This window comes from Pontibacter toksunensis (genome assembly GCF_042686245.1).
In the GTDB taxonomy this organism is placed as follows: Bacteria; Bacteroidota; Bacteroidia; order Cytophagales; family Hymenobacteraceae; genus Pontibacter; species Pontibacter toksunensis.
The window spans coordinates 1-57,671 of sequence record NZ_JBHUOX010000012.1 but is presented as its reverse complement, the minus strand read 5'-3'; the positions used below and the strand labels follow the sequence as shown (position 1 = coordinate 57,671).

The 57,671-nt window shown below is 45.8% G+C and carries 51 protein-coding genes and 1 pseudogene (1 of these 52 running past the window's edge); 26 read left to right on the top strand and 26 right to left on the bottom strand.

The genetic code is table 11. The features are described 5' to 3' along the window. Together ACFS7Z_RS15990 and ACFS7Z_RS15985 are read right to left on the bottom strand one after the other, a co-directional pair. A protein-coding gene (locus ACFS7Z_RS15990) for a phosphoribosyltransferase (protein ID WP_377486545.1) crosses the window boundary here: on the bottom strand, positions 1-157 show its beginning. 263 nt of this gene lie to the left of the window's left edge; the window shows 157 of its 420 coding nt (coding positions 1-157); the start codon lies at positions 155-157; its stop codon lies off the left edge, out of view. Positions 158-413: 256 nt separating this feature from the next. Continuing rightward, a complete protein-coding gene (locus tag ACFS7Z_RS15985; RefSeq protein ID WP_377486542.1) occupies positions 414-1,436 on the bottom strand; it encodes a proline iminopeptidase-family hydrolase in 1,023 nt (340 codons plus the stop codon). A 515-nt stretch (positions 1,437-1,951) separates the two neighbouring features. Between ACFS7Z_RS15985 and ACFS7Z_RS15980 the strand changes: the two are divergent. From ACFS7Z_RS15980 to ACFS7Z_RS15965, 4 genes and pseudogenes are all read left to right on the top strand, one after another. Beyond that, positions 1,952-2,293, top strand: a pseudogene (locus ACFS7Z_RS15980) (ribonucleotide-diphosphate reductase subunit beta); the annotation flags it as partial. 289 nt (positions 2,294-2,582) lie between these two features. Beyond that, the gene (locus ACFS7Z_RS15975) at positions 2,583-2,810 is read left to right on the top strand and encodes a hypothetical protein (protein ID WP_377486539.1); all 228 of its coding nucleotides are present in this window, start codon (positions 2,583-2,585) and stop codon (positions 2,808-2,810) included. Further along, positions 2,807-3,103, top strand: a complete 297-nt coding sequence (locus ACFS7Z_RS15970; RefSeq protein ID WP_377486536.1) for a helix-turn-helix domain-containing protein — start codon at positions 2,807-2,809, stop codon at positions 3,101-3,103. The genes ACFS7Z_RS15975 and ACFS7Z_RS15970 overlap by 4 nt, the downstream gene beginning before the upstream one ends. A gap of 150 nt (positions 3,104-3,253) precedes the next feature. Next, a complete protein-coding gene (locus tag ACFS7Z_RS15965) occupies positions 3,254-3,697 on the top strand; it encodes a hypothetical protein (RefSeq protein ID WP_377486533.1) in 444 nt (147 codons plus the stop codon). Positions 3,698-3,795: 98 nt separating this feature from the next. Here the strand turns inward: ACFS7Z_RS15965 and treF are convergent, their stop codons facing one another. Continuing rightward, positions 3,796-5,358 (bottom strand): alpha,alpha-trehalase TreF, encoded by a 1,563-nt coding sequence (gene treF / locus ACFS7Z_RS15960; protein ID WP_377486530.1) that lies wholly within the window; start codon positions 5,356-5,358, stop codon positions 3,796-3,798. A gap of 312 nt (positions 5,359-5,670) precedes the next feature. On the opposite strand from treF, the gene ACFS7Z_RS15955 reads away from it, so the two are divergent. Together ACFS7Z_RS15955 and ACFS7Z_RS15950 are read left to right on the top strand one after the other, a co-directional pair. Then, on the top strand, positions 5,671-5,811 hold the full coding sequence (locus tag ACFS7Z_RS15955) for a hypothetical protein (RefSeq protein WP_377486527.1): 141 nt from the start codon (positions 5,671-5,673) through the stop codon (positions 5,809-5,811). 57 nt (positions 5,812-5,868) lie between these two features. Next, positions 5,869-6,192 (top strand): hypothetical protein, encoded by a 324-nt coding sequence (locus ACFS7Z_RS15950; protein ID WP_377486525.1) that lies wholly within the window; start codon positions 5,869-5,871, stop codon positions 6,190-6,192. A 38-nt stretch (positions 6,193-6,230) separates the two neighbouring features. On the opposite strand, the gene ACFS7Z_RS15945 is transcribed toward ACFS7Z_RS15950, so the two are convergent. Further along, positions 6,231-6,407, bottom strand: a complete 177-nt coding sequence (locus ACFS7Z_RS15945) for a hypothetical protein (protein ID WP_377486522.1) — start codon at positions 6,405-6,407, stop codon at positions 6,231-6,233. A gap of 188 nt (positions 6,408-6,595) precedes the next feature. Here ACFS7Z_RS15945 and hrpB point away from each other — a divergent pair, with 188 nt between their 5' ends. From hrpB to ACFS7Z_RS15930, 3 genes are all read left to right on the top strand, one after another. Further along, positions 6,596-9,043 carry an ATP-dependent helicase HrpB gene (gene hrpB, locus ACFS7Z_RS15940; RefSeq protein ID WP_377486519.1) on the top strand — a complete coding sequence of 816 codons (2,448 nt, stop codon included), beginning with the start codon at positions 6,596-6,598 and terminating at the stop codon, positions 9,041-9,043. Between the two features lie 652 nt (positions 9,044-9,695). Further along, positions 9,696-11,075, top strand: coding sequence for a S8 family serine peptidase (locus ACFS7Z_RS15935; RefSeq protein WP_377486516.1), 1,380 nt, complete (start codon positions 9,696-9,698; stop codon positions 11,073-11,075). 666 nt (positions 11,076-11,741) lie between these two features. Next, positions 11,742-13,148 (top strand): S8 family peptidase, encoded by a 1,407-nt coding sequence (locus ACFS7Z_RS15930; RefSeq protein WP_377486513.1) that lies wholly within the window; start codon positions 11,742-11,744, stop codon positions 13,146-13,148. Between the two features lie 660 nt (positions 13,149-13,808). On the opposite strand, the gene ACFS7Z_RS15925 is transcribed toward ACFS7Z_RS15930, so the two are convergent. Next, positions 13,809-14,135 carry a hypothetical protein gene (locus tag ACFS7Z_RS15925; RefSeq protein ID WP_377486510.1) on the bottom strand — a complete coding sequence of 109 codons (327 nt, stop codon included), beginning with the start codon at positions 14,133-14,135 and terminating at the stop codon, positions 13,809-13,811. Between the two features lie 1,063 nt (positions 14,136-15,198). On the opposite strand from ACFS7Z_RS15925, the gene ACFS7Z_RS15920 reads away from it, so the two are divergent. Further along, positions 15,199-17,610: a PAS domain-containing sensor histidine kinase gene (locus ACFS7Z_RS15920; RefSeq protein ID WP_377486508.1), complete on the top strand. Its 2,412-nt coding sequence runs from the start codon at positions 15,199-15,201 to the stop codon at positions 17,608-17,610. A 124-nt stretch (positions 17,611-17,734) separates the two neighbouring features. Here ACFS7Z_RS15920 and ACFS7Z_RS15915 read toward each other — a convergent pair whose 3' ends face one another. From ACFS7Z_RS15915 to ACFS7Z_RS15890, 6 genes are all read right to left on the bottom strand, one after another. Further along, positions 17,735-18,193, bottom strand: a complete 459-nt coding sequence (locus ACFS7Z_RS15915) for a cold-shock protein (RefSeq protein ID WP_377486505.1) — start codon at positions 18,191-18,193, stop codon at positions 17,735-17,737. A gap of 63 nt (positions 18,194-18,256) precedes the next feature. Further along, the gene (locus tag ACFS7Z_RS15910; RefSeq protein WP_377486502.1) at positions 18,257-18,484 is read right to left on the bottom strand and encodes a hypothetical protein; all 228 of its coding nucleotides are present in this window, start codon (positions 18,482-18,484) and stop codon (positions 18,257-18,259) included. A gap of 132 nt (positions 18,485-18,616) precedes the next feature. Next, complete coding sequence (locus ACFS7Z_RS15905; protein WP_377486499.1) at positions 18,617-18,808, bottom strand: cold-shock protein; 192 nt, start codon at positions 18,806-18,808, stop codon at positions 18,617-18,619. A 173-nt stretch (positions 18,809-18,981) separates the two neighbouring features. After that, on the bottom strand, positions 18,982-20,175 hold the full coding sequence (locus tag ACFS7Z_RS15900; protein WP_377486496.1) for an adenylate/guanylate cyclase domain-containing protein: 1,194 nt from the start codon (positions 20,173-20,175) through the stop codon (positions 18,982-18,984). A 43-nt stretch (positions 20,176-20,218) separates the two neighbouring features. Beyond that, the gene (locus tag ACFS7Z_RS15895) at positions 20,219-22,426 is read right to left on the bottom strand and encodes a tetratricopeptide repeat-containing sensor histidine kinase (RefSeq protein ID WP_377486492.1); all 2,208 of its coding nucleotides are present in this window, start codon (positions 22,424-22,426) and stop codon (positions 20,219-20,221) included. A gap of 169 nt (positions 22,427-22,595) precedes the next feature. Next, positions 22,596-26,573: a S8 family serine peptidase gene (locus tag ACFS7Z_RS15890; RefSeq protein WP_377486489.1), complete on the bottom strand. Its 3,978-nt coding sequence runs from the start codon at positions 26,571-26,573 to the stop codon at positions 22,596-22,598. Between the two features lie 806 nt (positions 26,574-27,379). Between ACFS7Z_RS15890 and ACFS7Z_RS15885 the strand changes: the two genes are divergently transcribed. From ACFS7Z_RS15885 to ACFS7Z_RS15835, 11 genes are all read left to right on the top strand, one after another. Then, complete coding sequence (locus ACFS7Z_RS15885; protein ID WP_377486486.1) at positions 27,380-28,669, top strand: serine hydrolase domain-containing protein; 1,290 nt, start codon at positions 27,380-27,382, stop codon at positions 28,667-28,669. Positions 28,670-28,774: 105 nt separating this feature from the next. Beyond that, the gene (locus tag ACFS7Z_RS15880) at positions 28,775-28,972 is read left to right on the top strand and encodes a hypothetical protein (protein ID WP_377486483.1); all 198 of its coding nucleotides are present in this window, start codon (positions 28,775-28,777) and stop codon (positions 28,970-28,972) included. Between the two features lie 439 nt (positions 28,973-29,411). Continuing rightward, a complete protein-coding gene (locus ACFS7Z_RS15875; protein WP_377486480.1) occupies positions 29,412-29,777 on the top strand; it encodes a BlaI/MecI/CopY family transcriptional regulator in 366 nt (121 codons plus the stop codon). An 11-nt stretch (positions 29,778-29,788) separates the two neighbouring features. Beyond that, entirely contained in the window at positions 29,789-32,320 is a 2,532-nt protein-coding gene (locus ACFS7Z_RS15870) for a M56 family metallopeptidase (RefSeq protein ID WP_377486477.1), read from the top strand. Positions 32,321-32,614: 294 nt separating this feature from the next. Further along, complete coding sequence (locus ACFS7Z_RS15865) at positions 32,615-35,104, top strand: TonB-dependent receptor domain-containing protein (protein WP_377486474.1); 2,490 nt, start codon at positions 32,615-32,617, stop codon at positions 35,102-35,104. Between the two features lie 495 nt (positions 35,105-35,599). Then, complete coding sequence (locus ACFS7Z_RS15860) at positions 35,600-36,244, top strand: hypothetical protein (RefSeq protein WP_377486471.1); 645 nt, start codon at positions 35,600-35,602, stop codon at positions 36,242-36,244. 21 nt (positions 36,245-36,265) lie between these two features. Then, positions 36,266-36,484, top strand: coding sequence for a hypothetical protein (locus ACFS7Z_RS15855; protein WP_377486468.1), 219 nt, complete (start codon positions 36,266-36,268; stop codon positions 36,482-36,484). A gap of 263 nt (positions 36,485-36,747) precedes the next feature. Continuing rightward, positions 36,748-37,473 carry a hypothetical protein gene (locus tag ACFS7Z_RS15850; RefSeq protein ID WP_377486465.1) on the top strand — a complete coding sequence of 242 codons (726 nt, stop codon included), beginning with the start codon at positions 36,748-36,750 and terminating at the stop codon, positions 37,471-37,473. A gap of 71 nt (positions 37,474-37,544) precedes the next feature. Beyond that, complete coding sequence (locus ACFS7Z_RS15845; RefSeq protein WP_377486462.1) at positions 37,545-38,087, top strand: RNA polymerase sigma factor; 543 nt, start codon at positions 37,545-37,547, stop codon at positions 38,085-38,087. Next, on the top strand, positions 38,081-39,592 hold the full coding sequence (locus ACFS7Z_RS15840; RefSeq protein WP_377486459.1) for a hypothetical protein: 1,512 nt from the start codon (positions 38,081-38,083) through the stop codon (positions 39,590-39,592). The genes ACFS7Z_RS15845 and ACFS7Z_RS15840 overlap by 7 nt, the downstream gene beginning before the upstream one ends. Positions 39,593-40,020: 428 nt before the next feature. Continuing rightward, a complete protein-coding gene (locus ACFS7Z_RS15835; RefSeq protein ID WP_377486456.1) occupies positions 40,021-40,293 on the top strand; it encodes a hypothetical protein in 273 nt (90 codons plus the stop codon). A gap of 153 nt (positions 40,294-40,446) precedes the next feature. Here the strand turns inward: ACFS7Z_RS15835 and ACFS7Z_RS15830 are convergent, their stop codons facing one another. From ACFS7Z_RS15830 to ACFS7Z_RS15810, 5 genes are all read right to left on the bottom strand, one after another. Then, the gene (locus ACFS7Z_RS15830) at positions 40,447-41,412 is read right to left on the bottom strand and encodes a DUF5996 family protein (RefSeq protein WP_377486453.1); all 966 of its coding nucleotides are present in this window, start codon (positions 41,410-41,412) and stop codon (positions 40,447-40,449) included. Positions 41,413-41,503: 91 nt separating this feature from the next. Then, positions 41,504-42,169 carry a ribose-5-phosphate isomerase RpiA gene (gene rpiA / locus ACFS7Z_RS15825; protein WP_377486450.1) on the bottom strand — a complete coding sequence of 222 codons (666 nt, stop codon included), beginning with the start codon at positions 42,167-42,169 and terminating at the stop codon, positions 41,504-41,506. 55 nt (positions 42,170-42,224) lie between these two features. Next, positions 42,225-42,797: an NADPH-dependent FMN reductase gene (locus ACFS7Z_RS15820; protein WP_377486447.1), complete on the bottom strand. Its 573-nt coding sequence runs from the start codon at positions 42,795-42,797 to the stop codon at positions 42,225-42,227. 56 nt (positions 42,798-42,853) lie between these two features. Continuing rightward, the gene (locus ACFS7Z_RS15815) at positions 42,854-44,305 is read right to left on the bottom strand and encodes an NAD-dependent succinate-semialdehyde dehydrogenase (RefSeq protein ID WP_377486444.1); all 1,452 of its coding nucleotides are present in this window, start codon (positions 44,303-44,305) and stop codon (positions 42,854-42,856) included. A 176-nt stretch (positions 44,306-44,481) separates the two neighbouring features. Next, positions 44,482-44,973 (bottom strand): VOC family protein, encoded by a 492-nt coding sequence (locus tag ACFS7Z_RS15810; RefSeq protein ID WP_377486441.1) that lies wholly within the window; start codon positions 44,971-44,973, stop codon positions 44,482-44,484. Between the two features lie 128 nt (positions 44,974-45,101). On the opposite strand from ACFS7Z_RS15810, the gene ACFS7Z_RS15805 reads away from it, so the two are divergent. Continuing rightward, positions 45,102-45,509, top strand: a complete 408-nt coding sequence (locus ACFS7Z_RS15805) for an ester cyclase (protein WP_377486438.1) — start codon at positions 45,102-45,104, stop codon at positions 45,507-45,509. A gap of 82 nt (positions 45,510-45,591) precedes the next feature. Here ACFS7Z_RS15805 and ACFS7Z_RS15800 read toward each other — a convergent pair whose 3' ends face one another. Both ACFS7Z_RS15800 and ACFS7Z_RS15795 read right to left on the bottom strand, forming a co-directional pair. Further along, entirely contained in the window at positions 45,592-46,305 is a 714-nt protein-coding gene (locus ACFS7Z_RS15800) for a DsbA family oxidoreductase (RefSeq protein WP_377486435.1), read from the bottom strand. Positions 46,306-46,375: 70 nt separating this feature from the next. Continuing rightward, the gene (locus ACFS7Z_RS15795; protein WP_377486432.1) at positions 46,376-47,008 is read right to left on the bottom strand and encodes a nitroreductase family protein; all 633 of its coding nucleotides are present in this window, start codon (positions 47,006-47,008) and stop codon (positions 46,376-46,378) included. Positions 47,009-47,123: 115 nt separating this feature from the next. On the opposite strand from ACFS7Z_RS15795, the gene ACFS7Z_RS15790 reads away from it, so the two are divergent. Continuing rightward, positions 47,124-47,543, top strand: coding sequence for a winged helix-turn-helix transcriptional regulator (locus tag ACFS7Z_RS15790; RefSeq protein ID WP_377486428.1), 420 nt, complete (start codon positions 47,124-47,126; stop codon positions 47,541-47,543). Between the two features lie 55 nt (positions 47,544-47,598). On the opposite strand, the gene ACFS7Z_RS15785 is transcribed toward ACFS7Z_RS15790, so the two are convergent. The 8 genes from ACFS7Z_RS15785 to ACFS7Z_RS15750 all read right to left on the bottom strand — a co-directional run bounded on the left by ACFS7Z_RS15785 (position 47,599) and on the right by ACFS7Z_RS15750 (position 53,177). Further along, complete coding sequence (locus ACFS7Z_RS15785) at positions 47,599-48,462, bottom strand: alpha/beta fold hydrolase (protein WP_377486425.1); 864 nt, start codon at positions 48,460-48,462, stop codon at positions 47,599-47,601. A 319-nt stretch (positions 48,463-48,781) separates the two neighbouring features. Next, the gene (locus tag ACFS7Z_RS15780; protein ID WP_377486845.1) at positions 48,782-49,474 is read right to left on the bottom strand and encodes a DUF5777 family beta-barrel protein; all 693 of its coding nucleotides are present in this window, start codon (positions 49,472-49,474) and stop codon (positions 48,782-48,784) included. 13 nt (positions 49,475-49,487) lie between these two features. Beyond that, positions 49,488-49,670, bottom strand: a complete 183-nt coding sequence (locus ACFS7Z_RS15775) for a hypothetical protein (RefSeq protein WP_377486422.1) — start codon at positions 49,668-49,670, stop codon at positions 49,488-49,490. A 2-nt stretch (positions 49,671-49,672) separates the two neighbouring features. Beyond that, positions 49,673-50,083: a YceI family protein gene (locus ACFS7Z_RS15770; protein WP_377486842.1), complete on the bottom strand. Its 411-nt coding sequence runs from the start codon at positions 50,081-50,083 to the stop codon at positions 49,673-49,675. Positions 50,084-50,256: 173 nt separating this feature from the next. Next, on the bottom strand, positions 50,257-50,721 hold the full coding sequence (locus ACFS7Z_RS15765) for a hypothetical protein (protein WP_377486419.1): 465 nt from the start codon (positions 50,719-50,721) through the stop codon (positions 50,257-50,259). Next, positions 50,714-51,190, bottom strand: a complete 477-nt coding sequence (locus tag ACFS7Z_RS15760; RefSeq protein WP_377486415.1) for a CHRD domain-containing protein — start codon at positions 51,188-51,190, stop codon at positions 50,714-50,716. Before ACFS7Z_RS15760 ends, ACFS7Z_RS15765 begins: the two co-directional genes overlap by 8 nt. 108 nt (positions 51,191-51,298) lie before the next feature. Continuing rightward, on the bottom strand, positions 51,299-52,618 hold the full coding sequence (locus tag ACFS7Z_RS15755) for a hypothetical protein (protein WP_377486412.1): 1,320 nt from the start codon (positions 52,616-52,618) through the stop codon (positions 51,299-51,301). Next, on the bottom strand, positions 52,611-53,177 hold the full coding sequence (locus ACFS7Z_RS15750; protein ID WP_377486410.1) for an RNA polymerase sigma factor: 567 nt from the start codon (positions 53,175-53,177) through the stop codon (positions 52,611-52,613). The genes ACFS7Z_RS15755 and ACFS7Z_RS15750 overlap by 8 nt, the downstream gene beginning before the upstream one ends. On the opposite strand from ACFS7Z_RS15750, the gene ACFS7Z_RS15745 reads away from it, so the two are divergent. The 3 genes from ACFS7Z_RS15745 to ACFS7Z_RS15735 form a co-directional block, all read left to right on the top strand. After that, a complete protein-coding gene (locus ACFS7Z_RS15745) occupies positions 53,108-53,554 on the top strand; it encodes a hypothetical protein (RefSeq protein WP_377486851.1) in 447 nt (148 codons plus the stop codon). The genes ACFS7Z_RS15750 and ACFS7Z_RS15745 overlap by 70 nt on opposite strands. 635 nt (positions 53,555-54,189) lie before the next feature. Then, positions 54,190-55,797: a DUF6770 family protein gene (locus ACFS7Z_RS15740; protein WP_377486407.1), complete on the top strand. Its 1,608-nt coding sequence runs from the start codon at positions 54,190-54,192 to the stop codon at positions 55,795-55,797. Positions 55,798-56,965: 1,168 nt separating this feature from the next. Then, positions 56,966-57,671 (top strand): PQQ-dependent sugar dehydrogenase (locus tag ACFS7Z_RS15735; protein WP_377486404.1); only part of this gene is annotated, 706 nt, incomplete at its 3' end.

Genomic DNA, 57,671 nt, shown 5'->3' with positions numbered 1-57,671 from the left:
CCACCACTTGGATGCCTAGTTTATGTGCTACCAGGGCGGCAGGTATGCAACCGCCACGCCCGATGGCCGCAATGCATGTAAACCCCCTGTTATGCAAAGCAACAGACAAAGCATCCACGGCATCCTCTACTTCTTCCCAGGTATAGCTTTCCTTCATGTTTGTCTTTCTGAAGGGTGTACGGCTCTGGCCGCTTTAAAGCTGTTTGCGGTCTATGGTTAAAAGCTGCTGGCGGCGGCATGTCATAGGTTAATTTTCATCCACAGCCTTCCGGGGGCATAAAGGGGGTGCCGAATAGTGAAATGGAGGAACTGAGCTGTTTCAATTCCTTAGATATAAAGTAAATCTACACCAGCCCAAAAGATACCGAGGCGCTCACAGGGTCTTCAGACAAGCAAGGTCAGCCCGATATTTTCTACCTGTCCACGTCTTTCATGAAGTTCACCATGCCGTTAAAGTAAGTTTTCTGGTCGTCATAGAAAGCCATGTGGCTGCCTTCGGGGCAATGCAGGTAGCGGCCGTTCGGAAACTGGGTGGCCATCCATTCCATGTGTTTCGGGTCCATGGTGTCGTGCTGGCCGCCGATGGTAAGGGCAGGCACCTCTATGTTGGGCAGGTCCCGGGAACGGTCCCAGTGCAGGAGTGAGGCGTTGCCTCTTATGCCGAACTCACTCGGGCCCTGCATCTGCACATACACGGTCTGGTTCATGTGGTCGAACATGCGCAGCACCGGGTCAGGCCACTGCTCCATTGGCATGCGTAGCGCGTGTTTCGTATAGAAGTGCGGCAGCAGCAGCTCCATGTAACGCGGGTTCGTAAAGTCGTTTTCTGCTTCTATCTGTTTTATCTCAACCAGTACCTCGGCAGGCATCTGCGGACCCAGCACCTCGTCGGCATATTGGTTATAGGCGGGCACGCTCGACATCATGTTCGAGATGATAAGGCCTTTCAGGTGGTGCTGGTACTTGAGTGCATATTCGGTGGCCAGTATGCCGCCCCACGAGTGGCCCAGCAGGTAAAAGTTGTTCTTATCCAGGTGAAGCGCCTGGCGCACCTGCTCCACTTCTTCTACAAAGCGGTCTATGTTCCAGAGGCTGTTGTCGTCGGGTTTGTCGCTGTAGTGGGAACCCAGCTGGTCGTAGTAATAATACTCTATGCCGGCTTTGGGCAGGTAGCTGTCGAAGCACTCAAAGGCCTCGTGTGTGCCGCCCGGGCCGCCATGCAGCAGGAGCAGCTTCATGGCAGGGTTATTGCCTACCCGCTTCGTCCAGACGTAAAAACCTCCTTGCGGGGTAGTGATGGTTATCCTGCGGGCGCCGCCGCTCAGTTCGCCTTCGGTACCGGAGTAGTTGAAGTATTCTGCTACGGAAGGCGTGTGGCTGCCTGTATTTTCTGAAGTGGCAGGAGAGAGCTGCCGGATGGATAGGAGTGATTTCATGTTTTATCTTTTTAGGTGAGCGGAAGGAGTATGTACGGTAAATAAGAACAAAGTATTCCTTCTTGGCACCTGCTACATCCATTGAAATCAGTTTTCGCAGCTAGCTTAGTTTAGGCTGTCGGTAAGTATGGCTGCTACTCCTCCCGCGTGAACACGTCTAGCCAGTACACCACTACGAAGTAGACAGAGTATAGCCCGTCCTTATTTTGAAGCCTAAATTACCTACTTGTAAACTTGATTATAATGCAGGCTGTAGGTTCTAGGAAGAATTCAAGTGCAAAGTCTCAGCTTATAGATTGTACTATTACCCGGGCACATAGTACAGCTGCATAGAAAAGAAAGATCACGAGCAAAAAACTTATATTATTAGAAAAATTTACTTTAACTTTTAGTTAACGAATAATAAAAATTCTTAACTTTGGGTTAAGAAATAGGAGGCATATGAGAAAAGCCTTAAAGAAGAAGATGCTTATGAAATTAAGAGGAAAGTACAAACCTTTTTACATTAATAACAGATGCATGATATGGAGCCTATACTGAAAGAGAATCCCAACCGCTTCGTCTTGTTTCCAATTCAGAATGATGCGGTGTGGCAGATGTATAAGAAAGCGGAAGCCAGCTTCTGGGCTGCAGAAGAGATCGATTTGGGCCAGGACCTGAAAGATTGGGGAAACCTGAACGACTGCGAGCGCCACTTCATTAGCCACGTACTGGCTTTCTTCGCTGGCTCTGATGGTATCGATGATGAAAACCTTATTGTGCACTTTCTAAAAGAAGGTTCACTCTTAGAAGCTAGCCGCTTTTACGGCTCTAGAGCTAATAAATTATTGTGTAATCTACAATCTGATTCATATACAAGGTATAGCTTAAGAAAACTCATCTACGAAAAGATTGAAGAATCTTTTCGTAAAGCGTTATCAGAAGTAACAAGTCGATTGCGAATCTCTATTGCTAGATTTGGAAAATTTCAGTTCTATAGAAACTTTAAGCGCACATCATTTTGCACATCATTTATGATTCACTTTCATAAGAAAGTAGATGAAGAAGTTAAGTCATTATTAAACCTAAACCAATTGCAATTCATGATGAAATAATAAAATAATAAGGAATGCTCCTTTAGAAGGGTGTTTCTCAATAATTAAAAAAATGGACAAGGTAGAATTAGTCAATGGCTTAAATGAAGTTATAGAATCAAGAAAAAGTAAATTATCTACACAAGACTTAAAAAGGCTCAAAAAAATTCGAAAGGAATTAACAACGTCTAAAACTAAAGAAGAAGTAGCCTCTGTAGTTTTGAAGAGAATTCATTATTTGCAATTTTTCAAAGAGATATTGAATCAGTTGGTAGATTTTTTTAGGGAACCACCTTCATGAAATTAGGAGAAACAATTAAAGAATTAAGAAAGCGAAAGGGGTTTAGCCAAAGTGAGTTTGCTGCAAAATGTAGTATTTCACCAACATCTCTTTCCTTGATTGAATCCGGAAAGAAAAGACCTCATGCCAAGACGTTAGATGCTATCTGTGGTGCCCTTGAAATTCCTGAGCCCTTTCTCTACTTTCTAAGTACCACTGAAAGCGATATACCAGAAGAAAAAAGAGAAGCCTACAAAATTCTTGGTCCAACTATTAAATCTATGATGAATCAATTGTTTGATATGCCTTCTTAGAAACAACAATCCCCTTGCTGCCCCTAGCTTTGCTGGTCGAGGCTTGGCTGCAGGGCCAGCATACGCGATGCTGTTGCTCCGAATCTTTATGCAGCACGATATGCTGTACAATATCTGCAACCCTACATTAGATCTACCATACAACATAATATGAATTTAACGGTCGGTTGTAAAGTAGAATGGACGGATTCGGTAAATTCCCCTTACGTGGAAGGGGAAGCCTCGGAGTTTGTGGGGGAGCGGACCATCACTGGTAGAATAACGGCAGAGGGGTATGCGAAGAAAACGAATTACTATTTCTTCACAATACATGTGTATGGCGCAACAGGGGTAAACGCCGATGCGGTAGAAGTTGAAAGCAAGATAATACGGCGGGGTATGGTGCTATACCCTAAATGCACCCTACTCGCCACACCACCCAACTACGAAGAACCGGTAAAAAAAAGGTTAGCGCTAGCGGGTGAACAGGAACTGGAAGAGTGGATTGAAAGCACTGTCAGATACTACTCTAAAAAAAGTAACCACTCTGACTGGCTAGCCTTACATAAGAAAGGTTGTCAGGCAAGCGACCCTGAATACAGCATGACCTTTTAATTTTCTGATATTAGTTGTGAATCATCCGAACCATGTTGGTTCATCGGAATATCTAAACGTTTACAAATTAGAGAAGCATCCAAATATTCCATTCCTGATCAGGAATTATTTTTCATCCAAAGATATATGCCGTTAGTCCAACCAAAACCATCCTGGTTTGGATATTCTCCTCCTCCGGCGGGTAAATCAATATCTACCACATTATATTTTTCCATCATCTTGCCAGTTTCTTTGAAAACTTTGTCATTAAGGGCTATCCATCTCTTTTTCAATTCTTCTGCTGTATCAAGAAAATCATAGTTGCGAAGTCCCGCATAGGTTAGATACTGCAAGGGAGCCCAGCCGTTCGGGAAGTCCCACTGTTGGCCACTCTCGTGGAGAGTAGAAACTACGCCTCCCTTCTTTAAAAAACTGCTGGCAATGTGTTCATGAACATGATGTGCTTGTTCTTTAGTGGCAATCCTGGAGAACAGCGGAAATATTCCGGCCAGCGACATGACCGTTGTGGATTTATTCAAAGCCAAATTATAATCCATAAAAAACTGCTTATCCTCATGCCAAAAGTATTTAAGCATTGCTTTTTTTCGTTTCTCTGCCTTCTGAAGAAAATAAACAGCAGGATCTGAAAAAGAATTTTGCTTATACGCTTCTGAGAGCGTTAGTTCTAGTTCGTATAGCAGGCAATTGAGATCTACAGGTATTATATCTGTTGTATGAATGGTCTCCATATGATCGACATCTCTGAACCATCGGCAAGTGAAGTCCCAGCCAGATTCACAAGCTGCCCTTATATGCCTGTAAAGTGTTCCAGGATCCACGCCAAATGGGGAGGAGTAATGCGCCATTTCAACATCTTCATGATAAGATTCAGGACGAGGAGCCGGAAGGTCATCCCAGTAACGATTTAAAATACTGCCGTCTGGTAGTATGGCTACTCTACGGAAAGAAGTTTCTTTATCCGAGAGGCGAAAGTACCCATCCATCCAGTAATTATATTCTTTTTGCATATGTGGAAGATATTTGGCAAATACTTCCGGTCCGTCTATTTCAGCAAGAAGCCGTATCATCAAAGCGAAAAAAGGAGGCTGAGAGCGGGTAAGATAATAACTGCGATTTGCATTTAAAATATGGCCATACGTATCAATAAGATAGGCGAAATTATCAACCATTTCTCTTATCAGTTCATACTTTCCTGCCGTTTGTAAACCTAACATCGTAAAGTAGCTGTCCCAATAATAAAGTTCTCTGAATCGACCTCCGGGAACAACATATGATTTTTGAACAGGCAACATGGAGCAATTCGATTCTGCCCCCCGTGTTAACAATGGCCAAAGCAAATTAATATGCTCCGTAGTCGGTAATGACCGATTGCTTGTATAACCCGTTGTGATAGGTTCTGGAACATGAAAATACGCGGAGACAAAATCAAAAAGTTTAAAATCTTCCTTGTGCTTTTCAATTTCATATAAACTTAGAATTTCTTCTGGAGCTCGCTTTGGGTAACAGTCAGCAAAAGTTTTAGAATCAGGAAAAACATGATTCATCTGAACATCATGGAAGAGCGGTCCAAATAATTGGTCGGGTGGTAAAATGGCTGGAACGACACTGTAAATCTGTGGGGGTTCTATAGCTCGCATTGATTTTTGTTTTTCATTATTCACGCATTTCTGGCTTTTAGGTTGATTTTTTTACTATCTAAAGCCTTTAGCGTTGTATCGTGTTCTTCATTTAATCAAGATGGTCAGGAGTTGGAGAAAATTATCTGCAGCACCTTTGAAAGCTTTTGCAGCAAACTATCTTTCGCCAAAAGCTGGATTGAGAACATCTATCACTAAGCATTCTAATAGTATAATTTTATGATATACAAAAAGGTATGATGCCGTCTATTCTGCTATTCCTTTGACACAGCTTAAATGACAGCCTCCACAATTTTTGTCCTCCTGTAGGCAAGCAGCAGTAACAGTTGCTAAAATATGGAGGTGCACCGGAAGGGGCTTTTCACAATATGGTATTATATTCAACAGGTGCCGGAGCCGGTAAAGTACCTTGCTGCCGCTGGCTCTGCTGCGAGAGGCCTGGCTGAAAGGCCAGAAGATCGTGATGCTGGTGCCTAGAGCTTTATTCAGCACAATACCTGCAACCTTAAATCAAATCCACCAATATACAGGAGTATGAATCTGACAGTAGGTTGTAAAGTTGAATGGACTGAGTCGGTATATACTCCTTACGTGGAAGGGAAAGCATCGGAGTTTGTTGGGGAGAGAACCATCACCGGTAGAATTACGGCAGAGGGGTATGCGAAGAAAACGAACTATCATTTCTTCACGATACATGTGTATGGGGCTGAAGGGGTAAACGCACACGAGATAGAAGCTGAAAGCAAGATTGTACGGCGGGGTGTGGTGCTATATCCGAAATGCACCTTACTCGCCACGCCAGCCAATTACGAGGAACTGGTAAAGGAAAAGGCACTACGGAAAAACGGAAGCAGCTGAAACTTAAAAAGCCCCTGTTTGCGCAGGGGCTTTATTTTTTATTTCACCGGTACAGGTACCAGCTCACGCTCATAATAAACCAGGTCCTTCTGCGAAGGATTGTTATTTACTGTACAGTAGTAGATGCGTTTCAAGTAATGTCTGATGGTTAATTTCAGATCAGGATTCACCTTGGCGAACACTTCTGATCCAATCGGGAATAAGTTTTCTAACATACCTATGTATACGCTTATTAATTGATTTACAACGGGTTATTCTGATGTATTTCGAGAAAAGCTACATGGAGTGTGATGAGAGGCCTTATTGATGCTGCTCTATGGCCGGACCATACCTGATTTCCTGTAAATTGCAAGCTGGTATTTCCGTATACCTGCAAAGATTACTTAAGCATAAATCACAAGCCTTGCCTTTCAACCCATTTACCATAGACTTACCCGTTCGGGAAATTATACCTGCCGTGCGGGAGCACCTGGCGGCGCAGAACACGCTGATAGTAAACGCCCCTCCCGGAGCCGGTAAAAGCACCCTGCTGCCGCTGGCTTTGCTGGACGAGACCTGGCTGAAAGACCAGAAGATCGTGATGCTGGAGCCCCGGCGCCTGGCGGCCAAAACCATTGCCGAGCGCCTGGCGCAGCTGCTGGGCGAGGAGGTAGGCCAGACTGTCGGTTACCGCATTCGTTTCGAGACACGCATTACCGAGGCCACCCGCATCGAGGTCGTCACCGAAGGCATCCTCACCCGCATGATCCACAGCGATCGCTCGCTGACGGGGATTGGCATTGTCATCTTCGACGAGTTTCATGAGCGCAGCATCCATGCCGATGTTGCCATGGCCCTGAGCCGGGAGGCGCAGCATACCTTGCGCCCGGACCTGCGCATTCTTGTAATGTCGGCCACCCTGGATATGCCCCAGCTCACGAGCCTGCTCAAGGCCCCGTTGGCGCAAAGCATGGGGCGGCAATACCCCATCGAAACCTTTTATACCGGCGACGCCGACGACCGCCACCTGCCCGAAATGACGGCCAAAGTAGTAGAGCAGGCAGCCAAAGAGCAGGAGGGAGACATCCTCGTGTTCCTGCCCGGCGAAAACGACATCCGGAAAGTGGAAACCCTCCTGCGCAAACAGCTGCGGGGTTTCCAGGTACACCCGCTGTTCGGCATGCTGCCCTTCGGCAAGCAGTACGCCGCCCTCATGCCCGACCGCCAGGGCAGGCGCAAAGTGGTACTGGCCACCAGCATCGCCGAGACCAGCTTAACCATAGAAGGCATTTCGGTAGTGGTGGATACAGGCTTCGGCAAAACCTCGCGCTTCGATCCGAAGTCCGGTTTGTCGCGCCTCGAAACGGTGCGTATTTCCAAAGACGCAGCCGACCAGCGTGCCGGTCGCGCCGGACGCTTGGGCCCCGGCACCGCTTACCGCATGTGGAGCAAAACCACGCACGAGCGCATGGCTCCGCACCGTACTCCCGAAATTCTGGAAGCAGACCTGTCATCGCTGGTGCTGGACATGGCGCAGTGGGGCATTACGGACATCAGAGGGCTTACGTGGCTGAACCCGCCGCCGCGCGCTGCCCTGCAATATGCCACCGATATGCTGCACCAGGTGCAGGCGCTGGAGCATGGCCGCATCACAGCGCACGGCAAACGCATGCACGCGCTGCCTTGCCACCCGCGCATCGCGCACATGCTGCTCAAGGCCGAGGAAACAACCCAGGTGCCGCTAGCCAGTGATATTGCCTCCATCCTGGAAGAGCGCGACCCCCTGGACCGTAACGCCGGCATCGACATAAACCTGAGAGTGGAAGCGCTGCGCCGGTACAGGAAAGAGCAGGGGCAAGGAAAGCGCTTTGGCAAGATAGAGAAGATAGCCCGCTCGTACCGCCAGCTGTTCCAGGTGGAGGCCGATAACGGTAAGTTTGATGAGTATGAAACCGGTGTGCTGCTGGCGCATTGCTACCCCGAGCGCATCGCCTACGCCCGCCCCGGCAACAACGCGCAGTTCCAGCTGGCCAACGGCAAGTATGCTTCCGCCGGCCACCGCGATGACCTGGCGCACGAGCCCTGGCTGTCCATCGCGCACCTGCACGCCGGCGGTGAAGACAATCCGGGCCGCATTTTCCTGGCCTCGCCGCTCAACCCCCGCGACCTGGCCCCGCTCCTGAAACAGCAGGAGGTTTACCATTGGGACGTTAACGACGGCGAACTCACCGCCTCGCTGGACACCCGCATCGGCAGCATTGTGCTGCAAAGCAAGCCGCTGCCACCACCCGACGACAAACACCGCGTACCGGCCATTTCCGAAGCCATCAAACAGGAAGGCGAGCACCTGCTGGACTTCAACGAGGCCGTGACCCAGTGGCAAAACCGCGTGCTGAGCCTGCGAAAATGGCGCCCTACAGAAGGCTGGCCCGACGTCAGCACCTCCACCTTACTACTGACAAACTTGGAATGGCTGCGCCCACACCTCTATGACATCGAGCACCCGGATGAGCTCATGGAACTGGAGCTCCTGCCAATCCTGGAAAAGAAGTACCTGGAGGAGGCGCAGCGCACCCGACTAAACCAGCTGGCTCCTGTCAGCCTGGTGTTGCCGGATGGTTCACCAATCGAGCTGGAGTACCGGCCAAACGGCGAACAGCCAAGGCTGGAAACACGTCTGCAGGATATACTGGCATGGGAGGAGAGCCCTACAGTAGATGCGGGTGAAATGAAAGTAGAGCTTCACCTGCTCACCCCGGACCTGAAACCCATCACCAAGGTGGCCGATCTGGCCACGTTCTGGAAAGGAAATTACCGCGTCATCAAACGCCAACTGGAAGTGGTGTTCCCGCAGGTGGAGTGGGAGAGGTGAACTCCCCAGCCCCCTCCTTTCAAAGGGGGCCCTACCCCAAAACAGGAGGAGATCTTGATGATCTCGCAGCGTGCGCAGCTCCTGCGAGTGTCTAGGTTTTCGCCCTTGCTGGCCCAGGTTTTCTAAATGGTGGCTAAGAATCATGTCGGGTTTGTAACCAGTAACAGATGCACACACAATGCACGAGCGTAGGCAAAGTAGAATGAAAAAGTTCTACCCACTGCAGAGAAAAAAGAAATTAAATTGGATGTCATAACATAAGAAGTACAACAGCAGAGTAAATCCCATGCCTTCTCTCTTTGATGGCTTACATTTTCAACATCCTATTAATGAATAAACTTTTCCTCTTAAAAAAATCTCTAAAAAGATATTGGTTTATTAAACACATATAATTATTTTAGCTTAACGTATTATTATTTAAGCAAAAGTTATAAATCGCCTCACATAGCATAGGCGCTTTCATGTATCAGGAGCATATTTTCCTGTTACATTATCACTTCGCCTCAACGTTCTGCCTCTTCATAGAGAAGGGCTGCTTCTGTTTCTAAATCTTCTGTTATTGCAAGTGTTGCTGGTCCTGCCATAGCGCCCGTTGAATATTAGTTTTGCTTTGGTGGGATAGTTCTTTTCATCCCCAAAACATTCGTTACACATGAAAAACTTTACTAGCTTTCGCCCTCATTTTAAAATTGCAGGCAGCACGCTTGTTGCCGCTTTTTTCCTGTGCCTCCAGGCCTGTGAAAATATACCGGAAGAGGCTGCACCGCAGGATGCCGGATTAACGGCAGTCTCATCAGGTGCCCTAAGCCAAGCCGAATTTATTGATGGTCATTATATCGTCGTGCTAAAGGAAGACCAAACACAGGTGAACAGAAACGTACCGGAGGGTTTTGAGCAGAGAAGACAGAAAGCTAAAGCCTATGGCCACACCATATTAAATGAAAAGGGTATACCTACTCAGGCACTTTACTCTGCTTATAGTTTTGCTTTATCAGGATTTGCTGCCAAACTTACTCCGGCGCAGGCTAACACCTTGCAGGCAGATCCTCGTGTGGCTTATATAGAGAGGGACCAGATCGTAAGACTTATAGAGCCTCTTGCACGCGTCTCAACTACCACTGATGGGACAACAAGTGCCGAAGCTCCTCCTGGCGTAACCCGTGTAGGTGGTGGTACCGCTACTTATACTGGAACAAAAAGAGCTTATGTCATTGATACGGGTATTCTTATGTTTAATAACAGCGAATCAGAGCTCATAACACATCCGGATCTGAATACCGAAACGAGCAGAGATAGAACTTATAATGCATTCTGTGATGAAATCAACCCTGATGGAAGCATTGAGACTTGTACGGAAACAGACCGTTATCCAAACGATGGTAATGGGCACGGCACCCATGTAGCAGGTACCATCGGGGCAATTTTGGACTCCAAAGGAGTAGTGGGAGTGGCTGCAAATGCATTGGTTGTTCCTGTGAAGGTATTAGGTACAAATGGTTCTGGCTCTTTGTCTAACGTGCTGGAAGGACTGGATTTTGTGCATTATGATGGAACTGCCGGTGACGTTGCAAATATGAGCTTGGGAGCATCGGGCTCTACAACATTAGATAATGCAGTAATAGAAGTTGCTGATAAAGGGATACTGTTTGCCATTGCTGCAGGTAATGATGCAAGACCTGCAAAGAACTATTCTCCTGCCAGGGTAAACCATAGAAATGTTTTTACAATTGCCGCGATGAGTACAAACCAACTATCTGATGGCACCTGGTCAGATTCCTGGGCTTCATTCTCCAACCATGGGCAACCGCCTATAGATTATATTTCCCCCGGTGTGAATGTTTACTCTACCTGTATTAAAGTTGTTGAGACCGCTGATGTAAAGTCATATGAACCTGACTACGCAAGTATGAGCGGTACCTCTATGGCGGCTCCACATGTGGCGGGTCTGCTGTTATTGAATGGAACAGCTATAAATACATACGATAAGGTAAGGCGCACCGCTAAAGATGTGTACAATGTAGCGCATAAGTAGCTTTTCTAATAAGGTTAAGCTACCAACAGTTTCTACCTTTCAATAGAAGACTTAAACCTGCTTATTAATATGCTTGCTGGCTCTGACACATGATGTGGTTTAGTGATATATAAAAGCCATCAACATAGCTTTACAATCTTCAAGTTTATGAATCGTATAACAACTATATCACTATTTCTTAGGCTGTTGCCTTTCTTCTTGACGGAAGTGAGGCAACAGCCTAAAAAAACCTCCATCTCATCTTATTGAAGGAAGTAAGGAAAGTAGCACCTACATTTTATTTTCAGATAACCTGTCGTACTTAAATAAATTACACATTAGAATAAGGAGACCTTTTACCTTATGTCCTGCTGTCACCTCAGCATCAAATATTTAAGCAATAACACATTCTTAAATCTGATCTTTTTGTACCTTTAGACGAGTTAAACTCCTTCTTTCAGCATTCTCAAAAAACAATTAGATCTGTAATTGTTACTTCCTATAGGGTCTCATAACATTCTCATCTAAAAAACAAAGTTATTAGATGTTAAAATGTAACAAGTATTATTTTAACCTTCTATTTTCCTGCTTAAAGCCTAGTTGCTTTAGATAGCGAACCTTCCTGTCAGATTAATTTTGATTTCTCTTACTTAACAATTGTTTAGTTCTCACCTTAATCAATTGTTTATGAAGAAAAATTATTTTACAGCGGGCAGATCTGCCGTAGCTGTTGCAGCATTATCTGTTGCCTTTCTGACAGGTTGCGAGAAGGAATCCTTCACAGAAGATGAAACGCTGGCGCTGACGGAAGAGTCGCAGGCAATGGCATCAAGAGGACAGGAATTTGTAGCCAATGAGGTACTTGTAAAGTTTAAGGCAGGTGTGTCGGAAGAGGCCAGAGCAGCTGTGCTTGCCCGCATCAGCGGCAAGGTAAAGGAGCACGTCCTGACAAAGACGATGGAGCGTCTGGGTGACAGGGAAGGGTTCTTGTTGGTACATACACCAATGGCTGCTCTCGATGCAATCAGCAAAATGAAGGGCGGTGCAGAAATAGAGTTTGTAGAGCCAAACTATATCTACCAGCACCACGCTACGTCTTCTGACCCTTATTATACCAATGGCTCTTTGTGGGGTATGTATGGTGATGCTACATCACCTGCAAACCAGTATGGCAGCCAGGCTGGTGAGGCGTGGGCAGGTGGTAATACAGGTTCTACTTCTGTAGTGGTGGGTATTATTGATGAAGGTATTCAATACTCGCACCCCGACTTAAATGCTAATATCTGGACAAACCCATTCGACCCAATTGATGGCGTGGATAATGACGGTAACGGCTACGTAGACGATACCCACGGCTGGGATTTTGATGGCAATGACAATGAAGTGTATGACGGTGGCTCCAGGGGCAGCCTTGATGACCACGGCACACACGTAGCCGGCACAATCGGCGCTGTTAATGACGGATCTGGCGTGGTAGGTGTGAACTGGAACGTGACCATGATCTCCCTTAAGTTCCTGGGCCGCAGAGGTGGAACTACCGCTAATGCAGTAAAAGCTGTGGATTACCTGACAGACCTCAAGTCCCGCCATAGCATGAACATCGTAGCCAGCAATAACTCCTGGGGCGGTGGCGGTTTTTCACAGGCGCTATATGATGCTGTCAATCGCGCCAATGCAGGAGATATCCTGTTCGTGGCAGCTGCTGGTAACGGCGGCAGTGATGGCGTAGGTGATGATAATGACGTAACTGCAAGTTTCCCTTCTAACTATGATTTAAATAACGTCATCGCAGTTGCCGCTATTACATCTACAGGAGCTAAGTCTTCTTTCTCTAACTATGGTGCTACCACAGTAGATTTGGGAGCTCCTGGATCTGCTATCAACTCCACTACAGCTTTCAATACTTATTCTTCTTACAGCGGTACCTCTATGGCTACGCCGCATGTAACAGGTGGGGTTGCACTGTATGCAGCATCTCATCCTGGTTCTACTGCTGCCACTATCAAAAACGCTATACTTAGCAGTACTGTTCCCACTGCTTCCTTAGCAGGCAAGACAGTAACCGGTGGTAGGTTGAATGTAAGCGGATTTTAACCCTTACTGAATTTTTTACTGATTCATATGCTTCTGATCCCCGTTAATCTGTTTGCTAACTAACAACAGATAGGTGAACAAGCAAATTAAAACACCAAGGGCAGGTATTATATACCTGCCCTTGGTGTTTTAACACTGCTGTTTGAAATTGTATTGCTTCCTCAAAAACTAAAGAACATCTTTCAGGAATAAATCGTCACGAGGCTTCTGACGCAAAGGATGCAGCGCTCTTGTTTAATATAAGTACAGGAAAGTGTCTTAGCGGGAGGTTTAAAAGGTACATTATTCAGTCTTTCCGGAATATAAAATACGCCTAAAGATCTATGACCAAACCTTCTAGTAAAGAGAAGTTTGCACCAGAATTCAAGCTACTTGTCTACCGGGTAATCTGATTGCAGTATTTCTCATATGCGTTGCTCAACGGCGGGTGTCACCTTCATTTCCTGCAACGGAGCGCGACTTATACGGCCGGCTATAACTTACCCTTTGTAAGAGCAGATGCTTACAAGCACCACCTCCTCGACATCATGCTGTGATCGCACCAACTGCTCTACGTTTGGCAGTTCACTGTAAGCCATGCTGGTGGCGCGTTCTATGCCTCCAGAAACTCCTGTTTTTACGGCTACAATCTGTTTCTCTGTAAAAGCGCTTCTATAGTGCTCACTTTTTGGTATCTACTACCATTATAAATTTGGCTTTACGGCTTATTTTCTGTTCCAGAACCTCCAGTGCTGTCTTCATACTTTCCACGGCTTTGGTTTTGGCCTCATCCCGTAGTATGTAATGGTAATTCTGGTATTTTTTTTCATCCTGCTCATTAAAGCACCTGGTAAAGTTCCTTACTTCGGGGTCCCGCACATGCGATGCCTCATTCAGATAGGCAACTTTGAAACCCTTATCACAAAGCTGCTCCGTGGCAGAGTATGCAGATTCAAAATCGTCGAATCCTGTGAGCAAATAGCCCGTCCTTAAATCAACAAATTCCATTTACAGTAAATTTAATTAACTTATTTATCCTACCTCTTTACAAAGATCAGCATGATGGCTTCGGTTGTTTTGCTGTCAATCTTCTTGATTTTGTTCCGGCACCAGGTTGAAATGTATGCTGTTCCTGCTTTATTCCAGAACGAGGAAAGAATTATACTATTTCATTTATATATACTATACATGAAAAATCTTTAGTTAGTGCCCTTATTCTCTGGATTTAAGTATTAATTCTAAAAGTTAAGGTTTTAATCCCCTTCACAGGAATGGGTTTAACCTGCATTACCTGCTGCTCTACCTCCTTGATCTGACAGATGTCTGACTTCTTTCTATTTCCTGCTGGCACAAGATACGGTTGAAAACCCGGTGTTTTTTGGAAACGAGCGAATCTTCCGCTTCTTTGCCTCCAACGACAGCTTCCAGCTGGAATCAAACGACAACACGACATGAAGTGCATCTATAACCTTATCTCCGTTGCCCTTCATCAACCCCTGGCGGAGAATAAATAGCCATCGATGTAGAACAGGGAGAAAATTTGTTTTTAAAGTGGCTGAAAAGGGTAACGGACTATGAGCTTGTACCATGATATTCTTACAGAATAAGTTTATGAATGCCCGCAGACCCGGTACAAAGGACTAAAACAGGCGGGCCTGAGCACGTTCATCATCAAGACGATTGTGGAATGACACAAGGGAGAAACCTGGTTTGAGAGGGAAGTAAAAAACGAAACTACCCTTTATATCCGCGTGCCCAGGAAGTAGCAGGGGGTATACCTGCCTCTAGGCAACAGGCTTTAAATAGAGTAATTTATCTCCTTTATATGGCTTGTCTCTTGCGGTTTATTATCAAAAATTCTATTTTTAACTAACCAGAACGTCGTTGTTTCTACTTGGCCTTCGGGCTATTTAGCTCCTGAATTTGGTGCAGTGTCAGGAATAAACCAGCAGGGTCCTTAGAGCCCCGATACTTAAATACCTGAACTGATGCTGCGCAAGATGTGCTATTTAACCTAAACCTATCGTTATAAGTAGCTCAGTCGAACTGCTTAGGAGGAGGAAAGACAGGTATGAGAAAAAAGAACGCTTACGTTGACTTCATTAACGCATTTCAGGAACCTTCGGCTCTTAGCCAGCTTGGTGTGCAGCGGGACTATTCGAATCTCATTCAAGTAGTTGAGGCTGCCCCAGATGCATACCTCATCCTGACCCCGGACCTCAGAATTGTATTGGCCACGGATGCTTACTTAACCGCCAGGCAGTGCCAACGGGAAGAACTTGTGGGAAAGTACATTTCTGACGTTTTCCCGGACACTCCCGAGAGCTCACTTGACTATTTTATAAAGAGTTTGAGGGCTTCTTTCGATAAAGTGCTCGGATCAAAAAAAATGGATCAGATGGTCCTTCAGCACTACGATGCACACCAGACTACTTACCTTGCAGAGGGATTAGAAGAAAAGCACTGGATTCCTTCTAACACGCCAGTGCTGAATGAGGCAGGAGAGATTATGTATATTATACATAAATTGACAGACGTTACAGACCTGTTTCAGAGCAAGGCAACAGAAAAGAAACTCCTCTTACAGCAACACGCGCTGAAAGACAAACTTGAGCAACTCCGGGATGTTGAACAAAAATTAAAGGATGCGCAGCAAAGACTCGAGGAAACGCAGACACTGGGGCATATCGGAAGTTTTGAGGCTACGTTCCCGTATGATGACATCCGGTGGTCTGATGAGCTGTTCCGCATTCATGGGTTGGAGCCGCAAAGCGAGAAGATACTATTTGAGACCTGTGCTTCCTTTGTTCATCCGGATGACAGGGAAGCATTTGATAAAACCTTAGCGGCTTATTACACTGAACAGAAAGAGCTGAACTTTATCTACAGAATTGTTAGGAGCGATGAGGCAGTACGGGTACTGCACGTGATAGGCAGAATTGTGTACACGTTAAGTGGCAAAGCACACAAAGTTCATGGCACCATTCAGGACATAACAGAACAGGTAAAAGCAGAGCAGAAGATACGCGAAAATGAAGCATTGCTAAGCCAGACAGAAAAGATAGGCCGGGTTGGCAGTTACTCCTGCGACATTGCCACCATGCAATTGCAGTTCTCAGATGGCATGTTCAGGCTATTGGGTTACGAACCCGGTAGCTTTGTACCAACGTTAGATTTTATTGATTCCGTCTCTCAACCTGATGATGCGCTGGTTGTCCGGCAGATACTTGAGCAAGCCGCCAAGACAAAACAGCCTTATGAGTATTTACGCCGCATATACCGGCCAAACGGGAAGATGTTTTACATGCACAGCATAGGCAGGGTTGAATGCGACAGCGAGGGCAATGCCAAACGATTTATAGGTATTGTGCATGATATTACGGAACGACAGCAGGCAGAAGAAAAGCTTCGGCAAAGCGAGTTTCATTACCGCATGCTGGTAAGTAACACGCCGGATATTATTACCCGCTGGCGCGAAGACCTTGAACTGGTGTTCAGCAACCAACATTTCGAGGCAGTAACCGGTTTGCCTGTTACATCGCTGTACCTGAAAGCTGCTCCTGAGGCGGAAAAGCAGGAAGGTTCCAGCCTGTCCTGGAAGGAAAAAGTGGGACTGGTAATGGAGATGGGCGAACCTCTGGACCACAATCATTCCTATGACCTTCCCTTTGGCAGAGCCTACTACCATTCACGCCTGGTGCCGGAATATGCCGATGATGGAACTATAAAAAGTGTGCTGGTGATTGCACGGGATATTTCTGCTTTAAAGAAACTGGAACAGGAAAACCTTAATCTGCGGCTAAGCCAGCAGAAGGATTTGCTTCTGGCTATTATGGAAACGCAGGAAACGGAGAGGAGGCGCATAGCCGAGGCGCTACACAGTGGCATCGGACAGCTCCTGTACGGGGCCAAGCTCAACCTGGACCAGTTAACCCGTGTTAAGGTAGCACAGGATGCATCTAAAATAAAGGCCACGGTTTTGAAAACAGACCAGATGCTGCATGAGGCCATCAAACAGGTCCGCACTATCTCTCATGAACTCACCCCATCTGTATTAGAGCATTTTGGGCTGGAGGTTGCCTTCCAGCAAATGTGTGTGCCGTTCAATACAGAAGATATGGAATTACAGTGTGAGGTTTTTAACCTTAGGCAAGACGTGGAAAGGCACTTGCAGGTATGTGTCTATCGTATTGCGCAGGAGCTGGTAAATAACATCATCAAACATGCAGAGGCAACAAAGGCAAGCCTGTTAATGCGGGAGCAAAAAGATTCTCTGGTGCTGTTGGCTGAAGACAATGGAAAGGGGTTTGCACCGGAGCAAATACAGACGGAAGGAATAGGTCTCAAATCAATTCAGGACCGGGTGAAGCTGTTGAACGGCACCATGCGCATACATTCTGCCCCAAACCAGGGCACGCTGGTACAAATCACCCTGCCCTTGGGTCCTGTACCTGGCAGGGGGCTACATAGAAAAAGGCTTTAAACTTAATGCCTTCCGGCATCAGGTTTAAAGCCTTCATATAGCTTTCAGTACTTGCTGTACTTATATTGCAGACGCCGCATACTTATCCCGTGAACGAAGATCGGACAGTAGCTGCGAAGATTTTCTATTTAATTAACTTCACGTTTACGGCGTTGAGGCCTTTTTGCCCCTTCTCAACCTCGAAGGTAACTTTATCATTCTCTTTCACCGAGTCTTCTAAACCATTCTGGTGAACGAAAATGCTTTCCTGCGAGTCGTGGTCTTTGATAAAGCCGTAGCCTTTAGAAGTATTGAAGAATGTAATAGTGCCTTTTCTGAGTAAATCAGCCGGATCCAGATCTTCATGCTTCGGCACACCAATCTGAATATCCTCCTGCTTCACCTCTTTCTTCTTTCTGGTAGGATCCGGAGGAGTATCCGTAATGTTTCCTTCCTCATCTACATAAGCCAGCATTTCATCGATGCCTTTTCCTTTGCTGGAATTCGCCAGGCGTTCTTCTTTCTTCTGCTCCTTGTCTTGTCGTTTCTTTAGTTTCTTCTTTTCTTTTTCTTTTTTACTAAAAGTTTCTTGAGATCTACCCATATATTGTTCTTGAAATTTGGTGTTGTTATGTAATATATACGGAAATGGCGGCCTTATGGCCTTTTAGTAGCGAAACAAAAAGTTTGTACCATTACGTATCCACTTCTCGAAAAATGAATTGTCGTTGTACTCGCCGGACACTAATTCGAATTCTGGCTTGTTTTTATTGGCTCTCGAGCCCATAAAGTTTTCAAGAGAATCCTGGTTATTCGGCTCCCACTCTTGTCCTTTTTGAAGTGCAACACAAAGGTACTCGCGTGTGGTGGTATCTACTAAATATTTTCTGTTCATTGGAATAAATTTTAGCCCTATTTTTTTATTTTAATAAAGGAGCAGGATTGAAAAAGACAGCCGGTAAAACCGCAAGAGCAAATAAAAAAGCCTTACTGCATGTAAGGCCTTTTTATTTGTTATATATTCAAACTAAGCACGCTTCACATTAACAGCGTTTAGTCCTTTTCTGCCTTCCTGCAGTTCAAAAGTTACTTCGTCGTTCTCTTTGATTTCGTGTACTAGTCCAGATGCGTGTACGAAGTATTCCTGATCTGAATCTGATTCCTTAATAAATCCGAACCCTTTCAGGTCGTTGTAAAATTTTACTGTTCCGTTATTCATATTACTTTGTTTGTTATATACCTACTACATTTCTGGTGGCATATATGTTCATTATATGGTACAATATACAATAAAATAATTATAATTCTTAATAACGGCGGTATTAATAGAGAAAGATCATAAAATAAACTTATCTGTCCTTGGAAATTTACTTATTCTGGTATTCTAAGGCTCTATCTGTTCTTTTTTTGCACCGTAGAAATTTCTGCCTGCTCCAGTCCTTTCTCCACAAAATACATATTAACCTCCCCTTTATTTTTCGCCGGAACTTTGCCCCGGTAGAGGCAGCTAAACCACTCTTTTACCATCTCAAAAGTGGTGTCTGAAATGTTAACGCGGCCACCTTCACTGCAGGATTCCATTCGGCTGGCGATATTTACGGTATCACCCCAGATGTCGTACGCAAACTTATTACGGCCTACTACCCCCGCCACCAGAGGGCCGGTATGCATGCCAATGCGCAACTCCCACATGGGGAGCCCGAATGCAGCCTTTTTCTCATTTATCTCCTGCATGTGTGCCTGCATCTCGAAGGCTGCCAGAATGGCGTCTACAGCATGGGTCTGGTTTGATACTGGAATGCCCCCGGCACACATATACGCATCGCCGATGGTCTTTATCTTTTCCAGGTTATGTTTCTCCACAATCGTATCAAATACCAGAAAATAATTGTTTAGCTCAGCCACCAGTTCCTGTGGCGATAGCCCTTCCGCAATACTGGTGAAGCCCACAAAATCTGCAAAAAGGACCGTTGCGCAGTTATAGAAGTGTGGTGTAGCCTCGCCTTTTTCTTTCAGTTCATGCGCCACCTCAGCAGGGAGAATGTTAAGCAGTAGCTTCTCCACCTCTTCCTTTTGCTGGTTCACCTCCAGTGTGCGCTCCAGCACCTTTTGCTCAAGGTATTCATTTGCCTCTTTCAACTCATGTATCAGGTGCTTGTTGGTGCGGCGCAGCTGAAAGGCTTCAATGGCATTATCTACCGTAATCTTCAGTTCCTCCTTGTCCCAGGGCTTTACAATGTAGCGGTAAACTTTACCTGTGTTCACTGCTTCTATAATAGATTCCATATCACTGTAACCTGTCAGGATCATGCGAATCATGTCGTTGTCCTCCGGGAGGTTCTTCAGGAACTGTACCCCCGTCATGCGGGGCATGCGCTGGTCGGTAATCACAACGCTTACATCCTGTGTTTTCAGAATTTCAAGTCCCTCTTCCCCTGATAGGGCGGTGTAGACTTTATAGAACCTTCTGAAAGCAGATTTAAAGACAACCAGGTTATCCTCTTCATCATCTATGTATAGTATAGATGGTTTTTCATAGGTTTCAGCAGGTAGTTCCACGGGCTGGTCCAATGTCGTAGTTTCCATCCTTTATAATTGTTACGGGTTTATTTTTCAGGTTTAAAGTGCCTTACACTGCTGCCATTACTTTTTCCTCGGATGTACCTGAAAGTACAAGCGGGATCCTGATGGTGAACTCTGTGCCTACACCTGGCTCTGATTCTACATCTATTTTGCCATGGTGTTTTTCAATGATGCCGTAGGTGATAGACAGGCCTAACCCTGTACCTTCCCCTACATCCTTGGTGGTGAAGAAAGGCTCGAAAATGTGTTTTTTCACTTCTTCTGTCATTCCCATTCCGGTGTCTTTTATCTTTATGACCACATAGTCATCCTCTTTATAAGTTTTAATGGCAATGGTGCCTTCTCCTTTAATGGCCTGGGCAGCATTGTTGAGGATGTTCATGAAAACCTGGTTCAGCTGGCCCGGGTAACAATTGATCTCCTGCAGTTCTCCATAGTTCTTCACTACTTTGATTCTGCCTTTTATCTGGTTGTTGAGTATGACCAGCGTAGAGTCAATTCCTTCGTGTATATTTGCTTTTTTGAGGCTGCTCTCGTCCAACCGTGTGAAGTTCTTCAGGCTCTTCACGATTTCCTTTGTGCGGGTAGCCCCGTTTTTAATGCTCACCAGCAGTTGTTCTGACTCCTCCATCAACTCCTCTACCTCCATTTCTTTTTTGATCCGGGCCAGTTTCTGCAGCTGCATCTTGTTGTCTTCTTCCGGTTTCAAAGCAAGGTAGCCGCTCAGCACCTCCATTATATCAGCAAAGTTGGCCCTTAGAGAGTCTATACCTGCCGACACGAAGTTGATAGGGTTGTTTATTTCATGTGCCACCCCGGCCGTGAGTTGTCCAAGGGAAGCCATTTTCTCAGAATGTATCAACTGTTCCTGCGTGCTTACCAGGTTGTGGTAGGTTTGCTCCAGGTGATCGCGCTGGGTGGCTATTTCTTCTTTCTGTGCATGTATCTCCGCATTTTTGTTCTTGAGCATTCTGTTTGCCTTTGCCTTATTGCGGATGTTAAAGAACAGGATAAGGGCAATAAGGACAATGAGCCCTAAACCAACCAGAAGCGCATTGCGGAGCACATGCTGCCTTTGGAGGGTTGCCTTTTGCAGTTCCCGGTCTTTTGTCAGCAGGTCTATCTGCGCCTGTTTCTTTTCATTTTCATAGTTGGCCTGCAGGTTCTCTATCTTCTTGTTTGTTTCAGTGTTGTAGAGCGAGTCTTTAATGGCAAGCAGTAGGTTCTGATACTCATATGCTTTTCTGTAATCTGCCAGCTCCCCATAGGCCTGGGCTATACCCTCATAAGAATCTTTAAGTTCGTAGTTAGCCCCCAGGTCTGCAGCAATACTACTGGCACGCTCATAAGAAGCCAGCGATTCTGTTGTGTTGCCCATCCTGTTCTGGAGGTCACCTATGTAATTGAGGGCCTGGGCCAGTTCTAGTTTAGCTGATGCAGCTTCAGCTACTTTCTTTGCCTTCTGATGCTGTTGCATGGCTTTGGCCAGTTCTCCGCGGGCAGTGTAAATCTGGCCAATAGCATTCAGTGTATAGGCTACTTTGTTTTCATTTCCGGAATTCTCCAGAATGTCCAGTGCCTGCTGGTAATAAGACATGGCTTTTTTATTGTCGCCCTGTTCAAAATATATCTCCCCGATGTTCACTGTCAGGGTGCCAAGGGTAGTTTTGTCTCCTACTTCTTTGCTCAGCGGCAGCGCCTGCAGGTAGTAGTCTAGGGCTTTGTCATGCGTGGCAGGGTTATGGTAGTACTGCGCGCCAATATTCAAAAGGGCAGTCGCAATTCTAAGCTTGTCACCCGTTTCTTCAGCGACCCTTAGTGACTTCAGGTAAAACTCGATAGCCTTGGCGTCCCATCCCTGAATAGAATAGACAACACCAATATTATTGAGCATATTGCTTGCACCCACCTTGTCGTCTATACTTTCAAATATATCCAGAGACTGCTGCCAGTAACGCAGCACCTTGGGGTAACTTCCTTCGCCTACGTAGGCCATGCCAAGGCTTTTGAGCGCATACGCTTCGCCACGCGGGAAATCATGCGTTTGTGCTAATTTCTGGGCCTGTTTCGCATATGCGATAGACTTAGCCTGATCTACCCCGTTGTACGCTTTACTAAGTTCCAGAAGAACGTTTACTTTTGATGTGTCTTTTGCTGTAGTCAACAGGTTCTGCAGACTGTCTATATTGCTATTCTGGGCGAAAGCTGTGGTAAACAGGAATATCGACAACAACAACAAAATTACCTTTTTCATGACGCGTGTTTTAAGACCACATTTCATTTTTCGCTATAAGAGGTATAAGTAAACCGGAATAGGCAGCAGCGCAAAGACGCAGAAAGTTACTTTGTGCATTTCTCTGTGCGCCTCAGGCTGCTTAGCCTGCACGGTTTACTTACCTGTTATCCTTCAAATCATTTTTTCACTACTGTTTAATAATTCTATATTGCCTCGATACATCACCATACTCCATCTTAAGCAGGTATAAGCCCGGCTTGAGGTTTGTTACACTGATGTCGTTCAGCGCATCCTTGTTACTTAGCTTTTCTTTCAGACAAACCCTGCCCAGTGCATCATACATCGTTATGGCTACTTCAGTGTCTCCAAGTCCTTGTAAATCAATCTTAAGATTGTCTCCTACTGGATTAGGGTAAATTAGAATTCCGTCATCCAGGAGTGGTGAGCTGCTCTGCAGGCTACTGGTACTGACACTGCTAAGGAAGACACCATCGGTGCAAGACGTACTAGGGCCTCTATCGTTGCTTTTACACCTGGAGGAAGTAGAACTGGCTTCTGAAGCAATGGAAGTCCTTTTTGTGCCTTGGTTACTTGTCAGGCTCCAGTAACATTTATTGCCATCAAACGCAATGGAGAACGCATAATGCTTGCCTGGTTTGAAAATTTTAGGGATACAGGTACCGGGAACTATAACCGGATCAGTGCCTTCAAAAATTAGTTTGTTATCTGCACCCGGCGGCACACAAACAGCTACAGCATTAGGATTGTCGTACCAGAAATGAGCTATATATCCGGACCCATTTGTCTCTACACATTCCAGGTAAGGTTTTACTGCTTTCACTCCTGTGCCTTTCGGATTCACAGAGAAGATAGCCGGCAGCCCATAGGAGGCATTAAAGTTGTTTGACAGGAGTGTGGCAGGCGCCCATAAATGGGTGCCAACAGTATACCCTGTAATCAGGTTGATGGCATAAACACTTGAGAGTACTTCATCTGCTTCATTCAGTATAAGAATGGCTTCTTCATTATTTCCAGCCCCAATGGTATTACTGTTCATCACACTGGAGGCATTGATTACAAAGGATGAGTTATAAACTCTGAGCGAATTGATTACAAAGGAGGCGTTCATCACCCAGGTAGCGTTGTAAACACTGGAAGCATTTACATCAGGGGCAGCTATCTGGTTTAGAACTGAGCTGCTGACATTGATGACAAAAGAAGAATTGTAAACAAATGCGGCGTTAGCCTCAGCTGCTGCACTTATTAAAAAGCTTTTGTTACTGATAGATGCCAACTGCAGGAGATGACTTTCAGTCACGAGCGCTACGCGATTAGTTTGCAGTACTTTGTGTGCCTGTGAGAGCTTATTCCTGATGAGCTGTATTTTATCATCGCTGTTGGCAATAGGAACAGGGAAACTGTAAGTATAGGTAAAGCCCTGTATGGGCTCTCCCTCCGAAATTGCCAGATCATTCGGAATAATCTCCACCGCAATTTTCTCTATCTGGAGGATTCCTGGTTCGTAAACGAACTCATACCTATCGGACAAGGCAAGAACAGGGTGACCACTTCTAATGTGAGGAGTAACAACATAGGCCCCTACATCACTCAAATCTGTTGCAAGCGTAGTGAAGCGTAAATCAGTAACTGAAAGGCTGGCTGGTGCATTGGTGATGGTAGCCGCATAGGTAGCAGGCATGCTGTCACCGTATCGCTTGGTTGTGTTCTGCACTTTTATAGTAACAACTGTTTTCGGAAACAGGTAAAGCGCATTAGAGCAGCCTCCGTCTGGCACTATTGTGGTGCCGGAAGCGGGGCTGCAGACACGAATGGCCGGGTTTCCGGTGAATGCTGGTATGATTGCCTGCAGTTCTGTCTCGCTGATGAAAGTGGTAGCCACTGCTACTCCATCAAACGTAATTTGAGAAATGCTTCCTCCGGCAGAATTTTTAAAATAGTGTCCTTGCACCTTTATTGTACTTCCTGCAGCAACAGCTCCAACCACTACGAAACTCTCCGCAATAGGAGTAGGGGTGGCAAATGTGGAGATGGCAGCATCCGGCCTGATAAAGCCATAGCCTGATACATTGTCTCTGCCTGCCTCACCCATATCGAGGGCACTGCTGCGTAATTTTGACCTTACGGCAGCAGGAGCTAGTGAAGTACCTTTGTACTTTTTGTGAGCCTCCAGGAGCAATGCGGCGGCTGCTGCTGCATGTGGTGCCGCTGCTGACGTGCCAAAGAAGTTGGGGAAGGCATCCGGTTCTAGGTTAACACCACCTAATGATACAGTTGTATTCCCGCCGTTGGGAGCTGCAAAATCCGGCTTTTCTCTGGTGATATTTACAATTCCGTTTGAGGCATCCCGAAGGATAGGGGTACCTCCTCTGGAAGAGAATGAAGCGATAGTAGGTGGCGTTACACCATAACGGGGAGTATTGGAGTAGAGCACAGCACCCACTGCTATTGCTCCCGCAGCATTCGCCTGCCCTGTAATAGTGGAAGTGCCGCTACTATGTTCCCATATTGCCGCGTTCCCTCTGAAAATGATATACTTGAAAACTGGAGGAGGGCCTGTTGAGGTGCTGGCATTGGCCACCATGATGTTAGCGACAGCACCGCCTGCCGAAACATGAAAGGCCATGCCTTCAAATGGGTAGGTGCCGTCACGGTTATAACCGATGATAATACCGCCGCTGTCGTCTGTGAGGTAAAAATCCAGATCATGTCCAGCGTCGCTTACCCATTGCATAGCCACTGTATAACTGCCTTCCGGCAGGTAGAGCCGCTGCAGATAATCTCCCCCACTGAAATTATGCACTGTTTTGCCATCCGGCGATGCCATAGGATTGAACTGGCCCTGATAAGACCGTACACCGAAATTTCCGGCCGCCGAAAAGTAAGTAACTCCCTGTGCCGCTACCTCATCTACTGCCTGTGCCACAACACCATCCTGAAAGAAAGGCTCGGTGATATAGGTGATATCATCCACGATAAGATGGCAGCCAGCATTTTTTAGTTCCCGGATTCCCTCAGCCATGTCAAGGTGCCCGTTAAAAGCAGTCCGGAAGGCCAATGTCGCCTTAGGGGCTACATCATGGATGATTTGAAGCATGGCACGGCCTTCGTCTGTGCCCAGCCCGGAGCCGGAAGGCAGGTCTCGCAGCACCTGCACCGGGGTCGGATTCAATGGGTTCTCCACACCCGGCAGGTCACCCTGCTGTACATCAAGCAGCGCCTGGTTGCCCAAACTGGCATTGTAGCTGTCTGACAGAACTCCTATTTTAATACCTTCGCCTTTTACATTGAATCCAGTGCGGGTAAGGTCAGTGCGCTGTGCCAGATCTCCCTGGCTGGTAACGGCACCTCCGTTTCGTACAGGTGTGAATCCTGGCAGGGCCAGCCTCAGGTTCGGCAGGCTGTTCAGATCCGGCAGCTTAGAAACTGGCAGCCATCCTGTAATCTGCAATCCTAAGACATTGGCTTCAAGCAAGCCCATACCGTTCACATCCCCGAGCAGGGCTGCTGTTTTACCTTCTAAAGCAATAAGGGTTACAAATACATAGCGAACACCTCCGATAACCTCTATCTGGTATACAAAATCTGTAGGAATGTTGCCACCGGCAGCAAGAATCGATAGCTCAGAACCTATTTTGCCAAAGGTTTTCCCGGGAGTGGATGTGGTAGTGGTCACATTCGGGCTGATACTGCCAGTAGTAGCGCAGAAAGTAGAACTGCTATTTGCAGTCACTGACTTTGGCTTGCCGCTAGGTCCGGTCACAGTCCAGGTAAGTTCAGCGCATTCATATTCTACAGAAAAGGCAGAAAAAACTCTCCCCGGCTTAAACACATGTATGTTATTACCTGTCACCAATACGCCTGCACAAGATAGGGAGCTACTCTCAGGGGGAATGGAAACCTCTGTTTTACTTGGATTATTGTAGCCGAAAACAGCGATGTAATTACCTGTTTCCGGGGAAATGCGGACGCACTCGAGCATCGGTATGATTTCTGTCTCATCAGCAGTTGCACTTTGTGAGATAGCTGGCAAGGGTGCGAAGAGTAGCGCCAGTACCAGTGACGACCAAAAAGAAATACAGGTGGCAAAAGCTGCTGTCAAGCAAGGCCTGCCGCTATTTACTGAAGAAGTAGATATGGCTGTCATGTAAGTTGGTTAAAGTGTTGTACCTGAGATATCAGAATGACAGACTGCTGCAGTTGCGTTTTGGTGGGCTTTCCAAAGGGGCGGGTAAAAACATTTCAGGAAGGTGCTCATGAAATGAGGGTGTAGCAGTAAAGAGAGGGGTGCAGTTACAATATACAGTTGATATTGAAAATATAACCTTGGTGCAGGGGCTGTAGCAGCAGTTATAGGACTGCAGCTTACATATATGATGTAGCGATGTTCCTGTTTTAAACCGCTGGTTGCTTAGTGGTTACGTGCTGAAGCTCTTAGACTTTCGGAGGAAAAACTGTAGGAGCCTGTGCTGATCTTTATAAAGTTATACTCATATGAATTTATTTATTTTTTATGATTATTTTGACTAATAACAATATACTGTTAATGCTAAATATTAGCGATACAGAAGAGAAGTATATGGTGAAGGAAACATAATGAACAGAGAGTAGTTTATTATTTCCTGCCAATAATGTAGTTTAAACATCAATATTTAAAGCTTTCAATCCTATAGAAACCGGGAAAGCCTGTTATGGGTTAGTTTTATATGAGTTAATTATCCGGTACTATAACCGGTAAAACAGCAAGGTATAAGTATAATACAAAGTGGAGGCTATGGCGTAATGCAACAGTAAGCTATTTGAAGGATGGTTTAAAGCTGCACATTTAACTGGCATATAAGGTATGAAGATGAAACAGCAGTTCTTTTGAAACAGCAGATCTTTCATCGAAGATGTATATCTTGTTCTTCAGAAATGAATTAGCAGGAAATATAATGACTCATCTACTCGAACATGAAGAACCTCTACACTATATTGATACTGGCTTTAGCCGTAACGGCTACCGCTCAGACAAATTCTATCAGGAAATCAAAGCCCTTGTCGGTAGCTTCTCCTGAAAAAGCCGGCATGTCGCCTGAACGCCTGGAGAGAATAGATGCGATGCTGCAGCAAGCGGTTGCAGAAGGGGATGTGCCCGGTGTGGTCGCTCTTGTAGCCCGAAACGGCAAAATAGTCTTTCATAAAGCCTATGGAATGGCAGACAGTGAGGCCGGCCGGCCTCTGAAACGGGATGATATTTTTCGCATTGCTTCACAAACCAAAGCCATTACTGCCACTGCAGTCATGATGCTCTGGGAGGAGGGTAGGTTTCAACTGGACGACCCTATCTCCAAGTATATCCCTGAATTTAAAAACCCGCAGGTGTTGAAAACTTTTCAGTACAAAGACACCAGTTATACCAGCGCTCCAGCCGCGAGAGAAATCACCATCCGGCAGTTGCTGAACCACACCTCCGGACTTGGCTACGGAAAAATAGATGCCGATGAGCGCATGAAAATGATATATCACAAGGCTGGCGTGACGGACCTCTTTACAACAGAAAACATCAGCATTGGGGAAAGCGTGAAAAAGCTGGCAGCACTGCCCTTGCACCACAACCCTGGGGAGAAATTTACTTACAGTGAAGGACTCGATGTGTTGGGGTATTTTGTTGAGGTAGTGTCTGGAATGCCTTTTGATGTTTTTCTGAGAAAGCGCCTCTTCGAGCCACTCGGCATGCACGACACGTGGTTTTATCTTCCGGCAGATAAGGCGAATCGGCTGGTGGCGGTGCAACGACAGGTAGATGGCCAGTGGCGCCAATACCCTGTTACTTTCTATGATCCGGATTACCCTGTTAAGGGGGCAAAGCAGTTTTTCTCCGGAGGAGCAGGATTATCCAGTACTGCCAAAGATTATGCTACATTTCTGCAGATGTACCTGAACGGAGGAGAACTGAACGGCAAACGATTCCTGAGCCGGACTACCGTACAAGCCATCATGGGCAACCATACAGGTGACCTTTGGGGAGGAGATGCTCAACATTATGGGCTTGCGTTCGGCGTGCTGACGCAGCAGGGGCAGGACATGGGCGGTAAAGGCAGCCAGGGCACTTTTGACTGGGGTGGATACTTTAACACACAATATTTTGCCGACCCTAAGGAAAAGGTTATTGGAATACTGATGAAACAAACGCAGGGCACTACAGCTGATAATACAGGCTGGAAGTTCCGCCAGTTGGTTGGACAGTCGATAGATGATTGAATGGTAAAGAAGCTGCCTGATGAGCGGGATTTTTAAAGCAGCACAAGCGTACAGGATATCTAAATGCGTTTTATCCACGTACGCTAACTGAAACAAGAGCTAACTATGGAAGAACCTAAAACACTAAAATCGCTTGGGAAAATCCTGAGAGATCCATCTGAACTGGAATCGTTGATGAAAAACCCGGGTAAGTACGGGCTGGATTTTTATAAGTCTTTAACAGCTAAAGACAAGCAATATGTTGCTTTTGCAGCTGCAGCCGGGCTCATTATATATGGGCTTAGCCTGAGCAGACACAAATAAAGCAGAATTGAAAGCTTTATCAGCAGGATAAGACAGTCAACCACAAAAGCCCTACCTGAACTCAAGTAGGGCTTTTGCTTTTACCTTCCCGGCCTCTCTTATGTAGCCTTCAGTTACCGCCTTTGCCGTTTATTATAAACCTTCAACTGCCTTCCTTTGCTGTTACACCTCTTTTAAAGCATTTGATGCTTCCTAAAATACTTGTCTCATACCTGGCGCAAGTTATTTGATTTAGCATCATCCATAACAATACCATACTTCAAGGCTATACAACACGTGCTTTTTAGAGCAGTTTTTGTGGCTTTCTCCCTCACAGAAAGCAGCTTCACCTCAATTTTTTATGCATTAACTTTAATTTGTTTCCTAGTTGGTTGGTTTTACTACTAATGGATTAGGATTACTACTAATTTATTAGTAGTATTGTATAAACATTACTACGATGCAGAAACTAGGTAAACGAGAAGAGCAGATCATGCAGGTTATATGGCGGCTGGAAAGTGCCTTTATAAAAGAGATAATAGAGGAGATGCCAGAGCCCAAGCCGCACTACAACACCATCGCCACTATGGTGAAGATTCTGACGGAGAAGGGCTTTCTGAGTGCAGAGAAACTGGGGAACTCTTACCGCTATACACCATTGGTTGCCTTGGCAGATTACAGGAAACAGGATGTTGCCAGCATTAAGCGCAAGTACTTTGGCAATTCCTTCTCTAAAATGATTACTCATTTTGCCAGGGAAGAGAAGCTGTCAGACTCCGAACTGGACGAAATCATACAAATTATAAAATCCCAAAAATCATCTTAACCTAATTTGCCATGATGGAATATCTGCTTAAGGTCTCTTTCGTGATTGGAATAGCCTTACTGTTCTACAAATTCGTGCTGCACCAGGAAAGCTTCTTTTCCACAAACAGGATATACCTTCTTGGGTGCATTTTGCTGGCTTTTGCCCTGCCTTTTGTCACGGTGCCTCAATTTGTGAGCCACCAGGGATACCTGGATTATGTTTTTCAGCAGGAGAGCCAGCCGGAAGCCAACATAGAACAGGAAGCCCCTGCTGTTACGGCTCCTTTAACCTACTCCACAACAAAACCCGCCGAAGACCTATCACTTCCTGCTTTACCTCAACAAACGCCCACTGTTGCAGCAGAAATGGCAGAAGTGCAGGAGGCACCGGTATTTTCCTGGACCCAGGACTGGCTTTTCCTGCTGGCGATGCTCTATGTCTTTGGTGTCGTTGTTTTTACCCTTCACCTGCTCGTACAGGTGGGAAGCATTCTGTATAAAGGAATCAGCAGCACTGACAAGGTACAGGATGGCGAGTATGTTATCGTGAATACAGAAACAAGGCAGGCACCGTGCTCTTTCTTCCAGTACATCTTCATCTATCCGGATGATTACGACTTCGCAACTTATGAGCAGATAATTGCGCACGAGAAAGCGCATGTCAGACAAGGGCATTCCCTTGATCTGTTGATTGCTGAACTGGCGGTTATCGTCCTGTGGTTCAACCCGCTCATGTGGCTTTACAAGAAAGAGATTGAGAAGAACATGGAGTATCAGACCGATGCTATTTTGCTGGAGAAGGAGCAGGTAGACAAAGACCTGTACCAGTTAAACCTTTTGCAGATAGCCTGCCCTAACAAACCCCTCAGTATTACCATCAACTATAATCAGTCGCTGCTAAAACAAAGAATTATCATGATGAATGCAAAGAAATCCACGCTGCACAGTTACTGGAAGTATGCTTTTCTGGCTCCGCTTTTCTTCGGGATTATCCTGTTTATGAACGAGCCGGCAATTAGCCAGGGCAATCCGCAACAAGAACCAGCAGCGGCATCTGTTGCGGCACCTCCTGTTCCAGAGAAGGAGCCTCTCCCGCTACCAGAGCAAATTCCTGCTCCTGAGGGTACACCGGTTAAAATGCTGGCTGAAGGAGGAATGCCTGTCATTAGAGAAATAATTTCAGAGGTAAAAAAGGAGGTTCTTTCAGAAAAGAGAAGGAACGGCTACTCCATGAATATCAATGGCAGGCAGGTGGATATGTCCGAGGGCTATTGGTACAGCAACCAGGAAGGAGGGGAGTATTGCCTGCAGTTTAAAGGAAGCAAGAATACCTCCAGCTGGAACATGTCCAGGTGCTTTGACAAAAGCCTGTTCCAGAAGAAAGGAGACAATTTATTCGTGATGACGAAAGAAACCGGTACGCTGCAGCTGAACGGCAACCTGGATGCGGAAGTTGGGCAGGGGAAGTATACGTTTACTGAGGACGCTTCTTTTAAAAAGTATCTGGCTGACAACAATATTACCAGCACGAATAAGAACCTGATGTTCCACTTATTCTTCGGGGATGTAAGCAAGCAGTATGTTGATTACTTAAAAAAGAACTACAATGAGGTAGAGGGAGAGCGCTTACTGGAATTAGCTATTCATGGGGTATCTATGAATGATTTTCAGAACTACAAGGCTCTGTTCCAGAAGTACAGCAACAAAACACCTTCCATCAGAGAAGTAGTGGAAGCACGCATACACGGTATAGACGAGGCTTATGTGCAGGAATTAGAAGGAGCAGGCTATAAAGGACTACCCCTCCGCAAAATGATGGAAGCAAAGATTCATAACGTTAGTGCCAGTTACATCGAAAGTTTGCAGAAAGCCGGCTTTACGAACCTGGCAATGGATAAAATCATTCAGGCCAAAATCCATGGGATGACTCCGGCCAGGATAAAGGAAATGCAGGGGCTTGGATTTGGGGAACTGAGCCTTGACAAGATGATAAAGTTGCAAATCCATCATGTAGATGGTGCTTTTATAGCAGATTTAAAATCCGCTGGACTAGATAATCTGACCCTTGATCAGATGACAGAAGCAAAAATTCATGGCCTCAATGCAGCGTCTGTAAAAGACATTCGCGCTTTAGGCTTTGATGACACTAGCTTCAGAGACATGATATCAGTTAAAATTCATGGGGTGGATGCTGCCTATATTGCAGACCTGAAGTCCGCAGGATTTGATAATCTGAGCCTGGATCAGATAACAGAAGCAAAAATTCACGGGCTGGATGCAGCGGGCATTAAAGCCATCCAGACTTTAGGTTTCAAGGATATGAGCTTTAGAGAGATTGTATCAGCGAAAATACATGACGTAGATGCTGCCTATATAGAAGACCTGCGAAAGGCAGGACTTCAGAACCTGACAATAGACAAGGCAGTTGAAGCCAAGATACATGGCATAGACAGCAGGTTCATTGCAAAAGCCAAGCAGGAGGGGTACGATTTAAAAACAGTTGATGAATACGTGAGGCTGAAGATACACGGCATGGCGTTGGAGTCGCTGAAAAAGAACTGATTTTTTGTCGGGTGATAGGAGGAGGCCTTTTGCAGGAAGGCTTCCTCTATCCGGGCAGAGACTGTGTATATGCTGGTGGACACCTATCCATTCCTCTTTTTCCCATTGCTTTTAAGCCCCGGCCACAAAAAAGTCCACAGGGTTGTGTAATGTTTTTTTGCCAGTGTCGTCTCCTGATAAAGAAGAAAAGAATATTTAAATAAGCTGAGCCCCGTGCAACCTTCGGAAATTCTCATTGTCTTTGAGGTGCAACAGCGGACCCGGTAAAATACATAAACGCATACTTCTAAAACTATGAAAAAAAGTCTCCTCTTTTTGCTGGGACAACTATGCCTGTGCCTCAGCCTCACTTTGGCTGGTTTGGCACAGGACAATCCCCAGTCACCCGCTTCGGAAACCACGAAAGGCATTGGTACCATCTCCGGAGAGCTGGTAGATTCCTTCACAGGTAAACCCATTGAATATGCCACTGTGGCCCTGCTGCAGAGTGGCTCCACACAAGCCACCAGTGGAACCCTCACCGACAGCGGCGGCCGCTTTGCCTTTACTGGTGTAGCACCTGGTAACTATGATATCACCTTCAGTTTTATCGGCTACGACACCAAAACCATTCGGCAGCTATCTGTCACGGCAGGCAACCCTAAAGTGGTAACCGGTCCTGTAATGCTGCGCCCGGTTTCTACGCAACTGAAGGAGGTAAACGTGCAGACGCTGCGCCCTACTATAACACAGGAAGCCGACCGAATGATAGTGAATGTGGAAGGTACCGCCATGGCAGCCGGGAGTACCGCTTATGAGGTTTTAGCCAAGTCACCGGGAGTCTTCATAGACCAGGAGGGCAATATACAGCTCAATGGAAGGGCTGGCGTCACCATTATGCTCGATGGAAAACTGACCTATTTGTCTGCGCGGGATCTGCGCAATTTGTTGGAGGGTATGGCTGCGGAGAACATCAAAAACATTGAGATTATCACGAATCCATCTGCTAAATACGACGCAGAAGGCTCTTCCGGCATCCTGAACATTAACCTGAAGAAGAACACACAGCAGGGGATGAACGGGAGTTTGAACGCAAGTTATCGGTACAACGGAAAGCAACATGGCTACTCAGCAGGGGGCAACATCAACTACAAAAGCGGTAAATGGAATTCTTTCCTGAACCTTGATGCAGCGCGTCGTGTCGGTGGGCGGGAGGCCACCTTTACGCGGGTATTTAAAGGAGAAACGGAAACTGTTTATTTTGATCAGGTAGCCACAGGCAACTATGAGGTGGAGGGGCCTCCTTTTGTGCGGTTAGGAACAGACTATAGCCTGAACGACCGCCAGAGTATTGGCTTTACGACGAGTTACGGCACAAATTTTTTAGAAACGGATTTCCTGACAGACACCTATATAGGCACCGCTCCGAACCAGCCTGCACTTTACATCGATGCGAATAACTACAGCACCAACCGCTTTACCAACTTCTCCAATAACCTGCACTATGCAGGCAAGTTCGACACACTGGGCACTACCTTAACGGCTGATTTGGACTATGTGAAAATAATGAATGACGGGGAGTCAAATTTCTATAATTACTTCGACTCACTGGCTACTGATGACCCGGTTGCGAAAGACTTTCTCTATACCAGTACGCCGAACAATTTTGATATCTATGCCGCAAAAATCGATTTCACCAAGGCTTTTGCCGGAGGTAACAAGCTGGAGCTAGGCGCTAAAGCCAGTCGGGTAATATCTGATAACGATTCCCGGTTTTTCTTTAATAACAGTGAAGTGCCTGTGCTGGACTTAAGACGTACAAACCACTTCATCTATGATGAAAACATTTATGCCGGATACATTACCTGGAGCAGCAAGTTGGGAGAGAAGTTCAATGTACAGGCGGGTTTAAGAGCTGAGCAGACCCAATCCAGAGGAGAGTCCAGAACCACAGGACAGGTTACTGAACGAGACTACCTGAACCTTTTTCCAAGCTTTTTCCTGAATCAGAAGGTAAACGAGAACTATGAGATTAACTACAGCTATAGCCGCCGACTGCAACGTCCTAATTACGGGCAGTTAAATCCTTTCTTTTCCTACCGTGATCCTTATACATATTGGCAGGGAAATCCGTACCTGCGGCCACAGTACACCCATGCTGTTGGTATAACCCAGATATTCAAGAAAAACTATAGCCTGATTCTAAACTATCAGCTTACGGAGGACGTCATTGTGGAGCTGCCTGCCATAGAAGCTGAAACCTCCACCACTATCTACTACATCGGTAATGCTGATAAATCAAAGAACCTGAGTGTAACAGGTGTTGCTCCCTTCAAAATAATGAAGAACTGGGATACCAACAACACCGTGGTTGCATCTTATAACAAGTATAGCACGATGGTAAATAAAGTGCAGGTGGTAAACGACCAGGTATCTTACACAATCCAGTCAAACCACAACATTCTTCTGCCGAAGGAGTTGCGCCTGGAGGTAAATGGCACCTATCAGGGACCGGCAGTTTACGCGCTGTACGTTGTGGAGCCCCGCTGGTGGGTAAACCTGGGGCTAAAGAAAAGCTTCTTTGATGAGAAGCTGGATGTTACCATCAACGCAAATGATATATTCAAGAGCCAGCGCCTTATCATAGCGGCTTTGGTGGGCGAAGGAAACGTGAATGACTTTAACCAGTACTTCCGGAACCGCAACGTAGGCCTTACACTGCGCTATAACTTCAGCAGAGGACAGAAACTGGAGGAGCGCCGCCGCAACAACAACCTGGATGAATTGAACAGGACAGGTGGCTAAGATTGGTCATTTTATCTACGTAGCCTGAATATTGTGTCTATGAATATTAAGAGCCAAAGCGTTGCTTTGGCTCTTTTGTTTTTTCTTTTCTAGACATTGCTGAGTGCTCCTAACAGCCTCGAATAAAGAAATTTAAAGATTAAATCAAACATTCCACTTACTGTAAAGCGTGGCTGCGTCTCCTTTGGAAGCTGTTCAAGGCAAAAGTCATCTCCTTTGCCCGCACATTTCCTGCTTTCAGAGGCAGCATATACAGCTCATGGAAAACCTTGGGTTTAGCAGCTTGAAGCTGGCTGGTGTTTTATGCTGGTTGTTTGAAATCGCTGGATAAGGCTGCAGTTGAGTCGCTGGATAAGCAGTCTCTAAAGCAGCTTTGACAAAACAGTGCTGACAGTTGATTTAAGTGAAGTTAGCCAGTACCAGGACAATTGTTCTAAACCGGGTAGCAAGGCTACCGTTTAAAAAAATAAAATATGTGCAACTTAAATACAAGCTATGGAACGATATGACAGAGACCGCTATAACAATGGCGGCTACAGCAACCAGCATTGGTACGATGACGACAACTATGACGGAATCAACTATGGACGTGACAACAGGTACGAAAGCGACCGGTACAACAGGTATGATCACGACGACGGACGCGGGCATGAACTGAAACAGCAGTTTGAAAGAGACTACAGAAGCCTCGATTACCGGGACAACGACAATAGAAGCAATAGGAACGGCTTCAGGGGAGACAATGACAGGGGAGGCCGTTTCCGTAACTATCGCAGCAATGATGAGGATAGGGACACGGGTTACGCCAAAAATTTCATGGAGGAGCAAAGGAGGGAGGGTAATATCAGGCAGGGATACGGCATTTCAAGCTTCGACGGTACCTCTGACCGCTACAATACCCTGAACAGCGATCAGGGTGGTAATAACATGCAGGAGGCGCAGCCTTACTACTCCGGAAGCAGGGACAGGTTGAGCAGTACACGCTATGGTGGTGGTATAGGTGATGAATTCCCGAACTCAAACCGGGGAGTTCCCAACTACGGCATCCGACACTTTGGAGATGAATACGGTGCTGACATGGGCAGCTCTTACGGCGGAAAAAACTATGGCCCCGGTATAGGCTACGAAAGTGGTAACTAGGGTGGGTCTTTCGGTAATAAAATGTATGGCAGTTCTGCGGGCAACTATGGGGGCTATGGTTCCATGGGCGGAGGTACCTATGGTGCCGGTCCGAGCGGTTCCGGCGGCGGCTCCTCACATAACTCCGACAGGCGCATAACAGGCAATTATGAATACAGACTTCCTGAAAACAAATCAGCCTGCCACAATTGTGGCAGGCTGATTTGTTTTCAGGAAGTCTGTATTCACCTTTGTCGTTGAATGTATTGCTGAAAAAGAAGATAGCAGGCTTTTCATCTGCTTTGCAAACAGTAGTTTAAAACTAAGTAAATTTGGTATTATACAGCTATAAAACAGGTATAAAATGAATTGTGATGTGACATGATTCATTTATATTAGAGATACATTTTCGCTTCTCAAAGGGTGGGGCATCACGTAAAGATGAATTTTAAAATTATTTTAGAAGCCGGACAACGCTTTCGCATAAGTCCCTGTCTTACCCTCAGAAACCTTATTACGGAGAAATGAAAAATGTAACAGCTGTTCGAAAAGCCTTTTTTCTGGCCATGGCAGGGGCTTTCCTGGGGCTCTGCGGTTGTGAAGAAGTAGAAGAAGATGTGGCTCCAGTCACCTTCACCAACTTTAAATTAAACGACGACCTCCTCTATGTTTACAATACAAAGGACAGCAGGGTATACAGTGCAGTTAATGACACAGTAGAAATCTATGATAAGATAACCTACAATCAGCCGGTGCATGGAGAACTTTACCCCAATTATGCGCATGATAATGAGAAGATCATGGGGTATAAGCCAGCACCGGGTTATGTGGGTTTAGACAGTGCTACCTATGAAGTGTGCAGCGGGGGGATTTGCAAAACAGCGATGATTAGGTTTGTTGTTGAAGCTCCACCATTCAGTGATCCTTATATGTGCCAGACGCTTCTTACCGCAGACACATTAGTAACTACCAGAAATCAATCAAAAGCAATAAGAGTATTTTTAAACGACGTCATTTGCTTTTACCCCAATTCAAGCTGGGCTGTTAAGTTTATGGGGCCTGATAATGGAAAAATGGACCATATGAATTATTGGGAAGGTGTAAAGAATGAAGTTTTTATTTATCGTCCTAATAAAAACTTTGTAGGAGAAGATACTTTCACCTATCGTGTTTACCCACATGGTGATGATGGCCCAAACTCGACAGATTACCAGGAAGTGAATGTGAAAATAATTGTGAAGGATAAGTAAGTCAGCTTTTGCTCCGGTATATGAATACTATCAGGATTATGGTTGCAAGGACATGGTAAATTAAACGCTACGTGGTTTCTGAAGAAGAAATAATTGCAGGATGCAAACAGGGGAAAGCATCGTCGCAGGAGAAGCTGTACCAGCTCTACTCCCGGCGGATGATGGCTGTATGCGTGCGCTATACCAGGTCCCGGTTTGAGGCGGAGGACATTTTTCATGATGCGTTTGTGAAAGTGTTTAAATACCTCGATACCTATAACGGCGGCTCTTTTGAAGGATGGATGCGCCGCATTTTCGTCAATACAGCTATCAACCACTACCACAAAAATCGTAAATTTGAGGATCAACTGGATTACAGTTCAGTTGAAGAAAGCACACCGTCCACTGAGGACATCATCAGCCAGATTTCCGGCCAGGAGTTGATGAATATCATAAACCAGCTGCCTGAGGGATACAGGCTGGTTTTTAACCTGTATGTAGTAGAGGGATTTAACCACCGGGAAATTGCGGAGGCACTTCACGTTGCGGAAGGAACCTCTAAGTCTCAACTGGCAAAAGCAAAAGCCTCTCTACAGAAAATCCTTCTTAAACAATCAATGTCTGAAGCATGCTAACGGATAAAGAACTTGAAGAGATAAGGCGCAAGATGCTGGAACTCGAAGAGGAGCCGCCTGTGGGAGTGTGGGCTGGTATACAGGCAGAGGTTCAGCCGAAAAAGAACTGGCGCCCACTGTGGTGGCTCCTTTCGCTGCTGCTCTTGCTCCTGACAGGCCTTGGCACCTATCATGTACACACAAATAACTTGCAACAGGAGGAAACAGTAGAAGTGCAAGCCATCAGCAGCGGGGCAACTCCACTTGCTGATGCCGGTAAACTGAACAATATAAAGACGCCTTCTCCAGCTACTCCCCAGCCGGTGCCCCTTGCTGCGGCACAATCACCTGTTGCCCGGGAACAGACAGCATCTGGTAGCCGGATAACACAAGCAGGCAGGCAGGTAGAAAACAAAATTGATATTTCAGAAGCTGAAAACACAGTACCGGAAGGAGGGGTTCTTGGTCTTGCTGACACAGCTGAGAAAAGCACCATTCCACACATCGTCCTGCTGCCAGACAGGGCGCCTGAAAATGTGACTACAGCAAATAGACCCGACAGGAGGAGTAGCAGCAGACCAGAAAAGCTGGTTGTTCCTGCCAGCATTCCTGCTATAACAACTGAAAATATAATGCCAGTAGAAACAGAAAAAAGTAAAAATGCAATAGAAACAACTACTACATCAACGTTAAGTGCGGTAGAAGGAACGGTCTCAGATAATGTTAATCAGGAGATGTCTCCTCAGCTTGTTCCTGCCGTTACTGCTGATAAAAAGGACAAAAATGAAAAGAAACCGGCAGTGGTAGAAAAGCGGCTACCAAGCAAAAACGAGTGGGCTGCTGGTGTGTATTTCGCGCCGCGCTATGCTTTCCGGAAGTTCATACCCAACGCAAATGATGAGATTCTCATTATGAGTGTTCGCAACGTGAACCAACTGGACCCGAAGCGGATGGGGTATGAGTTCGGCGCTAACTTCAGCAGGGTGCTGGCTCCAAACCTGTTTGTGGAAGCAGGGCTATGCTGGATGCAATTGAAGGAGAATGTTGCCTACACGCTTACTACCGGCCAGATTGACACTTTCAGCGTAAAGCAGTCGAATAATGGGCAGATTGTAGTGGAGTCAAAGCTTGTAACGGAAGAGCGTCAGTTGATTAGTTCATACGCCTATGGCGGCCTGAGACTGGGTATAACGCAGTACTTCCTGGAGAGGGGCAACAGCAGGTTTAACCTAACGGTGGCTGGCGGCGCGAACTTGCTCATAAAGGGAGAAACGAGGCAGTTCAGCAATGGCGAATGGACAGAGACTGTGGTTTTCCCATCCAAAGAAAACATACTGGAGCAGTCTAACTACAACCTGCAGGTAGGAGTGGGATATAACGTCTCAGTGCTTCAGAAGTATGAGATCATGCTGATGCCGACGATGAGCTACTTTATAGGTTCTACCTTTAAAGAGAGAGAACCACTGGGATTGCGGCCGTACTCGCTGGGAGTAAACCTGCAGCTAAAAAGGCGCTTTAACCTCTAAATTACTTTGCACATTTAAAACCAAAAGGGGATTTGCTTAGGCAGATCCCCTTTTGGTTTTAAATGTGGCAGGAAGATTTTTGCCTGTTTTAACAGAAAGATCAACTGCAGATTTGACAGAATGAAGTATAAAATGGTGCTGATACTTAAAGTAAAATGTACAAAGGTCAGTGCCTATAACATCAAAGCAGTGCAGCCACTAAACAAAATAAGACTTGTTATACTAATATACAGCAGGATGTGGCCTATGATAACAAAGGAAAAGCAGCTTTTCTGATAGTAGAAATTACATCAGAACAGAAGTAATAAGATTTCGTCCTGCTTTTTAGGAGGACATATTTCCGTTTCTCCTTAACCAGCATGCCCTGGCCCCGTAAAATTGACTATAGCCCTTAATTGTTAGGGCATTATCATTAATAAAGAAAAGATATGAATACAGATAAAAACAAGGATCAGAATCAGGGGAAAGAAAGTACTGCCAAAACAGATGCTACCTATAACAGAGATGCAGAAGTTTTAAAAAATAGTGCTACAACGTCACAGAGTAGCGGCGAATCGCTGGGCAAAGTAGGTGTTGGGGGCATTATCACCAATGAAGATAAATCAGGTGCATTAAAAAGCATGAAGGGCGACGACACCAACAAGTTAAACCCAAAAGAACCATTGTCTGAAGGGCAGACCTCTGATGAAAAGAATGTGTAACCTCAATAGCTTATGCTCTTAGAATAGTATTAAAATCTCTTTCTTAAAAGGTATAAGACTTTACATAATAATGCCTCTTAGCTAATAGGCCGAGAGGCATTTTTATGTACTGGTTTATCTATGTTGAAGCTAAAGGATTGGAAATTATGGAGTCTATTCTTCTTTTTTAGCTTGCATATAAGCTCCACGGTCTGACATCGCTTTTCCTAAATAATTCTCCTGTTCCAGTGCTTTTCTGTTCCATTGTGCCAGTGCAGCAGCTGCCTCATAGGTACTTTGCATGAAATCCAGCAGCATGGCTTGTGGATTCTCCGCCTGCTGCACTACCTCATAAGGCAGTACAAATTCTCTCAGCTCTTCATGGTAATAAGCCTGCTCGGGTTTTATAGTGGCATTCTGATAACCCTCTGGAGCAGGGTAGATATAGCTGTAAAAAGCGGCAAAGGGAACAGCCTCATTTCCTGGCCAGAAGCCACAGCTGCATACTTCCTTGCAATAAGCTTCCTGCGCCACCCAATCGGGCAGGTTGGGAACTCCTCCAGGATGTTTCGGTGCGTCACGACCAGAAAAACGGGAAACAGCTAAATCAAAGCTGCCCCAGAAGAAGTGAACCGGGCTGCACTTACCATTAAACCTGGACCTGAATTGAGTAAAGACATCGTGTGAGCGAAGCAGTGCCTGATGCAAAGCGGCTGCTTGGTCTGGGTTATAAGTGGCATGCGTTTCATCTTCAGGAAAAGGGGTTGGATTCTCAAGTTCGTTCGGAACAGGATGAATTTCTGCTTCTATATCTAAGTCCTGAAGCGTCTTTAATACTTTATTATAGAAACCAGCCACCGAAAGTCCATGTAATTTAAAAGAGCGGGATTCGCCTTCGCTGGTTTTGATTTGCAGCTGATGCTGTACAAAGTCAAAATCAATCTCAAAATGCTTTACGGTATCCTTCATGTCGGCAGTGGTCAGGCCGGTAGGGGTAACATAAAGAGTAACATGCCAGGAGTGATTTATCCATGGCATTTTCTTTAACCTGATTTTCCCAACGATCTGGGTCCACAGGTGAATGGTTTCATAGGTCTCTCTTGATTCAGTGAAGGAGAGTTCTGGCCAGGCTGGTTTCATAGTTTTATGTTGAAGGTCGGTATAGTCGAAATTATGAATTATCAGCCAGGACTTTTCTATTCTCTGAGAATTTTTCAGGCAAAACAGTTGATTACAGAAAATCTACAGTGCCATCTGTGTATCCAATAATAACCTGAGACACTTTAGAATGCAAAAACAAGCCACATTCTGCCACCCCCGGAATAAGCAAGAGGCTTGTATTGAGTTTGTCCGGATCTTGTATTTCACCGAAAGAGCAATCTGCGATAAGGTTCGCGTTGTCAGTCACAAACTCTTTCCCGTCTTTTTTCCGGATGATGGCCGTACTTCCCAGGTTCCTTAATTGCTTTAAAGTTAAATCTACAGCAAATGGCACTACCTCGACTGGTAAGGGAAATTTGCCTAAGGTATTCACCAGTTTTGTGTCATCCACAATTACAATAAATTCTTTGCTGTTATAGGCGATGATCTTTTCCCGGAGCAATGCTCCACCGCCGCCTTTTATCAGGTTCCCCTTCGGGTCAACCTCATCTGCCCCATCAATGGTGACATGTATAATATTCAGCTCTGAAAAATCTATCAGACTGATGCCGTACTGCTTCGCTAAGTTTTCAGATGCTACAGAACTTGCTATGGCCTGGATTTCCAGACCCGCTTTCACTTTTTCTCCTAATGCATTGATAGCCCAGGTGGCGGTAGAGCCGGTACCAAGCCCAACCACCATTCCGTTTTTGACATATTCCACTGCTTTCTCTGCAGCCAGTCTTTTTGCGTTCATACTCTAATGTCAGATTGTAGTATGAGATTCACTTAATAGCTTTCTTATGATGGCATTAGCTGTTTGACAAGTTCTCCCGTACCTGCTTCATTGCTGTTCCCCAGAGAACCAGCTGATCCAACATGAGGTTTACTTTCTTTTCATGGAAAGAAGCCGGCTTGAATATGCTGTAGTTCTCAAAGTCGGTGAATAAGGATAAGGCTACCTGCTCCCGTACATCAGCTATCTGAAGCTCCGCCATCGTTGCCCTCAGGTGCTCAACAGAGCGGGCTCCACCTGTATTGCCATAGCCCACAAATGCGGCTGCTTTGTTGTTCCACTCCTTATACAGAAAATCAAGTGCATTTTTAAGCGCTCCGGGCACACCATGGTTGTATTCAGGAGTCACAAAAACGAAGGCATCAAAAGAGGCAACTTTGGCTGACCAGTCTTTTGTATGCTGTTTTGTATACTTTTGCATGGCAGGTGGGTATGGCTCATCCAGAAGAGGCAGGTTAAAGTCGAGCAGGTCTACCAGTTCATAGGTGGCATCTGTTCTCTTCAGAGCCAGCTCATACACCCATTTTGCCACCGCTTCACCATTTCGGCCAGGGCGTGTGCTGCCTATCATTACCGCTACTTTTATCATGACCATTTTAGTTGTGTGCTTTTGTAAAAGGCTTCATTTCATTTCTCAACCGGAGATTATTTAGCTTTAACTCCGCCGAAGCACATGTATTTTATATCCATAAAGTAGTCTATGCCGTATTTGGAGCCTTCCCGTCCGAACCCGGACTCTTTTATACCCCCGAAAGGAGCTACTTCCGTAGAGATCAAGCCTTCGTTGATGCCGACCATGCCATACTCCAGTGCTTCTGCTACGCGCCAGCAGCGGTTCACGTCTTTGCTGTAGAAGTAGGAAGCAAGCCCGTATTCCGTATCATTAGCCATCCGGATCGCTTCTTCTTCTGTGCTGAACCGGAAAACAGGGGCTACAGGTCCGAATACCTCCTCCCGGGCAATCAGCATGTTCTCAGTGGCTTCTGCCAGAACAGTTGGCTGAAAGAAAAGCCCTTCTGCAGCTTCTCCTCCTGTTGTGATTCTGGCGCCTTTATCCACAGCATCACGAATATGCTCTTTAACCTTCTTTAGCCCTTCTTCATTGATAAGCGGGCCTATCTGTATATCGGGATCCAGCACGTTTCCTGTTTTCAGGCTTTGTACCGCGCGGGTGAATTTCTCCACGAAGACGTCATACACATTTTTCTGCACTAAAATGCGGTTCGTGCAAACGCAGGTCTGCCCGTTGTGGCGGTACTTCGATACTACAGCGCCTTTTACGGCCTCATCCATATCAGCATCATCAAACACGATGAAAGGCGCGTTGCCACCCAATTCCAGCGACATTTTTTTTAAGGTGGCGGCACTTTGCTGCATCAGTATCTTGCCCACCGGTGTAGAACCAGTAAAGGACAGCTTCCGGATTTTTGGGTTCTCACAAAGCTCTTTTCCTATTTCGCTGCTATCCGTTGATGTTATCGTATTGTATACACCAGGCGGAAAGCCAGCCTGCTCTGCCAACTCTGAAAGTGCCAGGGCTGTGAGCGGTGTTTCTGACGGGGGTTTTATAACAACCGGGCTTCCTGCTGCCAGCGCAGGACCTACTTTTCGGGTGATCATAGCCAGCGGGAAATTCCAGGGAGTGATGGCGGCTGCGACACCCACGGATTGTTTAATAACCACTAAGCGCCTGTCTTTTGTATGGGGCGGTATAACGTCGCCATAGGTGCGTTTTGCTTCTTCTGCAAACCATTCTATAAACGCGGCGCCATAATTCACCTCGCCTAGGCTTTCGGACATCACCTTCCCGGATTCGATGGTCATGATGTGGGCCAGTTCTTCCTTACGCTCCATAATCAGATTAAACCATTTCCGCAGGAGGGCAGACCGTTCTTTGGCAGTTAAATCACGGTAAGCAGGCCAGGCAGCATCAGCCGCGTCAATAGCCTTACGGACATCTTCACGGTTCATGTCTGGAACAGAGGCGAGCACTTCCCCTGTGGCAGGGTTAGTCACTTCAAAAGTTTTGCCACTTGCTGCCTTTGTCCATGCTCCGTTCACATAGGCCTCTGTTTTGAATATTATACTTTGATTCATGTGGTTACAAATACGTTGCTGTATGCCTGGAAAGCAGAGTTTCCATTTCATTCTAAAACGTGTAGAGACGGGTCCCGGATGTGCCTGATCATGGTTAGGCTTGAATTTTTATACTGCACCTGATCTGCTATTGAAAGTACGGATATCACCTCGTGCCTGCGTTGGAGTGCTTCAGGTTATTCCAATTCTTTCAGGAGGCTTTCAAAGTCCAGCGGGCGCGTGTACATTTCCAGAGAGCCATCCGGTTTAAATGGCCACTGCTCTTTGGGGCGGTCCCAGTACAACTCCACACCGTTGCCGTCAGGGTCGTTCAGGTAGAGCGCTTCGGACACTCCATGATCTGCTGCGCCTGAGAGAGCATAACCAGCATTCTGCAGTCTTTTGAAAATAGCAGCCAGGTCTTTGCGGGTAGGGTACAGAATAGCGGTGTGGAAGAGACCGGTGCTAGTCCTTGGGGGAGGAGAGCCGTTCCTGCTGTACCAGGTGTTCAGCCCGATGTGGTGGTGATAGCCCCCAGCTGAAATAAAAGCTGCGTCTTCCCCATAAGTTGTTGTGAGTTCAAAGCCCAGAAGGTCGCAGTAGAACTTCAATGCCCGGTCCAGGTCAGCTACTTTTAGGTGCACATGCCCGATTCTTGTTTGCGGAGGGGTTGTGTATTTTGTATCCATAATTGTCTCTGAATTAAAATGGAGTCGAGCGCATCTACTGCCACAGAATATCCTGTTTTCAATTCTCTGCTTGTATAAATGCTGTACCTGTACTAAATTTTAGCAACTCTTCTATAGCAACTATACGCATGACACAGCAGGAACAAAACAAAAAAATTGTAGAAGCCTATGTAAAGGCATTCAACGAAGGGAATATGGATATATTAAGGTCGCTTTTTGCGCCTGATGCCGAAATCCAGGGCGTGTTTGGCAAAGGGCTGATGGAAAAAGTTATGCCAGTATGGGAACAGTTGGTAACCGGGCTAGGTATGCAGTTAACAATAGAGGGAATGGTAGCCGATGGTGACACTGTAGCGGTGCGATATACTGAACGCGGCACGTTTAAAGGTCAGTTTATGGGCAACCAGCCAACGGGTAAGACCTATGAACTGACGGCAATGGAATGGTTTGTAATTGAGAATGAAAAGATAAAGAAGCGCTGGGGCGCCAGAGATCACGCCGCACAGGCCAGGCAGATAGGTTTGCCGCTGCAGTAAAGAAACAGGGAGTTTTTTCCTGTGGAATCAAAAACGCCCGGGCATTTGCCCGGGCGTTTTTGTACATACATGGCAGCTGTATTTAGCAGATGCCATCAACGCTGCAGCTTTGTCCTTCTGCTGCTATTTCCTCAAATGTTGGTGTCAGGGGAGCAACCTGTGCAAACACCTGGTGAAAAGTATCAGCAGGCTGTGCCCCACTCACAAGGTATTTGTCGTTGATGATGAAGGCTGGAACACCGGTAATGCCGGATGCTTGCGCCCATTGTTCCATCTCACGGACCTCCTTCTTGCCTTCCTCACCTTCGAAGAAGCCCTCCAGCCGCTCAGCAGGAATACCATTGGCCATGCCGATTTCCGTCAGAACAGCAGTATCATTCATGTTTTTGCCCTCCGTAAAATAGTTGTAGAAAAGTGCATGGGCTACCGCTTCCTGCACACCAAGTTCACCCGCCAGCCAAATAAGCCTATGCCCTTTGAAGGTATTGTTCACTGTCGTAAGCTTGTCGAAATTAAACTCAATTCCTTCCGGCGACCCGGCGTCTTTCAGGCGCTGGTTCATGGCATCAATCTGCGACACAATGTTTGGACCGTACGCTTTTTTAAAGTATTCCAGCCTGTCCACTCCCTCCTGCGGAATATTAGCATTCAGCTCATACGGCCTGAAGGAAATATCAAAATCATAGCTTTCATTTGCCTCTCCCATGGCTTTGTTCAGGCGCTGTTCGCCTACATAGCACCAGGGGCAATTTACATCAGAGACTATATCTATCTTTATTTTCTGCTTTGTCATCATTCTAGTTTTTCCTTTTTAATTGTGCTGTTTCTCAGCTTTCCCTTTTATTCTACGGGGCTCCCCCCAGGTCTTACTGCAGGATAAACAGTTTTTCCTTCTGTCGTCGTACCTTTGGCAGGTTTGCCAGCCAGTCATTTTCTGTGTCACGGTAGCCTAAAGGCATTAAGGTCACGCTTCGCAGGCCCATTTCCTTCAGGTTTAAGAGCTCATCCAGCGCAGCATTATTGAAGCCCTCCATCGGGGTCGCATCCACTTCTTCGGCAGCAGCAGCAACCAGTGCGGTACCAAAAGCGATATAGGCCTGCTTAGCTGCCCAGGTGAAATTTTGCTCCTGTGTGTTGTTTTCAGCTATGCTCAGCAAGGTATTTTTGAAATCGCTTAGCGCCTCTTCCTGCATGTTCCGAACAGTGGCCGTGTGGCTGATATACTCACCTATATGCTCCGGTGTGATATTGTGCCAGGCCGCAAACACCAGCAGGTGCGAACTCTCCACAATCTGTGGCTGGTTCATAGCTATCGGCTGTATCTTCTTCTTCAGTTCCTCATCCTCTATCACCAGCACGGTGTAAGGCTGCAGCCCCATAGAGGAAGGAGCAAGGCGAATGGCTTCCAGTATATTATTGATTTTTTCGGCGGGGACTTTCTTACCGTTCATGCGCTTGGAAGCGTACCGCCATTCCAGTGATTCTACTATCTTGTTCATGTATGTTTAACAATTAAGTTTAAGTAATGATTCAGTACTAAGTTACTTTTGGTAACTTAAAAGTATTCAGTATCTTTGTCTTAGTCAAGAAGGCACATTACCAATACTCAGTATCATGGCAGTAACTAAAGTTGACAATCAGCACGTTAAGGTTCAGGAAAAGATAGCTGAAATAATGGATGGCAAGGCAGCAGCTGCGCAGTGTTGCCCTGTGAAGGATGTCTTAGCGCGCTTTGGCGACAAGTGGTCTATCTATACCATTCTCATGCTGGGCCGTAACGAGAAGCTCCGGTTTAATGAACTGAAGGGGTTGATTGCAGGCATTTCGCAGCGTATGCTTACTGTAACATTGCGCTCACTGGAGGAAGATGGTCTGGTGAAAAGGACTGTTTACCCTGAAATACCGCCGAGGGTAGAGTATGAATTAACAGAATTGGGGCAAAGCTTGCTACTGAAACTTCTTGAGCTTGCAGATTGGGCAAAGCTGAACTTGCACCAGATAGTAGCGGCGCGGGAGCGCTACTGCAGGAAGTAAAGGACGCGCGTACATGTTAAGTGAGTTTTTAGCCTTTCTGCTTTCTTAAGTTATGTTACTCTTTGAAGGTAACACTGGCTGGTCTGTCAACATCAAAATGATCTGCCAATACTGTAAAGAATGCTTCTACATTATGGAACCATGGGAAATGACCGCTCGCGGGTAAAATAATAAAAGTACAGGTGGGGTATCTTTTTTTGACGTACGAGGTGCTGTCGCCGAAAATGTCATCATCTCCGAAAACGACTGTCATTTTAAAGCCAGGCTCTGCTTCCTTCGGAAGAGGAGGGTATAACAGCAGCGAAAAATAGGTGCGGGTGATGGGTTTTGCCTTTATATGGTCTACCATTACCTGCACAGGATTATCTACCCTAAAGTCTCTGTTGCAGTTGGTGGAGAATTGGGTATAGAACTTACCATAAGCCTTGTAACTGCCTAGCATACCGAGCGCTGAATTTTTAACCATCGCTGCCCACTCTGGACCAGTGCTTTTTCTCTTATGAAATTTACCCACTTCAAGTACCGTTTTTGCCCACTGCCAGTTAGTGCCGGTGGCGGGGCTACATAAAAATACACTTCTTAGTTTATCCTGCCTTTTCGCCGCATATACCTGCGCATACAACCCTCCCCATGAATGGCCGAATAGATGAAATTTGTCTAATTTAAAATATGCTGCTATACTATCGATGTCAGAGATGTAGCTGTCCATGGAAAAGCTGCCAGACGAGCACGGGGAATTCAGTGTGCCACGCTGATGGAAATAAATTACCTGAAAATCCTTTCTTAAATAGTCAATCACCGGGTCCAAGTTTTCAGGCACGCCTGGTCCCCCGTGAAGTAAAATCACCGTGTCCTTTCCACTATTTGGGTAAACCTGCGTGTATAAGTTTGTGTCGGAGTTCTTAACTAAAATCGCCATCTTCTCTCGTACGGAGATTATTTGTTTTTTAGACAAATAAAAAAGACAGAACAGGGGAGAAGGTGGGATTTCTACCTCCTGCCTGCTTAAACTGGATGTTAGCGCGGGAGAAGAGTCACTTCTGCAGACATGTTGGGTTACAAGTGTACATCCAACGCCGCGTATATTCAGAATTTCTACCGCAGGGCTTTTTCAGGTTCTTTCGCAGCTTTAATTAAAAAACAACTTTTGGGCGGCGGTTGAAGAATTGTCATCACCCCAGGTTTATAAAGGGCGGCCTCTTTACGCTCTTCGCAGCAGGTGCAGCACAGGGAACATCTTACCAGCTTTTCTTCTCTTTCAACTGGAAGACCCTTGAAATATTGAAACCGAAAAAGATGTCCCCGTCAGCCCATGAGCCATCATTCCGGGGTACAAAGAATTTCTCTACCATGCCCTGAGAGTTGGTGAAAATGAGCTGGAACACGTGGCCACCTGTATCAATATCAAAACCAAAAGAAAGACCGTTTCTGAAGTTCTTTGCGGTTTCACCAGGTAGCAGGTAAAAGTACTCCAAATTAAAAGATGTCCTTTTGGTCAGCATAAACCTGCCTCCTGCTCCAAGTGCGTACACGTTGTTTTCGTCCTGGCGGGTTTTCACCAGGTTGCGGTGCACGAGCGTCGGAAAGAGTTGCAGGGACAGCCTTCGGTTGAATCTTCTGGCTATTAACAACTGATGCGTGTAAGATAGCCTGGAGGAAAAAAGGTTCTGCTGCTCGGGGTTTGGCCACTTGAGTGTTGTGATGGCCGCACCGGAAAGCCAAGTCACTGTGACAGGAGTTTTTCTTGGGGCGGATTGCTGCAGCAGCTTGTACTTCAGAAAACCGTCATATTTTTTTTCGAGCGAACTTCTTCCTGCGCCTACTGTTAACCTCGCAGTTATGCCATACTCCAGTGCAAGTCGAATTGTGGCCTGGTCCAGGCCGAAGAACTCATAGGCGCCGCTGTTGAGTGGGCCAAAACGGTGGGAGATAAGGAAGAGCAGTTCACCTTCCGTTCGTTTCCACGGTATGGCCGTTCACGAGGCGGGTTGCTTTGAAAATTGAGGTTGCCTCCTCCAAGATAGTGGTATCATGCGCTTCGGCTAAGGCCATCAGGACGTACTGCGCCTGAATTTCTGTAGTTGCAGCTAGAAGCATAAAGGTAATTAGCGTGCGGAAGCGTAGCATAATCAAAGGTTTTTGCCGGTATAAGGTTCATACAGTACGTCCACGGTAATATCGATGCGCTTCGCTATGTTATTGCGGACAATGCGGGGTATTTCGATGTTGAATTCCTGCGGCGTAACGGAGAATTTAGAAGTTCCCAGCACTTTTTTCCCCTTCACGTCCAGTGTTCCCTTTGTCTTGATTTTCCTGGTGACACCATGTATCGTCAGCTCTCCCTCAATATCGACCAGGTAAGAATGTTCTCGGGAGAGATTTACGCCATCTATATCTGAGATAAAACCCTTAATTGTAGCTTTCGGATACTTTTTCGACTCCACATAATTCTCGTTTAAATGGCGCTGCATGAGCGACTTCCTGAACTCAAAAGCTTCCATCGGCACAGAAAAAACCATTTCCCCGGTCTTGAAGTCAATGAAAGAAACAACATGCTTGTTATGCGCTTCAATGTCTTCCAGCGGAGCTTCAGAAAAGAAGGAGATGTTCCCGCTTTTAGTTTAGTAGCGCTCTTGTGCCTGAAGTTCAACCGGGAGTATCATCGCTATAAAAATCAGTATCCTGAGCATATGCTGTTTCTTTTGTTTAAGGATCAGTTATTCACTGCGCCGTCATCTACCCATTTCTTTATTTTCGCAATATTGCAATCTGATAGTTTAGCCCCGCCCTGTGGCATAGGTTTGAACCCGGCAGTGTGCGATACCACCCCGACCAGTTTCCCGTTGTCTGCCTGTGCCTTAACGCCTGCATGCGTATCCAGGACCACACCTCCGGAGGCTATTCCTGTACTGTGGCAACTGTAGCAGTTTGTTTTTAAGATAGCCTGCACGTGCTCGGAGTAGGTGATGGCATTTGTGTCGCAATTCTGCTGTGGTGTTGGCTGGGGGTTCAGGTCTTCTTCGTTATCCTCTTTACAGGCTGACACCAGAGAAAGCATAAAGATCAGCAATGGTAAGAGGGCGAAGGTTATACGTTTCATGTTTCCGGCTTTGCGTTTTGGGGTGGTAGTACCTGGTTGCACCTGAACGGCGCAACCAGGTACTGTTTTTTCAATCAAGTTGTCCTCTTAGTTCTCCCTGCGGATAGGTTGTGCTGTGGATGTTCAGATACCACAACCCGCTCAGCAGCTGCTCCTCCTCAGCCTGTGTCAGGGCGCGGGTCTGTCCTGTTATGTTACCCATCGGGGCGTCGCTGTTCAGCATGATAGGTATGATCACACCGGCGCTTTCAGTGCGGGTGGCGGGTCCGTGAAAGTGCATTCCGGTTGTTTTATCGTCAGGTTTTCCTAATTCCCAGGTGACAGTATAGGTAAGAACGTTGGTGTCTTTGTTGTAGATAGCGTCCAGTACACCCTCACCATCTGTTACAACTGGATTCGTTTGTACTTCGGCGGCTCCGGTTAAGGTGATGTCATTGAAGCCTATTTCATTGCTGGGCATTTCATCATCGTCATCACAACTACAGAACACGAACATCAGGCAAAGCAGCATGCTGGCCAGAAGCCAGTTTTTCTTAAACTTTTTCATAGGAATAAAATTTTTGGTGAAACATATGCTGAAGTAAAGTCAAAAGGTATTCTGCTAACACGGCACATGCTGTGTCAGGACGTGGGGTAAAGGTCTGGCCAAACCAAATTATTTCTTCAACTGAAGCGTGTAGCCGGCTTTAAAAAAGACACCTGCGCTTGATAGCTTCACATGCCCTGCGCCTATACCTGTGAGTGGTACTTTTATAAAGGGCTCTACTCCAACAGAAAGGGCAGGGGAGATTCTTCGGGCGTAACTCACAGATACATTCTGCACTCCAAACAAATGCAGGTACTCGTTGGCGTATTTAACAGATTTGCTGTACCTGCCATACCCGCTGTTATAGTTATAGGTATAATTTTCTTTCAGCATGATGTAGCTGGATAATCCGGCCTGAATGGCAATGATGTTTTTATCCCATGCATGCACCTGGTACTGTAAGTTCAGCGGGATGTCCAGCACCATACAGGTGGCATCTATGGACTCCGGAAGGTAATAGCTGTTCCAATACCCTGAAGAAGGGGAATAGTCTTTCGGGTAAGCACTATACACTTTGTTAGCCCATACAGCCCCTGTTACAAGGCTTAACTTCTTTGTCAGCGGAATGCTGAGGAGCAGTCCTGCATTCGCACTTATTCCATCTGGTTCCTTGAATTTAACTGTCGTCCAGTCCGGGGCTACAAGCACTGCTATCTGCACATTTCTCAGGAATGTTTTCTCCTTTGTAAGTTTCCTGCTCAGGCTACTGTCTGCTTTCGTGCTTCCCTCTGAAGACGATTCTGCTTGAAAAAGAACTGAGTCCTGCACGTTGCCAGAGATAGCCTGAACTGCTACATGCTCCTTTACATCCTCCTGTAAGGGTGATACAGGAGTGATACCAAGCGCTATGATACTTGGTATAGGTGGCTGAGAATCTTGTCCTGTTTCTTCCTGTTGTACAGGATGCATACCCAGTTCATTTTTGTCACTGACCTTCCTCAGGCTTGGCTTCATTTGTTGCGTAGTGATCTTGTTTTTGCTTTGAGCCTCTTTTAAATTATTTTCTATAGGTGTACCAGGTGTTGTTTCTGCCTTTTGGTCTGATTTTTTTCCTGAAGAAAGCTTCTGTTCTTGCTGTATGGGCTGCTCGTTTTTATCATCAGCGCTGTGGCTGTATGGCTGTTTGTCTATTGAGGTTATGTTGTCTATACTGGTTGTTGTTTCTATTTCAGCTGATGTTGTAAGTACATGAGAAAGCTTTGTATCTGCTACCATAGAGCAGGTATAAACAATTATCATGAGAGGGAATAAGAGTTTCTGCCACCAGATATTCCTGCCTTCCACACTGTCCAGTTTTTTTTCCATAGCATCCCATGCTTCCGGATCAAAAGGTGGATCAAAGCTTTCTGCACACCTCCTGAACAGGTTGTCGAGCTCTTCGTCAGACATGTTGTTTATACTCATCTATCCTGCTTTCTTTTAATGCTGCTCTTAAATTGGCCCTTGCCTTGGCCAGGTTCGACTTTGAGGTCCCCACTGCTATTCCCAGCATGTCGGCAATTTCTTCATGCGTGTACCCGTCTATAGCATACAAACTAAACACGGCCCTGTAGGCCGGCGACAGTGCCTGTACCAGGCTCACCATGTATTCGAAATTGATTTGCTGCAATACATTAAAGGCATCAGCCTCAGGCACAGCTGCTTCTATGTCCATCAGGTTATAGTGTTTCAGGTTATGCCGGTAACTGTCTAGAGCAGTGTTTATGATGATGCGCCTGATCCATCCTTTCAAGGGTTTTTGTGGATCATACTGATGAAGCTTCGTGAACACCTTTAGAAAACTGTCGTTCAGAATGTCTTTTGCTTCTTCGGCATCTTTTGTGTAGCGCAAACTCACACTCATGGCATATCCGTAGAAATGCTTGTAAAGCTTTCTCTGTGCTTCGCGGTCTCCTTTCAAACAACCCCGAAGAAGAATTTCTACTTCCTTGCTTACAGTATCGCTCACTCTATTATGTATTGCGTCCCCATCACGCAATAACTTCTGAAACGGTTGCCTTCTACTATAAAAAAAATCAGGATTATATTGAGAACTACGAAAATGAAAAATTTACATCTATCAGAAAGAGATATCTAAGCCCAACTTCGTGCAGCAGGGGTACCGGCTGTGTGTATCCTAATAGGAAAGGAATGCCTTTAAACAAGCAGCTTTCTTTCTTCCGGGAAATAAATGAAATTCAGTCATATAACCAGATACAGAATCTCTGCCTCAGAACCTGCACAGGCTTAAAAAATCTATGGGGAAAAACACCTGAAGTTGAACAGCAGCAGAGTAAATACCCGGCAACTGGTGTATTGGCCATGGGGAAACAACTGGAACGCTGAGTTAATTGACCTGCCACTACAACCCAATCGCAACAGGTGCCAGATACTGCGTTTAGTATAATTATATGCTGTCGAACCTATGCAATTTATAAAACGAAAGGAAAACAGACGCCCCGCCTTAGTGCTATTTTAAAGAAGGTAATATTTTTTTTTGCTTTGTTAGAAAAATTATATACGTTTATATATTAAATGATCAATGCTTAAAAGAATGTCGCAATGCTTCGTACACGTGTTTGATAAAACAACTATACCGAAACTGTACAGCAATAAGTATTCTGGTCATAGAATGGCTTGTTTTTAAAAGTTTGAGTACAGAGTGAAATAATATCTTTTACTATACCTGTGATATGAGTCGAAGCTTTAATCGAAGACAAAAATGAAGCGCATGCCCGAATAATAAACTTGCGTGGCTGATTATTAATTATGTAATTAATTAAAATATTTATATTCTATAATCGTAGTCAATAATAGAGGTAGTGAGTAAAATTGAAATCAGATTAAGGATAGTGCAAAAAGAGATTAGCAGTAGCCTTAATATATTGAAGTGTAAAGTTCCTCCAGATACAAACAAGAAAATAACCTGAACTGGCTATCCAGGAACAGGATTTAAAACGATTTCCCTAAACCCTTATAACATGAAACGACTAAAAACTGCTTTCACACTTCTTATGCTCCTGGGTTCAGTAGGCAGCCATGCACAGACGCAGACACTGTCAGGCTTTACTTCCTTCAACAAAAAAGCTATCACGCCCATCTATGAAAGAAACGAAGTAAAAGGCTATACCATGGTGTACCGTACTGAGAAGGCCGAAAGTAAAAGTGATATCTATGGCCTGGACTTCTTTGATGAGAACCTGCAGAAGGTAGGGAGCGTGGTGTTGCCGAAAGAGCGCTACAACAGCCATTTGATTAGAAGAGCCTCTAACGGGGAGACATTCAGCTTTTACTTTTACAACTCAAGAAGCAAGAGGCTGGAGATCGACGTTTTTGACAAGGCACTCAACAAAGTAGCCTCGAGGCAGTTTGCCGGACTCACCAAGGCAGACCAGGATGTGGCGTTACAGGAGATGCATGTAGCCTGCAATGGAGGGAGCAAACTAATTTCGGGTTTGAACTTATATGCTGTTCCTGAGAAAGGGTATGTCAGGAACGGGTATACAGGTAAAATGAAAGGCTTTTCACTCGAAATGTATGACAACAACCTTGAGCAGATATGGGCATACTCCTCAGAGGATACTTCTAAAGCGTATGAATCACTGTTGGTGAACGAGGTTACTGACAAATACATACTGGCTACTATTACACGCAAGCCTGGTAAATCATCAAAACAACTCGATTTTTTTGTGGCTGCTTTCGATATAGAAACAGGGCAGAAGGTGTTGGATGTGGCCGTAGAAAAAGATCAAACCCAGCAGCTCGCTGTCAGTTCTTTTTCCTTTGACGACAGCAAAGGTGAACTCATTATTATGGGAGAGTACTACAGCCCCGAAGACATAGAAATGGAAGGTAAAAGTATGGGCTTTTTTTTGAAGCGTATCGACCTGGACGGAAAAGAGTTGTCTGAGAAGTTATTTGCCTGGGACAAAGACGTAAACCCTTTACTGCCGCAGGAGGCTCAAAAGAGCCTGGAGGAAGGCTTTATCAGCTTCGTGCATAAAATAGTGAGAGGGGCAGACGGAAGGCAGCACATTGTGGCAGAACAGTATAAACTGAAGGCGGATGGAGTAGGTATTGCCCTTTCTGTTTTGGGCGGTGGCACCAGCACTATAAAAGGTGTTATCGGCAACATGATGATCTATACTCTCGGTGCAGACCTGAACCTGGAAAAAATCAGTTTCTATAAGAAAGACCAGACAGACTGCATTCTTCCTCCCGGAACAGGAGCTTATGGAGCCGGTCTTGCAGGCCTGGTTATAAACATGAACGGGGGCTTTGACTACCAGTTTACACAGGAAGAAAACAGCCAGTCAGGCTTTAACACCACTTTCATCAATTACAGGCAAGTAAAAAATAGTAAGTTCAGAGAAAAAACGCTCGTAAACATTACGTATGCTGATAATAATGAACAGGTAACAGATAAGATTGACGTCACAAACAGGTATGATGTAGTCTCCTATGTTTATCCTGCCAAACCAGGTTATGTGCTGGTGCTGGGGAGCCAGCCGGAGGAGGAAAAGCTTGAAATGAAACTCGTGAAGCTGGATAAACAGTATCTTCAGCAGAGTTTAAGAGCTCAGCAGTAGCTAAACCGTTTAAAATGAAAGCTGTTTTTTCCCTGCCTGACATGCGCACGTACCTCTCGGAAGAGGTAACATCTGTTCAACATATAAGCAAAAAGATACTTTGAGGCAACATCTTTCCAATGCAGTCGTAAAAGAGGCTGGCTAAAAGTTGAAGAGGTTTTAACGAACTTCTATAAAGGGCTCCTGTAAAAGGGAGCCTTTTGTATTTATACTTTGTCAACACCGGCTTTCGAATCGGGCTCCCTGCATCAGCCAAAACTCACGTTCCTTAAAGCCGGCAGGGAAGAAATATTGACACTTTTCAAATTTGCCCATTCCAGTGCCCGCCTTAACTCCGTGTTTATTACACCCACCTGCACAGAGTAGAGGAGCATGCATATCTTGCTTGAAAGTAGTTTGCTAATATAAGTGACAGTCAGCTTTACCCGGCTAACCAGCAGAAAGCATCAGGCAGTGGGGTAGGCTCACCTCACCAGAAGAACTATGCGTATGGAACTGACGGGGGCAGCCGGGTTGAATCATTTTTACTTCCATTGCTTGCCGAGCCTTTAGCTTAACATTTTATCTTAGTAACAGAGAATGTTTTTTCCTTTAGGTTTCTTTCATTACTTTTTCGGCATGGGTCATGTTTAAGAAAAAAATATGATTTTATTTCACTTTTCAACTATCCTTCTAACGCAGCCTTACGTATAAACACTAGATCAATGTGAGAAAACAATAGTATAGATATTCGTGAATTAAATACCAAGGCTTCTATTATGGAAAAAATCTACATTTTAAAAAAAGCTTAGTGAAGCAAGTCCTGGACTACTCTTCATCAAGTTAATTTATTGCTCTTCCTTCTAACCTGTGTGGCAAGCGCTACCCAACCTAGTGTTATTCCTGCCATCATTCACTATCTCAGATTCCTGATGTAGGAATTTTATATCCACGATGTGTTCCACCTGTTCATGGGTGGCTGTACCCCTTGTGCTGACATTACCTGCGCTTTGTCTATCAAAGCTCCCAAACAAAATCTTCAGATTTGTATGACACCTTGTTCTTCTCCTACATGTGTTTGAAAACTATCCATAAAGGATAGAATGTCATTAAATGATCATTATAATTTACATACACCCACCCATCATAATTCCATTATTGGTTTCACCCATTCTAAGCGTTTTTTTCCATGCCATTCAACAACAAGCTAAACAAACTGCGGGGCGGGAGTGCCTCAATTTGTCAATGTTTAACAAGAAAGAACTTTAACAGCACCGGGGTTTGCAACCCTGCTTACAACTGGGCAACCGGCGAATGTTCTTTACTGCTGAGGGTGATGTTACTTCTGCTGCTGACCTTTGCTGGCTTAGGCAGGCAGCAACTCTATGCCCAGACACCGCCTGCAGGATTTTCTTCTGTTACAGTTTCTACACAATGGGATGAGGCGGTAGGGCTGGCGTTTAACAGTACGGGCAGCCAGATGTTTGTGTGGGAAAGGCGCGGAAGAGTGTGGGTGGTGGAGAATGGCCAGAAAAAGCTCTTCATCGACATCAGCGAAGAGGTGGGAGGCTGGCGGGACTTCGGCCTGCTCGGCTTTGCCCTGCATCCGCAGTTCGAGACCAACGGCCACTTCTACCTGCTCTACACCGTGGACAGGCACCACCTGATGCACCATGGCACCTCCGGCTACAGCGCCACGACGAACGAGTACTTCAGCGCCACCATTGGGAGGCTCACCCGCTACACGGCCTCCAGGACGGCTTCCGGGTACAGCATCAACACCGCCAGCCGCAAAATCCTGCTCGGGGCCACCAGGTCTACCGGCATTCCGGTGCTGCACGAGAGCCATGGCGTGGGCTCGCTGGTTTTCGGCACCGACGGCACCCTGCTCGTCT

Excerpts from the sequence above, each read along its gene's own strand:
- ACFS7Z_RS15985 (WP_377486542.1), bottom strand. The coding sequence starts at position 1,436 with ATGAAATCACTCCTATCCATCCGGCAGCTCTCTCCTGCCACTTCAGAA.
- ACFS7Z_RS15975 (WP_377486539.1), top strand. The coding sequence starts at position 2,583 with ATGGACAAGGTAGAATTAGTCAATGGCTTAAATGAAGTTATAGAATCA.
- ACFS7Z_RS15970 (WP_377486536.1), top strand. The coding sequence starts at position 2,807 with ATGAAATTAGGAGAAACAATTAAAGAATTAAGAAAGCGAAAGGGGTTT.
- ACFS7Z_RS15965 (WP_377486533.1), top strand. The coding sequence starts at position 3,254 with ATGAATTTAACGGTCGGTTGTAAAGTAGAATGGACGGATTCGGTAAAT.
- ACFS7Z_RS15955 (WP_377486527.1), top strand. The coding sequence starts at position 5,671 with ATGGAGGTGCACCGGAAGGGGCTTTTCACAATATGGTATTATATTCAA.
- ACFS7Z_RS15950 (WP_377486525.1), top strand. The coding sequence starts at position 5,869 with ATGAATCTGACAGTAGGTTGTAAAGTTGAATGGACTGAGTCGGTATAT.
- ACFS7Z_RS15945 (WP_377486522.1), bottom strand. The coding sequence starts at position 6,407 with ATGTTAGAAAACTTATTCCCGATTGGATCAGAAGTGTTCGCCAAGGTG.
- ACFS7Z_RS15935 (WP_377486516.1), top strand. The coding sequence starts at position 9,696 with ATGAAAAACTTTACTAGCTTTCGCCCTCATTTTAAAATTGCAGGCAGC.
- ACFS7Z_RS15930 (WP_377486513.1), top strand. The coding sequence starts at position 11,742 with ATGAAGAAAAATTATTTTACAGCGGGCAGATCTGCCGTAGCTGTTGCA.
- ACFS7Z_RS15925 (WP_377486510.1), bottom strand. The coding sequence starts at position 14,135 with ATGGAATTTGTTGATTTAAGGACGGGCTATTTGCTCACAGGATTCGAC.
- ACFS7Z_RS15920 (WP_377486508.1), top strand. The coding sequence starts at position 15,199 with ATGAGAAAAAAGAACGCTTACGTTGACTTCATTAACGCATTTCAGGAA.
- ACFS7Z_RS15915 (WP_377486505.1), bottom strand. The coding sequence starts at position 18,193 with ATGGGTAGATCTCAAGAAACTTTTAGTAAAAAAGAAAAAGAAAAGAAG.
- ACFS7Z_RS15910 (WP_377486502.1), bottom strand. The coding sequence starts at position 18,484 with ATGAACAGAAAATATTTAGTAGATACCACCACACGCGAGTACCTTTGT.
- ACFS7Z_RS15905 (WP_377486499.1), bottom strand. The coding sequence starts at position 18,808 with ATGAATAACGGAACAGTAAAATTTTACAACGACCTGAAAGGGTTCGGA.
- ACFS7Z_RS15900 (WP_377486496.1), bottom strand. The coding sequence starts at position 20,175 with ATGGAAACTACGACATTGGACCAGCCCGTGGAACTACCTGCTGAAACC.
- ACFS7Z_RS15895 (WP_377486492.1), bottom strand. The coding sequence starts at position 22,426 with ATGAAAAAGGTAATTTTGTTGTTGTTGTCGATATTCCTGTTTACCACA.
- ACFS7Z_RS15890 (WP_377486489.1), bottom strand. The coding sequence starts at position 26,573 with ATGACAGCCATATCTACTTCTTCAGTAAATAGCGGCAGGCCTTGCTTG.
- ACFS7Z_RS15885 (WP_377486486.1), top strand. The coding sequence starts at position 27,380 with ATGAAGAACCTCTACACTATATTGATACTGGCTTTAGCCGTAACGGCT.
- ACFS7Z_RS15880 (WP_377486483.1), top strand. The coding sequence starts at position 28,775 with ATGGAAGAACCTAAAACACTAAAATCGCTTGGGAAAATCCTGAGAGAT.
- ACFS7Z_RS15875 (WP_377486480.1), top strand. The coding sequence starts at position 29,412 with ATGCAGAAACTAGGTAAACGAGAAGAGCAGATCATGCAGGTTATATGG.
- ACFS7Z_RS15870 (WP_377486477.1), top strand. The coding sequence starts at position 29,789 with ATGATGGAATATCTGCTTAAGGTCTCTTTCGTGATTGGAATAGCCTTA.
- ACFS7Z_RS15865 (WP_377486474.1), top strand. The coding sequence starts at position 32,615 with ATGAAAAAAAGTCTCCTCTTTTTGCTGGGACAACTATGCCTGTGCCTC.
- ACFS7Z_RS15860 (WP_377486471.1), top strand. The coding sequence starts at position 35,600 with ATGGAACGATATGACAGAGACCGCTATAACAATGGCGGCTACAGCAAC.
- ACFS7Z_RS15855 (WP_377486468.1), top strand. The coding sequence starts at position 36,266 with ATGTATGGCAGTTCTGCGGGCAACTATGGGGGCTATGGTTCCATGGGC.
- ACFS7Z_RS15850 (WP_377486465.1), top strand. The coding sequence starts at position 36,748 with ATGAAAAATGTAACAGCTGTTCGAAAAGCCTTTTTTCTGGCCATGGCA.
- ACFS7Z_RS15840 (WP_377486459.1), top strand. The coding sequence starts at position 38,081 with ATGCTAACGGATAAAGAACTTGAAGAGATAAGGCGCAAGATGCTGGAA.
- ACFS7Z_RS15835 (WP_377486456.1), top strand. The coding sequence starts at position 40,021 with ATGAATACAGATAAAAACAAGGATCAGAATCAGGGGAAAGAAAGTACT.
- ACFS7Z_RS15830 (WP_377486453.1), bottom strand. The coding sequence starts at position 41,412 with ATGAAACCAGCCTGGCCAGAACTCTCCTTCACTGAATCAAGAGAGACC.
- rpiA (WP_377486450.1), bottom strand. The coding sequence starts at position 42,169 with ATGAACGCAAAAAGACTGGCTGCAGAGAAAGCAGTGGAATATGTCAAA.
- ACFS7Z_RS15820 (WP_377486447.1), bottom strand. The coding sequence starts at position 42,797 with ATGATAAAAGTAGCGGTAATGATAGGCAGCACACGCCCTGGCCGAAAT.
- ACFS7Z_RS15815 (WP_377486444.1), bottom strand. The coding sequence starts at position 44,305 with ATGAATCAAAGTATAATATTCAAAACAGAGGCCTATGTGAACGGAGCA.
- ACFS7Z_RS15810 (WP_377486441.1), bottom strand. The coding sequence starts at position 44,973 with ATGGATACAAAATACACAACCCCTCCGCAAACAAGAATCGGGCATGTG.
- ACFS7Z_RS15805 (WP_377486438.1), top strand. The coding sequence starts at position 45,102 with ATGACACAGCAGGAACAAAACAAAAAAATTGTAGAAGCCTATGTAAAG.
- ACFS7Z_RS15800 (WP_377486435.1), bottom strand. The coding sequence starts at position 46,305 with ATGATGACAAAGCAGAAAATAAAGATAGATATAGTCTCTGATGTAAAT.
- ACFS7Z_RS15795 (WP_377486432.1), bottom strand. The coding sequence starts at position 47,008 with ATGAACAAGATAGTAGAATCACTGGAATGGCGGTACGCTTCCAAGCGC.
- ACFS7Z_RS15790 (WP_377486428.1), top strand. The coding sequence starts at position 47,124 with ATGGCAGTAACTAAAGTTGACAATCAGCACGTTAAGGTTCAGGAAAAG.
- ACFS7Z_RS15785 (WP_377486425.1), bottom strand. The coding sequence starts at position 48,462 with ATGGCGATTTTAGTTAAGAACTCCGACACAAACTTATACACGCAGGTT.
- ACFS7Z_RS15775 (WP_377486422.1), bottom strand. The coding sequence starts at position 49,670 with ATGCTACGCTTCCGCACGCTAATTACCTTTATGCTTCTAGCTGCAACT.
- ACFS7Z_RS15760 (WP_377486415.1), bottom strand. The coding sequence starts at position 51,190 with ATGAAAAAGTTTAAGAAAAACTGGCTTCTGGCCAGCATGCTGCTTTGC.
- ACFS7Z_RS15755 (WP_377486412.1), bottom strand. The coding sequence starts at position 52,618 with ATGTCTGACGAAGAGCTCGACAACCTGTTCAGGAGGTGTGCAGAAAGC.
- ACFS7Z_RS15740 (WP_377486407.1), top strand. The coding sequence starts at position 54,190 with ATGAAACGACTAAAAACTGCTTTCACACTTCTTATGCTCCTGGGTTCA.